Raw genomic sequence first — 55509 nt, 5'->3', positions numbered from 1 at the left:
GGGTCCGAGAAGGCGCTCCCGGTCGGCCAAGACGCTTTCGGCCAGGGCGTTCGCCTCCGCGAAACGTCCCGCGTCTCCGTAGGTGGCGGCGAGGTTGGCGCGGGTGCGGAGGGTGTCGAGGTGATCGGGGCCCAGGAGCCGTTCGCAGTCGGCCACGACTGATTCCTCCAGTGCCAGGGCCTCCGGGACGCGCCCCGCGTAGACGTACCGGAGGGCGAGTTCGGACCGGGTGCGGAGGGTGTCGAGGTCGGTGGGGCCCTTGCGCTCTTCCAGGTCGGCCAGGAGGCGTTCCGTCTGGGCGACGGCCTCATCGAAGCGCCCCACCTGGGTGTAGGCCGAGGCGAGGGCGGAGCGGCTCAGCCGGGTGTCGTGAGCACTGGGGCCGAGGAAGCGTTCCCGGTCGGCCAGGAGCCGTTCCGTTTCGGCGATGGCCTCCCAGGGACGCCCGGCGTCCGCGTAGGCGGCGGCGAGGTTGGCGCGTGTGCGAAGGCTGTCCGGATGTTCCGGCCCGAGGAGCCGCGTCTGGTCGGCCAGGAGCTCCTGATTGCGGGTGAGGGCCTCTTCGACGTGCCCCAGCCTGCTGTGGGCGAAGGCGAGGGCGGAGCGGGCGGTGAGGGTGTCGGCGTGTCCGGGCCCGAGGCTTGCTTCCCGGACGGCCAGGATTTCCTCCGCCAGGACCAGGGCTTCCGGTTCTCGCCCGGTGTCCGCGTAGAAGGTGACGAGGTCGGCGCGGAACGTGAGGGTCTTGCGGTGGGCGGGGCCGAGCAGCCGGACGCAGTCGGCGGCGACTTGTTCCGTCAGCGTGATGGCCTCCGCCCTGCGCCCCGTGGCTCTGAACAGGTAGGCCAGTTCCGCGCAGGCTCGGAGGGTGCTCTCGTGCACCGGGCCGAGGACCGCACGGCTGGTGCGGGCGAGCTGTTCCCAGTGGGCGGCGGCGGTCGCGGCGAGGCCGCTCACGATCCAGCTCCCTCCGGCCCGGTAGAGAACCTCGTGCCCCTGGGGCCGCCACAGGCACTCGCCGGTCAGCTCGTGCAGCCGGCCGGTGTTGGCGCGCAGGGAGGCGGCCAGTCCGGGGTCGCCGTGATCGGGGTCGGGCCAGATGTCCAGCAGGGCGTCGGCGGCTGCGCGCGCGAGGCGGGGAAGGGCCGCCCCGTCGAGCGGCTCGCGGGCGGCCCGGGCGGTGAGCGCGTGGATCCGTACGACCTCCGGGCCGCCGCTGACCAGGGCGTACTTGTGGAGCACCCGCAGGACCGCCGCGGCCTCCTCGGAGGTGACGGGGCCGGATCGCCGCGTTTTGTCCGGGGCGGCGCCCCGGTGTTCGGTGAGGTACGCCAGGACGGCGGGGGTCGTCCAGAGGGCGCCGGGGTGCCCGGCGGGGTCCAGGAAGGCGGCGAGGCGGAGGGCGGGGCGGGCGAGGCCGGCGGGTTCGGTGCGCTGGGCGGCGTCGAGGGCCAGCAGCAGCGTGGCGTCCACCGCCCGCCCGTAGCCCTCGGCATCGGCATCCTCGGGGAGCAACTGGCCGAGGGGCCGGGTGTGGTCGCCGAGCAGGGCCAGGTAGCGGGCGCAGGGCAGGGCCTGGTTGAGCATGTAGGCGGCGGCGTGCCCGAGCGCGAGCGGCAGATGCCCGAGAGCGGCGGCCAGATCGCCGGTCGTGTCGTCGAGGAGATGCCCGTTGTCGTCCTCGGCGAGGCGGGTGCGGAGATACGCGGCGGCCTCGTCCGGTGTGTACACATCGACCGGAACGCGGCGCCTGCCGTTGCCGGTGATGCGCGCGTCGTGCAGGCGGGTGGTCGCCAGGACCCGTCCGGTGCGGGTCCGGCTGTGCGGCCACCAGCCGCTCATGCCCGCCGGGTCGTTGAGGTCGTCGAGGACCACGAGCCAGTGCCGTTCCGTGGTGGCCAGCCACGACAGCAGTGCCCGCGCGTCCTGCTCGGTGTTCTCGCCGGTCGCGCCCGGCGCGCGGATGCGGACGGCCGCCTGGGCGTACAGAGTGACGACCTGCCGGACTTCGCCCGCGTCCGCCCACACCACCAGGTCCGTGCCCGTGCTGATGGCCTCGGCCGCGTAGAAGGCGGCAAGCTGGGATTTGCCCGTCCCGCCACCGCCGGTCAGGACCTGCGCCGAGGGTGCGGCGCCGTCACGGGCCTGCGCGGCGTCGATGCTCTCCCGTAACGCGGAACGGGGCTGGAACGCCGAGGCGAGGCCGGGAACCCTGCCGATCTCGACGGGCCAGGCCACCTCCTGGGCGGCGAGGTGGATGTGCGCCCCGCGGAGGTCGTGCACGGTGCTGCCGGGGCCGAGCGCGTTGTGGCTCGCGTTTCCGCCCGCCGCCACCGCGCCTTCGCCCGCCGTGACCGGACCGGGATGCTCCGTGGCCGACGGACCCTTCGCCGTCGCGGAGCCGGCTGCGGTGTCCTTCCGGCGGCGTCTGCGAAGGCTCACCGCCGCTCGCTGCCTTCCCCCAGGGCGTTGTCCCGTACGTCACCGGCGGCGGCGATCGCGTCCCGTCCGGCACGGACGTCCGCCCGCTGCCCGCCACCGCGGCTCCTCCCGCGCGTACTGGGACGGCCGACGACAGTGGAGCGGGTGCCCACGGCGTTTCCGACCGCGTCCCCGCCCGCGGCGACCCCGCCCCGTCCGGAGCGCACCCGCTGTCGCCCGCCGTTCGTCCCGGAGCCGCGGACCAGCGCGGCCACGGACACGGCGAGGGCGATGAGCCCGACGACGGCGCCCGTGACGGCGGCGGCCAGGTCGGCCGTACCGGGATCGACCACCATCAGGACGATCAGTCCCACCGAGATCAGCCCCGCCACGACGGCGACGATCCACGCGGTGACACGCGCAGTCCTCGAAACAGCCATGCTCCGACCCCCGTTGGATCTGAAATCCCTTTCACTATCGCCCACTTGGAGGCCGGGCGACAGACGTCGCGGGTTCCGGGGAGCCTCTTTGGCCGGAACGGGGGCCGAGGCCGTAACCTTTGCCGACGTGCTCAGACGACGTCCGCAGTTGCTGTGGTTGCTGGTCCCCTACGTGCTCTACCTCGGGGCGCTGCCGTTCGTGAACCGGGTGCGGCCCGTCGTTCTCGGGCTGCCGTTCCTCTTCTTCTGGCTGCTCGGGGCGACCCTGCTGACCCCCGTCGCCGTATGGCTGACCCGGCGGGGTGACCGCCGGTGAACGCCGCCGTCGCAACCTCCGTCTTCGGGGTCTTCATGGTCGCCACCGTCGCCCTGGGGCTGCTCGCCGTACGCGGCAGGCGCGGCGGCGGGGGCGGGCTCGCCGAGTGGTCGGTGGGCGGGCGCAGCCTCGGCACGGTCTTCATCTGGGTGCTGATGGCCGGCGAGGGCTACACCAGCTTCAGCTACCTCGGCGCCGCCGGCTGGGGCTACAACTACGGGGCGCCCGTCCTGTACGTCGTCGCGTACATGTCCTGCGGTTACGCCGTCGGCTACGTCGTCGGGCCCATGCTGTGGGCGTACGCGCGCAAGCACGGTCTCGTCGGGATCACCGACATGGTGGCGCACCGCTTCGGGCGGCCCTGGCTGGGCGCGCTCGTGGCCGTCCTGGCGACCGTGTTCCTGCTTCCGTACATCCAGCTCCAGATCACCGGCATGGGCGTCGTCGTCTCCACGATCTCGTACGGCGCCATCAGCCTGAACTGGGCGTACTTCATCGCCTTCGCCGTCACCACCGGCTTCGTCGTCGTCAGCGGGCTGCGCGGCAGCGCCTGGGTCTCCGTGCTGAAGGACCTGCTGGTCATCGTCACGCTCGGCTTCCTGGCGGTCTACGTGCCCGTGCACTACTTCGACGGGTACGGGCCCTTCCTCGACCGGCTCGTCAGCGAGAAGAGCGACTGGCTGACCTTCCCCGGCCACGGGGACAGCGGTCTCGGACAGGCGTGGTTCATCACGACGTCGTTCCTGAACTCGCTCACCGTCGTGATCTTCCCGACCACCGTCGCCGGCTACCTCGGCGCGAAGAACGCGGACGTGCTCCGCCGCAACGCGATGTGGCTCCCCGCCTACAACGTCCTCCTCTTCGTCCCGATGCTGCTCGGCATGGCGGCGCTGTTCGTGGTGCCGGGGCTGGTCGGGGCCGAGTCCAACCTCGCGCTCTTCAAGCTGGTCACGGACTCGCTGCCGGCCTGGTCCGTCGGGGTCATCGGGGTGGCCGCCGCGCTCTCCTCGATCGTGCCCATGGCCGTGTTCATGCTGGTCATCGGCACGATGTGGGGCCGCAGCGTGCTCTCGCTCGTGCCGCGCTGGGAGCGCCGGCAGAAGGGCGCCGCGCAGCTGGTCGTCGTGGTCGCGGGCTCCCTGGCGCTGCTCCTCACGTACACCGCCCCCAACACCCTCGTACGCCTCTCGCTCATCTCCTACGAGGGCATGGCGCAGCTGCTCCCCATGGTGCTGCTGGGGCTGATGTGGCGGCGGCTGACGCTGCTCGGGGCGCTGTCCGGGCTCGTCGTCGGGGTCGGCGTGGTGTGCGGGTTCGTCTTCACGGAGCACGACCCGGTGTGGGGCGTGAACGCGGGCATCGTCGCCCTCGCCGCCAACCTGGCCGTCGCGCTCGTGGTGACGTACGCCGGGCCGCGCGAGCGCGACGAACGGCCGGACGACGAGGTGCTGGCCCGGGACGAGCTGGAGGCGGACCGGATGGTCGTCAACGTACGTTGACCCGCTCGGCCGGTCGTGTATAACGGATGGACCGACAGGAGCGCATACGGAAGGGAGGCACCGCCCATGCACACCGACGCCATGAGCCGCGTACGCGACGGTCTCTCCCGCGTCCTGCGCCCCGCGGGGCTGCTCCTCTTCCTGCTCACCGAGGTGCTCCTCGCCGAGGGCGGCAGCCTCTCCGCCGCCGTCGCGCTCGCCGCCACGGCTGCCGCCGGCACCGCGCTCGTCGCCTGCTCGGTCATCAGCGCCCGCTGCGCCGTCCCGGTGCCCCGCACCCGGGTGCGCACCGCCATGCGCGACCGCGAGAAGCGCACCGCGTTCCTCCCCCAACGGGACCCGGACGCGCAGGGGCGCCGCCGCCCCCGAGCGCCGGGCCGTGCCCTCCTGACGGCCGCGTAGGGACACGCCCTTTTCTGAAGGCCCTTCGCGGACCCGTCACGCCGAATCGACTTCCCGGCACGACGAGACCCCCGGAGGGCTCACCCATGTCCGCCTTCATGTCCGCTTTCGCCAGCCTGGTCGGCGCCCTCGCCGACCTGCTCCACCCGCTCTTCCAGAGCGCGTCCACCGCCGCCGCGATCGTCCTCTTCACCGCGCTCGTCCGGCTCGCCGTGCACCCGCTGTCGCGGGCCGCCGCACGCGGGCAGAAGGCCCAGCGCCGGCTCCAGCCCCAGATCGCAGAGCTGCGCAAGAAGCACGGCAAGGACCGCGAGCGGATGCAGAAGGCGCTCATGGAGCTGCACCGCGAGGAGAAGGTCTCGCCGCTCTCCGGCTGCCTGCCGAGCCTGCTCCAGATGCCGGCGTTCTTCCTGCTCTACCACCTCTTCTCCAGCCAGAAGATCGGCGACAAGGCCAACTCGCTCCTCGGCCACCAGCTTTTCGACGCCCCGCTCGGCGAACGCTGGCACGACGCCCTGTCGCACGGCGGGCTCTTCGGCGCGCAGGGCCTCGTCTACCTGGGCCTCTTCGCGATCGTGGCCGCCGTCGCGACCTTCAACTACGGGCGTACGAAGCGTCAGATGGCCGCCAGCCCGGTCACCCCGCCCACCGGCCCCGACGGGCAGCCGGTCCCCGGCATGGGGGCGATGAACCAGCTCATGCCGCTGATGTCCTTCTTCACCCTCTTCACCGTCGCCTTCGTGCCGCTGGCCGCCGCGCTGTACGTGGTCACCAGCACGACCTGGACCGCGATCGAGCGGGCCTTCCTGTACCGCGACATGACCGCGCCGGGGGCCGCGGTCGCCACGGCCGCGTAACGGGGCCGGACCGGCGCCGGTCCAGGTTGTGAACAGGGTCTTGCGGAGTGATCGGATGTCTTGGAGGATCGGACAAGCCTGCGATGGCCGCCACCCATCCGACGGGCCTGATCCCGACCGAGGAGAACGACTCTTGAAGCTGCTTCGTGTGGGTACGGCGGGCGCGGAACGACCGGCGCTGCTGGACGGGGACGGAACCCTGCGTGACTTGTCGGGCATCGTCCCCGACATCGACAGCGCCCTGCTCGCCGACGAGGAGGCGCTCGCCCGGGTGCGTGCCGCCGCGGCCGCGCCCGGCGGGCTGCCGCCGCTCGACGCCGAGGGGCTGCGGGTGGGCCCGCCGCTCGCCCGCATCGGCAAGATCGTGTGCATCGGGCTGAACTACCACGACCACGCCGAGGAGACCGGGGCGCGGATCCCGGACGAGCCGATCCTGTTCTTCAAGGCCCCGGACACCGTCGTCGGGCCCGAGGACACCGTGCTCGTGCCGCGCGGCAGCGTGAAGACCGACTGGGAGGTCGAGCTCGCCGTCGTCATCGGGCGTACCGCGCGCTATCTGGAGACGGCCGAGGAAGGGCTCGCCCACGTCGCCGGGTACGCGGTCGCGCACGACGTCTCCGAGCGCGAGTTCCAGATCGAGCGCGGCGGGACCTGGGACAAGGGCAAGAACTGCGAGACGTTCAACCCGCTGGGCCCCTGGCTGGTCACCGCCGACGAGGTCGCCGACCCGCAGGCGCTCCCGCTGAAGCTCTGGGTCAACGGCGAGCTGAAGCAGGACGGCACCACGGCCGCCCAGATCTTCCCGGTCGGCGAGGTCGTCCGCTATCTGAGCCGGTTCATGACGCTCTACCCGGGCGACGTCATCAACACCGGCACCCCGGCCGGCGTCGCCATGGGGCAGCCCGATCCCAAGCCGTACCTGCGGGCGGGCGATGTGGTGGAGCTGGAGATCGAGGGGCTGGGCCGGCAGCGGCAGGAGCTCAAGGACGCGTAGTGCGCCCCGATACATCGGAGGGGTGGGGTCCGTTCGTACGCGGACCCCACCCCTCCGCGTACGTCAGCCGCCGATCCGCGACACGAACTGCTCCAGCGCCTCCACGACCAGCGCGTGGTCCTCCGCCTGCGGCAGCCCCGAGACCGTCACTGAGCCGATGACACCCGCGCCCTCGACCGCGACCGGGAACGAGCCGCCGTGCGCCGCGTACAGGTCCGGGTCCAGCCGGGACGCCTCGTCGAACGTCGTCCCCTTCGCCCGGAACCGCGTCCCCACCAGGTACGAACTCTCGCCGTACCGCTCGACCACCCGGCGCTTGCGGTCGATCCACGCGTCGTTGTCCGCGCTCGAACCGGGCAGCGCCGCGTGGAACAGCTGCTGCGCCCCGCGCCGGATGTCGATCGCGACCGGGGCGTGCCGCTCCCGGGCCAGCGAGACCAGCAGCCCGCCGAGCGCGTAGGCGTCGTCGTAGCCGAAGTGCGGCAGGGTGAGCCGGCGCTCCTGGGCGATCAGCTCGGAGATGGTCGGAGCGGTGGGGTTCATACGGGCTGCTCCTCGGTGACGTGGGCGGGGGCGCCGACGGGCCGCAGGGTGACGGTGATCCCCTCGCGGGCCGAGCGGCGGGCCGCCTCCAGGACGTCCAGGGCCTCGGCGGCCTGAAGGGCGGTCACCGGATTGTCGCCCGTCCCGCGCAGCGCGTCGTCGACCGCCGCGTAGTACGCCGGGTAGTCGCCCGGAAGGGTACGGACCGGGGTGCCGCCGCCCGTGAGCGGGGACTCGCCCGCGCCGAGCCGGCCCCACAGCTCCTCGCCCTCCTCGCCCCACGGCTCGCCCGGGGTCGGCCGGGCACCCTCGCGCAGGGCGGCCTCCTGGGGGTCGAGGCCGTACTTCACGAAGCCGGCGTCCGACCCGAGCACCCGGAAGCGCGGGCCGAGCTGGGCCGTCGTGGCGCTCACGTACAGGTGCGAGCGGACGCCCGAGGTGTGGGTGATCGCCACGAACGTGTCGTCGTCGGCCGCCGCGCCCGGGCGCCGCAGGTCCGACTCCGCGTACACCTGGGCCGCCGGGCCGAACAGGGTCAGCGCCTGGTCGACCACGTGGCTGCCGAGGTCGTACAGCAGCCCGCCGATCTCCTGCGGATCGCCGGACTCGCGCCAGCCGCCCTTGAGCTGCGGGCGCCACCGCTCGTAACGGGACTCGAAGCGCTGGACGTCACCCAGGGCGCCGTCCGCGAGGAGCGCGCGCAGGGTGAGGAAGTCGTTGTCCCAGCGGCGGTTCTGGAAGACCGAGAGCAGCAGCCCGCGCTCATCGGCCAGCGCCGCCAGCTCCCGCGCCTCGGCCGCCGTGCCCGCGACGGGCTTGTCCACGACCACCGGAAGCCCGGCCTCCAGGGCCGCCCGCGCCAGCGGTACGTGGGTCCTGTTCGGTGACGCGACGACGATCAGGTCCAGCTCGTCCGCCCGCTGCCACAGCTCGTCGGGCGAGTCGGCGAAGCGTACGTCCGGGTGGGCGGCGCGGGCCTGGGCGCGGCGCTCCTCGTCGCGGGTGACGACCGTGTCGAGGACGAGTCCTTCGGTGGCCGTGATCAGCGGGGCGTGGAAGACGGACCCCGCCAGGCCGTAGCCGACGAGTCCGACGCGCAGGGGGGAGCCGGAGGTGTGGGAGGTCATGCCGTCCACTTTGGCAACGCTGTTGCCAAAGTGCAAGCGCGGGCCACAATGGGTCCGTGAACAGGAGCAACACCGGCGCGAACCTCCCCGCCCTGCGCAGCCACAACGCGGCCCTCGTGCTCGACCTGCTGCGGGTGGCCGGCGAGCATGGCATCAGCAGGCTCGAACTCGCCGAGCGCACCGGGCTCACCCCGCAGGCCGTCAGCAAGATCACCGCCCGGCTGCGCGCCGAGGGCCTGGCCGCCGAGGCGGGCCGCCGTGCTTCCACGGGCGGCAAACCCCGGACCGTGCTGCGGCTGGTCCCCGGGGCGGGGCACGCGGTGGGGCTGCATCTGGACCGCGACGGGCTGACCGTGGTGCTGGTGGACCTGGCGGGGGTCGTCGCCGCAAGCCGTACGGCTCCGCTGGACTTCGGGGCCCCGGCGGACGAGGTGCTGACGGCCGCCGCCGGGGCGGTCGCCGCCGTGCGGGGGGACGGGGCGCTGCCGGTGCTCGGGGCGGGCGTCGCCGTGCCGGGCCCGCTGGACCACCGGGGCGGGGTGCTGCACCGCGTCACGGGGTTCCCGCAGTGGGACGGCTACCCGCTGCGCGACGCGCTCGCCGCCCGGACCGGGCTGCCCGTGGTCCTCGACAAGGACACCAACGCCGCCGCCCTCGGCCTCGCCCTCGGCGCGGACGGCCCCGCCGACTTCGCCTACCTCCACCTCGGCACCGGCCTCGGCGCGGGGCTCGTCCTCGGTGGCGAGGTGCACCGGGGGGAGCGGACCGGGGCGGGCGAGTTCGGGCACCAGACCGTGCAGTTGGACGGCCTCCGCTGCGACTGCGGCGGACGCGGCTGCCTGGAGGCGCTGTGCCTGGCCGCCGTCCGCCGGGGCGACGCGGCGGAGGCGGCCAGGGTGCTCGGGACCGGGGCCGCGAACCTCGTCGGGCTGCTCGACATCGACCGCGTGGTCCTGGGCGGCCGCACGGTCGCCGCCGACCCCGACACGTTCGTACGCGGAGTGCGCGCGGTCCTGGACGAGCGTTCCCGCCGCGACGGGGCGCGGGGCACCCCGGTCCCGGTCACCGCCCACCAGGAGGGCCGCCACCCGGTCGCGGAGGGGGCGGCGCAGCTGGTGCTGGCACCGCTGTTCGGGCGGGTGGACACCGCCGGGGCGCCGGAGACGGGCCGACCCGGGACGCCCGCCACGGGCTGACCTGAGGGCTCCGGCGGGCTGCCCCGGGGACCGGCGCGTGTGCCCCGCCGCCCCCGGCCCCGGCTTCCGGCGCCCCGGTCTCCGGCGCCACAGCCAACCCCGCCGCCCCGGTCTCCGGCGCCCCGGACCGGCCCCGCCCCCCGGCCAACCCTCGTCCGCCACCTCGGCCTGCTAGCCCTACGCCGCCCCGGACCGGCCCCGCCCTCCGCCGTCCGGGCGTCCTCGTCCCGCCGTCCGGGCGGCCCCCCGGCACGCCTCCGCGGGGCGCTCGCGCGCGCGTGGCAGGGTCGGCCACTCCGAGGGGTGCCCGGGGCCGCGCCGCCCGCGGCGCCCCGCGCTCCGACCGGCCCTTGCCGTACGAAGTGGAGGCTGCCCTGCCATGCCCCCCGAATCCGCAGAGCCCACCGAGCCCACCGAACCCCCCGGGACCGGCCGCACCCGGCACGGCCTCGCGCTCGGGCTGGCCGCCGCGAGTGTGATGCCAGTGGTCCTCGGCGGGGCGACCGCGTCCGCCGCCCCGCAGCGCAGCGCGGTCGCCGGAACGGCCGGCGGGCCGATCCGGGCGAGCGTGCCCGGCGCGGCCACCGCCGACCAGCAGCCGGCCTGCGGCAACCCCGCGTCGGCCGGCTTTCCCATCGACACCCGCATTCACGGCGGGCCCGACACCTACGCGTCCGGCGGCGGCTACGGCACCTGGTTCCTGGACCTGACGAACACGACCACCGAGTCCTGCCGGGCGATCCACCCCGTGCTCGTCCTCACCGACGAGGAACGGGCGCTGACCTCGGACCAGATCCAGCTTCAGTTCTCGGAACGCGCCCACCCCGGGGTCGAGCACCGCGTGACCTGGGAGACGACCGACCGGGACGAGCACATCGGGGTCTTCGGCGGCGAGGGCGGCGACGCCTTCCCCGGGTTCACCGTGCCCGCCGGACGTACCGTCACCGTCCAGGTCCGGCTGGCGTTCACCTCCGACACCAGCCCCGGCCGGATCACCGCGAACGCCGCGATCGTCCAGCGCCGGGGCGCCGGGAACGGCGACGGGGGCGACGGGGAGTGGGTCGGCGAGTCCGAGGACTACCCGTTCTCCGTGGTCGAGCACGACGAGGACACCACCGGGACGGGCGAGACGGACGGCGACCGCGAGCACGCGGACGGAACGGGCCGGGAGCACGTGGGCGGCACCGGCGAGGACGAGGACGAGGGGAGCGGCACGGTGAAGGGCAAGGGCGACGAGGATTCCGGCCGGACCGGCACCACCCGGCGCCCCGTGCCACCGGGCACCGACCCGGCCGGGGTCCCGCAGCTCGCCGCGACCGGCATCTCCGTCCCCGTGGCCCTGCCCGCCCTGACCGTCTCCGGATTCCTGATCGGCGGCGGCGCGATGGTGCTCGCGTCCCGCCGGACCCGCCGCGCCGGCCACTGATCATTCGGACGGTCAGCCAGTACCTCAGGTCGAACAGTCGGCCTAAACTCTGGGGCGTCGGCGCTGCACAACGCGGTGCCGCCGGCGTCCCCGCACCTGGCGTACGGCAACTGGAGTCCCACATGGCAGAGCGCAAGCCGATCTCGTCCTGGCTGACCGACATGGACGGGGTCCTCATCCACGAGGGCACCCCGATCCCCGGCGCCGACGCCTTCATCAAGCGGCTGCGTGACTCGGGACTGCCCTTCCTGGTCCTGACCAACAACTCGATCTACACCGCCCGCGACCTGCACGCCCGGCTGAACCGCATGGGCCTGGACGTGCCCGTGGAGAACATCTGGACCTCCGCCCTCGCCACCGCCCAGTTCCTGGACGACCAGCGCCCCGGCGGCACGGCGTACGTCATCGGCGAGGCCGGGCTCACCACCGCGCTGCACGACATCGGGTACGTCCTCACCGACCACGACCCGGACTACGTGGTGCTCGGCGAGACGCGTACGTACTCCTTCGAGGCGCTCACCAAGGCGATCCGGCTGATCAACGCGGGCGCCCGGTTCATCTGCACCAACCCGGACGAGACCGGCCCGTCCGCCGAGGGCCCGCTGCCCGCGACCGGCTCCGTCGCCGCCCTGATCACCAAGGCGACCGGCAAGGCCCCCTACTTCGCGGGCAAGCCGAACCCGCTGATGATGCGCACCGGGCTCAACGCGATCGGGGCGCACTCCGAGTCCAGCGCCATGATCGGCGACCGGATGGACACCGATGTGCTGGCCGGGCTGGAGGCGGGCATGCAGACCTTCCTGGTGCTCACCGGGCTCACCACGGTCGCGGACATCGACAAGTACCCGTTCCGGCCCTCCACGGTCGTGGACTCCATCGCGGACCTGGTCGGCCTGGTCGAGCCGGCCTGACACCGGATGACACGGGGGAGCGGACCGGCGTCCGGATCCGCTCCCCACTCCACCGGCCCAGCGCCCCCGCGCTGCGGATGCGGAAACCACCCGCAGGCGTGAACCTTCCATCAGGAGGTTCACGATGCGTTCCATACCCCTCACGTTCTGTGCCGCCGCACTGGCCGCGGCGACCCTGGTGCCGATCCCCTCGGCACTGGCCGAATCCGGCTCCGGCCACGAGGACTCCCGGTCCCGCGCCGCCCTGTCGGTCTCGCCCTCGTCCGTCGCCCCGGGCGGCGAGGTCGAGCTGGAGCTGTCCGGCTGCAAGGCCAAGGAGGCCAAGGGGAGCTCCGACGCCTTCGTCTCCGAGGCGCGGTTCTCGTCCGGCGGCGACCGCACGCTCTACGCCGAGGCCCGCGTCCGCGCGGACGCCGAGCCCGGTGACTACGACGTCCAGGCGGTCTGCGACAAGCACACGCGGGTGACCGCCACCCTCACCGTCGTGCACCGCGAGCGGCCCGTGCCCATCGCCCCGGTCCACGCGGGTGGCGGAGGCACCGCCGTGCTCGCGAGCGAGACGGCCGAGCAGGACGGCCCCGGCACCGCCCATGAGGTGATCGGCCTCGGGCTGGCCGCCGTCGCGGCCGTGGCCGTCGCCTTCCGCAGCGTGCGCCGTCGCCGGCCGGCGGCCGACTGACATGTCCGCACCTCAGGAGGCGGCGGGGCGCGGCAGACTGCTCACCGGAGTGACCTGGGCCGTCATCCTGCTGGGCCTGTGGCTCTGGGGCCGCGGGATCACGGACGGCTCGGGCATCGGCTCGGCCCCGACCACCGGCGACGTCGCCGCGGTCGGGCGCCCGCTCGGCGTGCCGCTGCCCCCGGCGCACGCGCCGATCGGGGGCGTCGCGCCGAAGAGTGTCACGATCCCGTCGATCGGCGTCGAGGCCCCCGTCGTCTCCCGGGGCCTGGACGCGGAGGGCGCCATCGAGCCGCCGTCCTTCGACACGCCCCAGACGGTCGGCTGGTACGGGGACGGCACGCGGCCCGGCGCCGAGGGACCGGCCCTGTTCGTCGGCCATGTCGACACCGAGACGAAGCCCGCCGTCTTCTACGGGCTCAGCGCGGCCCGCCCCGGCGCGAAGGTCGACGTCACGCGTACGGACGGCACGGTCGCCGAGTTCACCATCGACGACGTGCAGGTCCTCACCCGTGCGCGGTTCGACGCCCAGAAGGCGTACGGGCCCCGCAAGGACGGGCGGGCGGAGCTGCGGCTGATCACCTGCGGCGGCACGTACGACCAGAAGTCCCACTCGTACACCGCGAATGTGGTCGTCTCGGCCTACCTGACGGCGGAGAAGAGCGCGGCGAAGGCTGCCTGACCCACACGGAAGACCGGTACCCGGCCCGGCCGCCGCCCGTTCCCCGGGCTGCGGCCGGGCCGGTCCTCGACCGCGGTGCGCGGGCCGCGGGAGTGGCCCGGCGCGGACACGGGAGGTCGGTGGCGTCCGGGTCCGCCGCACACCCCACTGTAGGGGGACGCGCCCCGTCCGCCCAGCCGCTTTCTGACGTTACGTCGATAACCGGTCACCCTCCGCACGCGGGCGGGGGCTGCGGAAGCGCGTCGAAGAACGACCAAGGCCCCCTCGCGCGAAGCGAGGGGGCCTTGGCTGTGCGTGCGCCGCCAGGGACTCGAACCCCGGACCCGCTGATTAAGAGTCAGCTGCTCTAACCAACTGAGCTAGCGGCGCCTGCTGACCTGGAAAACTCTACCCGATCCCCGGCGGTGCTCCCGACCATCCCCCCGGGGGCGTCCGGTCTTCCCGGCCTGTCGGATGGTCGTTTTTTCCCTTCTATCCGTCAAACTGCGGTATGTCGCGACGTGGGCCGCGAGCGTTGACACGCTGACGCCCGAGCAGATGCGCCCGAGGAACTTGACGACCGCGGAGGGGAATCGCATGACTGTGCCGGACTTCGAGGAGTACGTACCCGCCATCGACTGTCCGTGTCCCGGCTGCGCCGCCCAGCGGCGGACCGCCGCCGGGGGACTTCCCGTGCGGTACGGCGGCCACCCGGCCGCGCGCGGCGCGCGGCGCGCGATGGTGCTGGTCACCGCCGCCGGGGTGGTGCTCGGCGGCGGGGCCGCGGAGTCCGTCGGAGCGCCCGCCGACCCCGCCCCGGTGCCGGGCACGGGGGTGCCGACCGGGATCGGCCCGCTGCCGGACAGCCCGCAGGGGCTGCCGGGTCCCCTCCGGGGGGCCGGATCGCCGGGGCCGGCGGCGGCCCAGGCCGCGACGGCCGAGCCGCGGGCGACGACCCGGACCGAGATCATCGACCGCGCGAAGAAGTGGCTGGACGCGCGGGTCCCGTACAGCATGTCGAAGTACTGGTCGGACGGTTACCGGCAGGACTGCTCCGGCTATGTGTCGATGGCCTGGAACCTGCCGGGCAACGAGTGGACCGGCAGCCTCGCCGCGTACGGCACCCGTATCGCCCGCGCGGACCTCCAGCCCGGCGACATCCTGCTCTTCCACAACCTCGCCGACCCCGGGAACGGCTCCCACGTCACGATCTTCGGCGGCTGGACCGACAGCACGCACACCCACTACGCGGCGTACGAGCAGACCAAGCCGCACACCCGCAAGCAGACGACGCCCATGGCGTACTGGACCAACTCCGCGAGCTATGTGGCCTACCGCTACAAGGGCCTGAGCACGGGGAAGTCCGGCAGTGAGGCGGAGAAGGACCCGTTCCCCGGTGCCGCGAAGTTCGGGCCCCACGCCAAGAACGCGTACGTGACCCGGCTCGGCGCGATGCTCGTCGCCCGGGGCGGCAAGCGCTTCTACCGGATCGGCCCCGACCCGGTCTGGACCGACGCCGACCGCCGGGCCACCCGGGCGTTCCAGCAGGCCCAGGGGTGGAAGGGCGCCGAGGCCGATGGCATCCCCGGCCCGGACACCTGGAAGCTGCTGGTGACCGGAACCGGCCGCGACATCCCCGCCGCAAAGAGGCCGGGCGGCGCCGAGACGGCTCCGGCCTTCCCCGGACGGGGCTATTTCCGGCCCGGTCAGTCGAACAGCCATGTCGACAGGCTCGGAAAACAGTTGGTGAAGAAGGGATACGGCGCGCACTACCGGCTGGGTCCCAGCCCCCGGTGGACCGAGGCGGACCGGCGCAATGTCGAGACCTTCCAGAAGGCCCAGGGCTGGCGGGGGACGGAGGCCGACGGCTATCCGGGCCCGGAGACCTGGCGGCGACTCTTCGCGTGACACGACGGACATGACGGAGGCGGAAATGCGATCCACGGTGTCGGACAGCTCCGGAAACCCGGAGTACGGCCAGGAGACGGAGTACGGAGCGGTCCCGGTACGGGAATGGGTCGGCCCGGGCGGAGCGGGCAGCGTCACGGACGCGTGGGCCGCGCGGGCCGCGGCGGGCGAACCGGTCGCCGAGGGGCTGCCGGTGCGGGGCGCGACCCCGGCCGCGACCCGCACGCCCGAGCCACCTCCGCTCTTCGGGCCGGTGTCGGTGTCGGTGCCCTCGGACGACGAGGTGGTGGTCCACATGACGGAGCCGTCGGAGCCGCCCGCCCCGGACAGCGGTGACACGGATTCCGTCGTCGATCTGGTGCTCGACGTCCCGCCGGGCGAGGAGGACCGCAGGGCCTCGCTGGGGGCCACCTCGGCTTCGGTCTCGGTGCCGGCGGGGGCTCGCGCGGAGGAGCCTGCGGACGCGGTGCCGGAGGACGCGGTACGCGAGGACGCGGTGTGCGAGGACGCGCGCCCCGCAGAGGTGCCCGCGCCGGCCCTGGTCAAGGACGCCGAGCCCCGGAGCGCCGAGCCCGAGGACGCCGTGCCGCACGACGCCGCGCCGCACGACGCCGAGCCCCGGAGCGCCGAGCCCGAGGACGCCGTGCCCCTGGCGGAGGCGCCGCGGCCCGAGCCCGTCCTCGCCCTCACCGGGGCCCGCGTGCCCGGGCCCGACCCGGTCCGGGACACCGGGCGCCACCAGGCGGTCATCGCCAACGAGCGCACCGCCTCCATCCCCGTCCACCTGCTCTTCCGCGAGGAACAGCGCGCCGGTGCCGCCGCCGTGCCGCCCACCGTCGTGCGGCCGGGCGGCGGCGACCCCGGGGCCGGGGTGCGGCGGCCGCCCGTGCCGAGGACGCCCCAGGTGCGGCCCTCGACCCGGCCCGCCCCCGACGCCGACCCCCGGCTGCGCGAGCGCCCCGGGCCCGCGCTGCCCGGCTGGGCCGCGCTGCTCACCGGCTTCGGCGGGATCGCGGCGGCGGGCGGCGTCCTGTGGTGGACCGGGGTGGTCCCGGCCGCCGTGCTCGCCCGGGTCGGGCTCGGCCCGCGGCCGTACGAAGGGCTGCCCACCGGGGCCTGGTCGGCGCTCGTGTTCCTGGCGGCCGTGGTGCTCTTCGCGCTCGGCGGCCTGGGCCGGGGGCGGGTCGGGCACGCCTGGGTGCTCACGCTCTTCGGGCAGTACCGGGGCAGCGTGCGGCGCACCGGCCTGGTGTGGGTCAGCCCCCTGCTGCTGCGCCGCCGGATCGACGTACGGCTGCGGCACTGGCGCAGCGAGCCGCTGCCCGCCGTGGACGCGAACGGCACGGCGCTGCGGGTCGTCGTCCAGGTCGTGTGGCGGGTCAAGGACACCGTGCGGGCGGCGCTCGGGATCGAGGACCACGAGGCGTACCTGCGCGAGCAGGTCGAGGCAGCGATGGCCCGGGTCCTGTCCCAGCTGCCCGCCGACGCCTTCCACGAGGACGCGCACACCCTGCGCAACGCGGAGGCGGTCGGCGACGCGCTGACCCGGATGCTGAAGGCGGACTGCGAGCCGGTCGGCGTCGAGGTGTACTCGGCCCAGCCGACCGGGATCGAGTACGCGCCGGAGGTGGCCGCGGCCATGCAGCGGCGCCGGATCGCGGCGATCGACGCGCAGCACCGGGACAGCGTGCTGACGTCGGTCGTGGACGCGGTGGACGACACCGTCAGCCGGCTCACGGAACGGGGCCTCGTGGAGCTGGACGACTACGAACGGAAGGCGCTGGTCAAGGACTTGACGGTGGCGTTCTACACCGGGCGGACCGGGGGCGACGGCAGCTGAGGAGGCGCGGGGGAGGTCCCGGGGCAACCGGAATCCCGCGCTCATTGGTCTGGACATGGTCAAGGCGCGGCAATAATCTGAGCCTTGGTCTAGACCGCAGAACGCGCGTACGCGGCAGTGCTCATGGAATCCCCACTCCCCCCACGATCCGAGGAGCGACATCTCATGCGTATGAAGGCAAGCGCGGCCCTGGTCGGCCTTGCGGTAGCGGGCGTCTCGATGTTCGCGACGAGCAGCGCCAGCAGCCACGGGTACACGGACAACCCGATCAGCCGTCAGAAGCTGTGCGCCAACGGCACGGTGACCGGCTGCGGCAACATCCAGTGGGAGCCGCAGAGCGTCGAGGGCCCCAAGGGCTTCCCGGCCGCCGGACCGGCCGACGGGAAGATCTGCTCCGGTGGCCACGGCGAATTCGCCCAGCTGGACGACCCGCGCGGCGGCAACTGGCCCGCCACCAAGGTGAGCGCCGGTCAGGGCTTCAGCTTCCGCTGGCAGTTCACCGCCCGGCACGCCACGACGGACTTCCGGTACTACATCACCAAGGACGGCTGGGACTCGACCAAGCCGCTCACCCGGGCCGACCTGGAGCCGCAGCCCTTCATGACGGTGCCGTACGGCGGTCAGCAGCCCCCGGCGACCCTGACCCAGCAGGGCACCATCCCCACCCAGAAGTCCGGGAAGCACATCATCCTGAGCGTCTGGAACATCGCGGACACGGCCAACGCGTTCTACGCGTGCTCGGACGTGCAGTTCTGACGTGCGTCTCTGACGTCCGCCGGTGACCGCCGTGCTGTCGGCGGCAGCACGGCGAACCCCGGGAAGTCCAAGGACTCCCCGGGGTTTCGCTGTGCCGGTGGGGCCGGGTCACGGTCAGGCCCCGGCCGGGACCGGAGCGGCCGGTGCCTCGGCGGCGGTCTCCTCGGTGGCCGCCGCCCGGCCCGCCCGGCGCAGCAGGGTCGCCGCGAGCACCGCGCCGGTCAGCAGGACCAGGGAGCCGGTCACCGAGGCGTACCGCATGCTGTGGACGAAGGCGTCCCGGCCGATCGCGATCAGCGAGTGGTCACCGGTCGCCAGCGCGCCCGGCAGGGTCTTGCGGGCGGCCTCGGGGGCGGAGGCGGGCATGTCCGCCCGGTACACCGCGGTGGAGACGGCGCCCAGGAGGGCCATGCCCAGCGCCCCGCCGAACTCCTGCCCGGTCTCCAGGAGCGAGGCGGCCGAGCCGGCCTTCTCCGCCGGGCTGACCGCCATGGCCATGTCCGATACGGGGGCCATCACCGCGACGATGCCGCTGCTCATCACGCCCGAGCCGATCAGCAGCAGGACCAGCGAGTCGGTCCCGGCCAGGGTGAACACCCCGAAGCCCGCGGCGCCGACGGCGAACCCGCCGCAGACCACGTAGGCCCGCTGGACCCGCTGGGCGAGCGCGGTCGCCGCGGGCGCCGCCGCGCCCACCGCCAGGGACGGGGCCAGGCTCCACAGCGCGGCCTCCATCGTGCTCATGCCGAGCACCGACTGGAGGTACTGGGTGGTGAAGAAGGCCGAGCCCATCATCGCGAAGGCGGCCAGCGCGTTGAGCCCGATCCCGGTACCGAAGCCCCGGCCCCGGAACAGCTCCCGGCTGATCATCGCGTCGGAGCGGGTGCGCTGCCGGCGGACGAAGACCCAGCCGACGGCCAGCCCGGCGGCGATGACCGCGGCCCACGCGATGTCGAGCCCGTGGGCGGCGCTCTCCTTGATGCCGTACACCACCGGCAGCACCGCGCCCATGGACAGCGGGACGCTCAGGAAGTCGAAGCGGCCCGGGTTCGGGTCCTTGAACTCCGGGACCAGCAGCGGCACGAGCACCAGCAGCAGCACCATCGCGGGCACGTTGATCAGGAAGACCGAGCCCCACCAGAAGTGCTGGAGCATCGCCCCGCTGAGCACCGAGCCGAGCGCGACCCCGCCGGCCATGGCGCCCGACCAGATACCGATCGCCTGCGCCCGCTGCCGCTCGTTCCGGAACATGTTGCGCACGAGCCCGATCGTGGAGGGCATCAGCGTCGCCCCACCGATCCCGAGGACCGCCCGGGCCGCGATCAGCATCTCCGGGCTGTTCGCGTAGGCGGCGCAGACCGAGGCGGCGCCGAAGGCGAGTGCCCCGATCATCAGCAGCTTCCGGCGCCCGATGCGGTCGCCCAGGGAGCCCATCGTGATGAGGAGGCCGGCCAGGGCGAAGGCGTACACGTCGAAGATCCACAGCTGCTGGGTGGCGCTGGGGGCGAGGTCCCGGTCGATGGACGGGATCGCGAAGAAGAGGACGGAGACGTCCATCGAGACGAGGAGGAGAGGGAGGAGCAGGACCAGGAAGGCGGTCCACTCCCGACGTCCGGCGAGTGCGCCGGGGGCGGCGGTGGTGCTCGTGGGGTTCGTCATGCCAAGGAATATACGGCTGTTTAAAACAGCTGTCTAGTACGCCTGTGTAAAACGTTCGTACATGGCTGCGGGCAGCGCAAAACGCACGAGGCGGTCTCCGTGGATACGGAAACCGCCTCGTGCGTTGTCTGTGCGCCGCCAGGGACTCGAACCCCGGACCCGCTGATTAAGAGTCAGCTGCTCTAACCAACTGAGCTAGCGGCGCCTGCTGACGTGAAAATAATACCTGGTCCGGCGGGGTGCTGATGACCACCCGCCCGGGCCGCGCGGCCGGCCGGTCCTACAGGGCCAGCGACAGCAGCATCGGGGCCGCGCGCCGGTTCAGGGTGTCCGCCGCCGCGCGCAGCCGGTGCGCGTCCTTCACCGGCATCGACAGCGCCAGGCAGCCCGCCGACGACCCGGCCGTCAGCGGCACCGCCGCGCACACCGTGCCGACCGCGTACTCCTGGAGGTCGAGCACCGGGACCGTGGCGGGCTGGCTGTCCAGCTTGGAGAAGAGGACCTTCTCGCTGGTGATCGTCCGCGAGGTCAGCCGGGGCGTCTTGTGCCGGGCGATGTGGTCGCGGCGGCCGTTCTGGTCGAGCTGGGTCAGCAGGCACTTGCCGATCGCCGAGGCGTGCGCCGCCGATCTGAAGTCCACCCACTCGTTGACCGCCGGGGTGAGCGGGCTGTCGGCGTACTGCGTGACGCGGATCTCGCCGTCGACGTACCGGCTGATGTAGACCGCCGCGCCGACCGAGTCGCGGAGCTGGGCCAGGGTCTGCTGGAGCTTGGACTCCAGGGCCTGGCGGCGGGCCGCGCCCGAGCCGAGGAGCAGCAGCGAGGCGCCGATGACGTACGCCCCGTCGGTGATCTGCTCGACGTAGCCCTCGCGGCGCAGCGTCAGCAGGAGGGAGGTGAGGTGGCCGACGGGCAGCCCCGTCTCCCGGGAGAGCTGGGTCTCGGTGACCCCGCTGCCGTGCTTGGAGACCGTTTCCAGAACGCGAAGGGCGTACTGCACCGAGTGGAACGGCGCGGTCGGTTCGGGCTTCAACACCACGACTTCCCCTGTCGGTCGGGACCGGAGGCCGGTTCGCGGGGCCTCTGCCTCGCCACCACGATAGCCGCCGACGGCCCGTTCGGGGCGGGGTGCGGCGGACTCGTGGGTGCGCCCCGGAGCTGTCAGCAGGGGCGCACCCGTATGGCATATGCCACCGTCATGAGTGGGCGACGGATGCCGAGGTCACAGCACTGCGTTGAGGAATTCGCGCGTGCGTTCGTGCGAGGGATCGGAGAAGATTTTTTCCGGAGAACCGGACTCCACGACCCGTCCGGCGTCGAACATCAGCACCTTCTCCGAGACGTCCCGGGCGAAACTCATCTCGTGGGTGACGCAGAGCATCGTGATGTCGGTGTTCCTGGCGATGTCCGTCAGCAGCTCCAGCACCCCGGCCACCAGCTCCGGGTCGAGCGCGGAGGTCACCTCGTCCAGGAGCAGGATCTCCGGCTCCATCGCCAGCGCACGGGCGATCGCGACCCGCTGCTGCTGCCCGCCGGACAGCTGCGAGGGGTGCGCGTCGACCTTGCCGGAGAGCCCGACCAGCTCCAGCAGCTCCCGGGCCCGGGCCTCCGCCTTGTCCCGGTCCATGCCGAGGACGTTGACGGGCGCCTCGGTGATGTTCTGGAGCACCTTCATGTTGGGGAAGAGGTTGAACTGCTGGAAGACCATGCCGATCCGCCGACGGGCCGCGCGCAGGTGCTTCTCGGAGGCGGGCTTCAGCGAGCCGCCCGGCGCCCGGGTGTGCGTCAGCGGTTCGCCGTTGATCCAGATCACGCCGTCGCTGACCCGCTCCAGCGTCATCAGGAGGCGCAGGATCGTCGTCTTGCCCGAGCCGCTGGGCCCGATCAGCGTGACGTGCTCGCCGCGCTCGACGGTGAAGTCCAGCTCGTCCAGGACCGTGTGGTCCCCGTAGCGCTTGACGACCTTGTCGAAGCGGACGAGCGGGTGCCCGTCATCCTTGGACACGGCGACGGGCACGACGTCCTCGGGGGCCGCGGCCGCGTTCTTCTGCAAGGGGAGGGGTTCAGTGGCCAAGGCGCTTCTCCAGCTTCCTCATCAGGAGGGACGTGGGGTAGCTCGCGACCAGGAAGATCAGGCCGGCGAGCGTGAACACCTCGGTGAAGGCGAAGTGCTTGGTGCCGTAGTCGCGTGCCTCGAAGACCATCTCGTGCACGGTGATCACGGCGAGGTACGGCGTCTCCTTGAACATCGAGATCGCGTAGTTGCCCAGCGCGGGCACCACATTGCGCACGGCCTGCGGCAGGATCACCGCCTGCCAGGTCCGCCGGACGGGCAGCGAAAGGGCCCGGCACGCCTCCCACTGCCCCTTCGGCACGGCGTCGATCCCGGCGCGGTACACCTCGGAGGTGTACGTGGCGTAGTGGACGCCCAGCACCACGATGCCGACGGTCAGCGGCTCCACGGAGGTGAACAGTGCCGCCGCACCGACCAGCTGGACGATCAGCGGGGTGGAGCGGATGAACTCCATCACCGCCTTCACCGGCACGGTCACCAGCCGGCTCGGGGCCCGGCCCGCGACCGCGATGGCCAGCCCGAGCACAGCGGCGACCAGGGTGCCGAACACCGTGGCCAGCAGGGTCGTCCAGAACCCGTCCAGGAGCTGCGGGAACGCCTCGCGGACCGCGCCCCAGTCGAAGTCGTTGTTCACCTGGCACCTCCGGCCTGGGCGGCGGACACGGCGCTACGGGTCTTCAGCAGGCTCTTCCCGCCCGCCGCGAGGCCGAGCCGCCGCTTGGCGGTCCGCTCCAGCAGGTTCATGAGCAGGGTCAGGGCATAGGCCAGGACGAAGTAGCAGACCAGCAGCGTCGCGTACGCGGTGAGGGTCTCGCCCGTACGGCTGCGGAGCTTCTCGATGGCGGTCATCAGGTCCGCCGCCGAGATCAGCCACAGCAGCGGGGTCGCCTTCAGCAGCTGGATCAGCAGGTTGGTGAACGACGGGATCATCTGCACCCACGCCTGCGGCAGGATCACCTTGCGCATCCGGTGCAGCGGCGACATGTTCAGCGCGAGCGCCGCCTCGTACTGCCCGCGCGGAACGGAGTTGACCGCGCCGCGCACCACTTCGGCGCCGTACGCCCCGTAGTTGAGGCCGAACGCCAGCACCCCGCAGACCAGCGGCGTCAGTTCGTACCCGGTCAGCTGCGGCATCGCGTAGTACAGCCAGAACAGCTGGACGTACAGCGAGGTGCCGCGGAAGAACTCCACGACCACGCGGGAGACCCCGCGCGACAGCATGAGCCGGCTCAGTGACATCAGGCCGAGGACGAACGACAGGAGGAGCGCCACCAGGGCGCCGAACACCGTGGCCTCCAGGGTCACCCACAGGCCGGACCGCAGCTGCGGCAGATCGTCGGCGAAGGCCGAGAAGAAATCATTCATGCGGTGGGTACCGTCCCTGTCAGCCCTTGCACAGATCGGCCGTCTTCAGCGTGGCCGGCGGCAGCTCGGTCGCCCCGAAGCCGTAGTCGCGCAGGAGCTCCACATAGCGGGACTTGTCGGCGACGATCTTCTTCAGCTCGCGGTTGAACGCGTCGCGCAGCTCCTCGTTGCCCTTGCGGAAGACGGCGCCACCGGGGCTGTACTGCTTCTTGCCGTCCACCTCGGGCAGGAACGCCTCGGTGACCTCGGTGCCCTCGTTGGTCTTGGCGAGCCAGCGCAGCGAGATCCCGGTCAGCAGGAACGCGTCGACCCGGCCGCCCTTGACCGCGTCCGCGCCGTCCTGCGGCTTCTGCAGCGTCTTGATCCTGCCCTCGGGGATCCCGGCGCCCTTTGCGTACGAACCCTCGACCGCGCCCGCCATCACACCGATGGTGATCCCGGCCTCCTTCGCGGAGGCGAGGTCGGTGACCTTCTTCGGGTTGCCCTTCTTCACCATCATCGCGGTCGGCGAGATGAACTCCGGCTCCGAGAAGAGGGCGTTGGCGCAGCGTTCCGGGGTGATCGCCATACCGGCGCTGACCACGTCGTACTTTCCGGCCTGGAGACCGGGGATCAGGCCGTCCCACTCGGACAGGGTGGGCTTCAGCTCGTCCACACCCAGCGCCTTGAAGATCTCGCGGTGCAACGTGGGCGCCTCGCCCTTGAGTTCCTTGCCCTCCATGTAGCCGTACGGCGCCTCGTCCGCGTAGGCGACCCGTACGAATCCCTGCTTGCGGAGCTTCGCCAGCGCGCCTTCGCCGTCGGCGGAGCCCTCACCGGTCTTGCTGCACGCGGCGAGAAGGCCCGGGACGACGAGCAGACCGCCCACCGCTGCCGATCGGTTGATAAATCCCCGGCGGGACAGGTTCGGGAAGTCAGCCATGGTTCGCAATCTCCTGAAGGGTTCGAACAGTCCGGACAGGCTTGGCGCCTGCCCGATCCGGGGTTTCTATGCAGGGAGAAAGCGCATGTAATCGAACGGTGGCCGGAGGGTGACCTTCCCGTGTCCGCGGGCAGGCCGGAAGGCGGAGTTTGCGCGGGATGTCCCGTACCCCGGCTCCGTACCGCGACGGCTGCCCGGCCCGCCGTCTTTCATGCACGCGTCATCCGCCCGGGGCGAGAACCGGGGCGGATGGCGGAATACTGGAACAGGAGCGGGGAAACCGGTCAGTGCCGCCGCGATCCCGTGGCGCAGACGCAGGCGCAGAGAAAGGGTGGACATGACGACCGTCGGATTCCTCTACCCGGGCCACTTCGCCGAGGACGACTACCCGCGCATGGAGATCCTCCTCGACAGCACCATCAGACTCGTCGTCCACCACACCGAGAGCCCGGACGCCGCCTACCGCGAGGAGGCCCTGAGCGCCCTGGGCACCCCCGGCCGGCTCGCCGCGGGCATCGAGGAGCTGCAACGCTCCGGGGTCCAGTCCATCGTCTGGGCCTGCGACGGCGGCAGCTTCCCGTACGGATGGCAGGGCGCCCACGACCAGGTCGCGGCCCTCGCCCGGGCGGCGGGCGTGCCCGCGTCCAGCACCTCGATCGGCTTCGTCCACGCGGTGCGGAAGCTGGGCGCCGAGCGCGTCGCGGTCGCCGCGACCTACCCGGAAGCGCTCGCCGAGCGGTTCACCGCGTTCCTCCGGGAGACCGGCGTGGAGGTGACCGGCACCCACGCGGCGGGCGTCACCGGAGCCGCCGAGGCCGCCGCCTGGAGCGCGGAGCAGGTGCTCGACCTGGCCAGGGCCGCCGACCGCCCCGAGGCGGAGGCCGTCCTGATCCCCGACACGGCCCTGCACACCGTCTCCCACCTCCCCGAGCTGGAGGAGGCGCTCGGCAAGCCCGTCCTCACCGCGAACCAGGTGGCGGCCCGCGAGGCCCTGCGCCTGGCCGACCGCCCCGCCTGGGCCCCGCGGCTCGGCGCGCTCTTCGCTCACCGCGAGCAGCCGCCGGCCCCGGTGAGCCGGGGGAGCGGACGGGCGTACGCGCACACCAGGAAGAGCCGGTAGAAGAGGCGGAAGAGGCGCCCCCGGAATAAACGGAGCCCTCCTCCTGTTCGTGCTCTGCGGACGTACGAGCACCGACGCGCACCACCGGAGAGGGCCAGAACGTGGACGAGATTCGAGGCGACGAGATCCAGGGCGACGAGATCCAGGGCGACGAGATCCGCGGCACGGCCCGGGGCACCGCCCCCGTGCCGCTGTCCGTACTGGACCTGGTCACCGTCGGCCAGGGCCGCACGGCGGGCCAGGCCCTGCGGACCGGCGTGGAGATCGCCCAGCTGGCCGAGCGCCGGGGCTTCCACCGCTACTGGGTCGCCGAGCACCACTCGATGCCCGGCGTCGCCTCCTCGTCCCCGGCCGTGATCCTGGCCCACACCGCCGCCCGCACCGAGCGCATCCGCCTCGGCTCGGGCGGCGTCATGCTGCCCAACCACGCCCCGCTCGTCATCGCCGAGCAGTTCGGCACCCTGGAGGCGATGGCCCCCGGCCGCGTCGACCTCGGCCTGGGCCGGGCCCCCGGCACGGACGGCGCCACGGCGGCGGCGCTCCGGCGCACGGACCGGCTGAACGAGGGTGCGGATGACTTCCCGCAGCAGCTCATGGAGCTGACCCGGTTCCTGGACGACGACTTCCCCGACGGCCACCCCTACGCCCGCATCCACGCGGTCCCCGGCCCCGTCCAGGCCACCGCCGAGGGCGGCGTCCAGTCCCCGGCGCGGCCGCCCATCTGGCTGCTCGGCTCCTCCGGCTTCAGCGCCCGGCTCGCCGGGGTGCTCGGGCTGCCGTTCGCCTTCGCGCACCACTTCTCGGCCCAGAACACCGTGCCGGCCCTGGAGCTGTACCGGGACTCCTTCAAGCCGTCCACGGTGCTCGACGCGCCGTACGCCCTGATCGGCGTCGCCGCGCTGGCCGCCGACGAGGAGCGCGAGGCCCGGCGCCAGGTGCTGACCGGCGCGCTGTCGATGCTCCGGCTGCGGTCCGGGCGGCCCGGTCTCGTACCGACGCCCGAGGAGGCGGAGGCGTACGCCTTCTCGCCGATGGAGCGGGAGTTCGTGGACACCTGGCTGGTCAACATCGTGCACGGCACCTCCGACGAGGTGCGCTCCGGCCTGGACGACCTGGTCAAGCGCACGGGTGCCGACGAGCTGATGATCACCGCGAACGCCCACAGCGGCGAGGCCCGGCTGCGCAGCTACGGCCTGATCGCCGACGCGTACGGGATGCCGGAGCTGTAGGGGTCACGCCCCCGGGGCGCGGGTTCCGATCAGTTCGGCGATGCGCTCCGGGGCCACCGCCCGCGAGTAGAGCCAGCCCTGTCCGGTGTCGCAGCCGATCCGGCGCAGCCGCTCCGCCTGCCCCGCCGTCTCCACGCACTCCGCGGTGACGGTCAGGCCCAGCCGGTGCGCCAGCTCGACCATGGCCTGGACGATCGTCTCGTCGGCGGGGCTGGGGTGCGTGCCGTCCTCGTAGCGGAAGCCGCGTACGAACGCGCCGTCCAGCTTGAGCACGGACACCGGGAGGCGGCTCAGGTAGGCGAGGTTCGAGTAGCCGGTGCCGAAGTCGTCGATGGCGATGCGGACGCCCATGTCGCTGAGCGCCTGAAGGGCCCGCAGCGGGCGGCCCGCCGAGCCCATCACCGCGGACTCGGTCAGCTCCAGCTGGAGCAGCGCCGGGTCGAGCCCGGTCTCCGCCAGGATCTCCGCGACATCGGTGACCAGGTCGGAATCCCAGACCTGGCGCACCGCGACATTGACGCTGATGAACAGCGGCGGCCGCTCCGGGTGGTCCAGCTGCCAGCGCCTGGCCTGGCGGCAGGCGGAGCGCAGCACCCAGCGGCCGAGCTGCACGATCGAGCCGTCCTCCTCGGCGATCGCGACGAACCGATTCGGCGAGAGCATGCCGAACTGCGGGTGGTTCCAGCGCACCAGCGCCTCGACCCCGCGCACCACCCCGTCGGCCAGGCCGACCAGCGGCTGGTACTCGATGGTGAACTCACCGCGCTCCACGGCCGGGCGGAGCGTGGAGGACAGCGCCTGGCGGGTCATCCGGTGGGCGTTGCGCTCCGGGTCGAACAGGGTCCAGCGGGCCTTGCCGTCCGCCTTCGCCCAGTACAGCGTGGTGTCGGCGGCCTGCATGAGACCGGTGGCCGACGTGCCCGCGACGGGCCGCTCCACCACCCCGATCGACGCCGACACCGAGAGCCGCTGCCCGCCCAGGTCGAACGGCTGCTGGAGGGCGCCCAGCACCGTGCGCGCGAGGCCGGTCAGCTGCTCGGTGCCGGTGGACTCCTCGACCAGGACCGCGAACTCGTCGCCGCCGAGCCGGGCCACCAGCGGGGCACCGGACGGGTAGGCCCCCTCCTGCCCGGCGCAGTCCGTGAGCCGGGCGGCGACGGCCGCGAGGAGGCGGTCGCCGATGCGGTGCCCCAGGGTGTCGTTGACCGCCTTGAAGCCGTCCAGGTCCAGATAGCAGAGCCCGACGCGGGAGCCGGTGCCGTCCTCGTGCGGCGCGGTGCGCAGGGCCGCCGACAGCCGCTCGAAGAACAGCGCCCGGTTGGGCAGCCGGGTCACCGGGTCGTGCATCTGGAGATGCCGCAGCCGTTTCTGCAGTTCGCGCCGGTCGCTGACGTCCTCGACGGAGAGCAGCACCTGACCCGGTGCGTCCTCGCGGTCCGCCTGCCGGGCGTCGGGCAGCGGTACGACGGTGATCTCGGCCCACAGCGAGCGCCCGTCGGGGTGCTTGAGGCGGCGGGTGCAGCGGAAGCGGGAGCTCCGGCCGTGCAGCACCTCGCGGTACGCGTGCCAGGCGCGGGCGTCCGCCGCGAGGTCGACCAGATCGGCCGCCGACTGCGCGGTGAGCGACGCCGCCCCGGTGCCCGCCAGCGCGCCGAGCGCCTCGTTCGCGGTGACGATCAGGCCCTCGTGGTCGACCACGGCCATCGGCAGGGTCGCGGCGCGGAACGCGGCCCGGTAGTCGTGCGCCTCGGTGGCGGACGTGCCGGGCGGCCACGCTTCGTGACTCTGTGTGACGTCGGGTCGCTGTGCGGAGGGCGCCTCGGGCCCCGGCCCTTCGGAGGTTGCGCTCACCGTTCGCTCCGCCCTGCAGTTCTGTCCCGGACACTTCTGACCGGACTGGCCCGCCGCGTGGAGTGCCGTCGTCAAAGGCGGAAACCGCGCAGGAAAGCGAGGTGAAGCATAGAGGGCCTGCCCCGGGCCGATCCAGCGCCCCGGCCCTCGGGGCACCTGTCCGCGACTCGCACGGCCCATGCGGACAAAAATCCGGTTTGTCTGTGACTGATTGATTCTGCGCACCTCTGCTCTCTCCCGGTGCGCGGGTGATCGATTGTGACTGTCTGTGAAGGATTCCGGCGGAGGGGTGGCCGACACGACTGGGGGAGTCCAGCGTGACGAAACGGCCATAAACCCACAAAGTGGACGGGAGGGTTCGAGGGTCCGCGCCCCGTGCCGGGCGTCGGGGCGCAGGCGGGGAACTCCGGACAGGCCCTAGGTGTCCGCTCGCCCACCGGAGGTAGATGTGCCGCGTCAGCCCGGGCCCCCAGAGGTGGAGCGGCCCAGCCCGCGCGGGCTGGCCGCCGGGCTGGTCTCGCTGCTGGCCCTCGTCGCCACCTCCCTCGTCGCCGGGCCCGCTGTCGCCTCCACCGGGGACGCCACCCCCTGCGCGCTGCCCCGCACCCCCGCGCACCACTCCCTCGGGGTCGACCGCTGGAACGGCGCCTACCCGCGCCCCGGCCGCGCCCTCGACGCGGTGATGGTCTTCCTCTCGTTCCCGGACGCCGCGCCGGCCACCACCCCCGCCGAGCTCACCGCCGACTACTTCCCGGCCACCACCCAGTTCTTCCAGCGGGCCTCGTACGGGAAGTTCACGCTGCGCCCGCACCCGCAGCGGGAGTGGATCCGGATGCCGAAGCCCTCGACCTGGTACGGCATACGGCGCGACTGGGCCAGCGACCGGCGCAGCGCCTATCTGCGCGACGCGATCCGCGTGGCCGACCAGCGGGTCGACTTCTCGCGGTACGACATCGTCTACCTGGTCGCGGACCCGGACGCCCCCGGCGTCGACTCGGACGCCACCAAGGTCGTCAACTTCGACCGGCCGCTGCACGCAGACGGTACGGACATCAAGCGCGTCGTCACCGTCTTCGAGCAGCACCCGCCGGACCACAACGTGCTCGCCCACGAGACCGGACACGTCTTCGACCTGCCCGACCTCTACCACCGGCCCACGGACGGCAAGGGCGACTGGGACACCTACGTCGGCGACTGGGACGTCATGGGCAGCCAGTTCGGCCTGGCACCGGACCTCTTCGGCTGGCACAAGTGGAAGCTGGGCTGGCTGGACGACCGGCAGGTGGTCTGCGTCCAGAGCGACCGCGTCGTCACCCTCGAACCGATGGCCGACGTGCCCGTGCGCGGCGCCTCGCTCGGTACCCGGCTCGCCGTGATCAGGACCGGCGAGGGCAGTGCGGTGGCCGTCGAGGCGCGCGCCGCCACCGGCAACGACCTCTCGACCTGCGCCGAGGGCGTCCTGCTCTACCGCGTGCGGAACGAGACCCCGTCCGGCGGTGGCCCGGTCGAGGTGCTCGACACGCATCCGGGCAGCGACGCCTGCTGGGAGCGCTCGGTCTACCCGCCGCTCGCGGACGCGCCGCTGCGCGTCGGCGAGACGTACTCCGTGCCCGGCGCGCACGCCACGGTCGAGGTCGCGGACCGGACGCCCTCGGGCGCGTACACGGTCCGCATCACCACGGGGACCTGACCGGGCTCTTCCCGGACAACGAAGAAGCCCCCCGCTTCCGCGAGGGGCTTCTTCCGTCGGTGCGCCGCCAGGGACTCGAACCCCGGACCCGCTGATTAAGAGTCAGCTGCTCTAACCAACTGAGCTAGCGGCGCCTGCTGACGTCGTAGACCTTAGCACCCGGATCGGTGAGAGGAAAAATCGAAATACGGGGCGTCGGAGAGGGTGCCGACCGGGCCACCCGGACGCACGCCCACAGCAGTACGTCCGGCCCCGGCAGCCACGGGGTCCGGGTGTCCGGGGCCACCAGCCAGCGGGGCCCCGTGTACTTCTCGTCGCAGGTCAGGGGCGGGACCGTCACCGCGTCCCCGGTGCCGTGACAGAGCAGCGGGGGCACCTTCGTACCGCCGCCGTTCCGGCTCTGCGGGGCGCCGCCCCACTCCTCCCAGTCCAGCAGCGACGGCAGCCGCTGGGCCGTGCCCGGGGAGGCGAAGAGCAGCATCCGGCCCCGGTGCGCGGCGACCGGACCCGAGCCGGGACCGTCCGCCCACAGGTGTTCCAGCATCCGGCGCCCGAACAGCGTGGGTACGTTCACCACGTCGAACGCCGTGCCGCACGGCAGGACCCCGGGCGCCGTCGGGCGCGTCTCCCACTGGGCCAGGGCGCTGCGCGGGTAGGCCGTCGCCCCGGCCAGCCACGCGGCACCGGCCGCTGTGACCTGCGCCGTCTGATTCCGGGCGGGCTCGCGCAGGGCCGAGAACAGGTCGGCCTCGTGGCCGGCGCGGAGGCAGGGTCCGTCGCCGTGGTGCAGGGTCGTTTCGTCGGGCAGCCATGCGGTCATGTGCACAGGTCTACCGGGAGTGATCAACCGGATTCCGAGAGTTGCCGGAAATCGGGACAGGGGAACCGCACGGGGAGTATGGTTCGCCCGGGCATATGCCGGTGGTGGTAACCGGGACCCTAGGGCTTCGGGGTGTTCAGCAGCGTGCGCCCGAACTCGACCATCTTCTTCGCGTAGTCCTCGGTCCACTCCGCGCGCTGCGCGATGTCCGCCGTGGTGAGCCGGTCGAACCGGCGCGGGTCGGCCAGCTGGGCCGCCGCTATCGCCTGGAACTCGACCGCGCGGTCGGTCGCGGCGCGGAACGCGAGGGCGAGCTCCGTCGCCCGGCCCAGCAGCTCCTTCGGATCGTCCATCGACTCCAGGTCGAAGAAGTGCTCCGGGTCCCCGACGGCGGCCGCCGGCTCGAAGAGCAGGGGTGCGGGGCGCAGCCGCCGCTGCTCGCCTTGCTCGGGTTGTGCCATGTGGTCTTCCTCCTCGGGTGGCCCAGGATGTCGCGGGTTCGCGTCCCGTTGCCCGACGGCCACCCTTCATTGTCCAGTCCGCCGCAAGGGCGCAGAAGTCTTCGTCGCCGGGCGTGCGCCCTCCCGGCCGCGCCCCCGGCGCACTCAACAACTCCAGCGCACCCGGTGTTCCGCCAGATGCGCCAGCACCGCGTGGTTGGCCTCCCAGCCGTCCGGGAACTTCACCGTGACGCCCAGCTGGACCGGCTCCGTCGACGGGTGCTCGTCCAGCAGGTCCGCGACGCCCTCCCGGCAGACCACGACGCACGCGTGCCGGTGCCGGGATGCCAGGACGCACAGGCGGCCCGTCTCCAGGTGGAACGCGGTGGCGTCCGGCCGCCCCGACAGCGGGTGCAGCACCACCGTCACGTCGAACTCGCGGCCCTGGAGCCGGTTCGCCGTGTCCACCGCGACCCCCGTCACGCCCAGCTCCGCGAGCGCCGCCCGCACCGCCGCAGCCTGGTCGCGGTGGGCCGTGCCGACCGCCACCCGGTCCGCCGTCACCGGGGCCGGGTCCGGCGACCGCTCGCTGACGGCCGCACCGCCCCGGTCCAGCAGCCGGCGCACCACCAGGGCGACCGCCCGCACCGCCTCCGGGTCCGTGCGCGGAGTGTGCCGGGCCGGCAGTTCGAGGAGCCCCCAGCCGGACTCCGCGGCCTCGTCCAGCACCCGGTCCGCCGCCGACCCGTCCGACGCCACCCCGAAGGACAGCCGCCGGTCCCCGTGGTCCGTACCGCTGCGGAACGGGGTGTACGGGTAGAACGCGTCCGACACCAGGGGCGCCGCCGACGCGGGAAGCCGCCAGGAGACCGGCAGCCGGTGCTGCGGGAGCTCCGGATTGTGCGCGAGCAGCGTGCTCACCGCACTGGCCGAGGGGTCGTAGCTCAGCCCGGCCCACTGGTCGGCGCCGACGATCGAGAACGGGTCCAGCTGCCCCGGGTCGCCCACGAACAGCGCCCGCTCGAAGAGCCCGGCCACGGCGAGCAGCGCGTCCGAGCGCATCTGGTACGCCTCGTCCACGATCGCGTGCCCCCACGGCTCCACGTTCTTCACATGGGCCCACTTCGCCGCCGTCGAGATGACCACGTCGAGCCCGGCCAGGTCCGCCGCCTTCGCCGACTTGCGCACGTTCGCCAGGCCGTCGAGCACCTTGTCGTACGGATCGGAGTCGCTGCTGTGCAGCCGGCCCACCGGCAGCCCGGGGTCCTTCTCCGCGAGCCGCACCACCAGATCGTCCACCTGCGCGTTCGTCTGGGCGACCACCATCAGCGGGCGGCCCGCCGCGGCCAGCTCCAGCGCCGCGCGCACCACCAGCGTCGACTTGCCGGCGCCCGGCGGGGAGTCCACCACGACGCCCCGGGCCGTGCCCTTCAGCGTGTCGTCCAGGATCTTCGCGGTGGCCAGGCCCGCCGCCGCACCCGGGTCGAATACGGCCGTCACAGCAGGTCCTCCGGGGTCACGGGATCGGGCAGCTCGGCCGCTTCCAGGCCGCCCGGCGGACCGCCGTGGGTCCACGGGGTCTCCTCCGCGTCCGGCAGCTGCGGCCCGCCGCGCTGGTCGTGCTCGAACAGGGTCCAGGCGATCCGGTCGCCCGGCTCCGGGACCGAACCGGGCGCCGGCTCCTTGCCGCGCCCCATCCGGTCTGTGATCCGCAGCACCAGCGACAGCGCGCCGTCCTCGCCGTCCGTCCCGTCCGCCGGGGCGTACGCCACGAACTCGGCGGTCTGCGGCTTGCCGTCCAGCGAGCGGTAGACCTTCACGCCCGCGCCCAGCTGCGGCCGCTCCTCGGTGCGGACCGTGACCAGCGGGCGCGGCGAGGGCCGCTTCGACTCGCTGTACGCCATCTCCACCGCGCACACCTCGGCGACGAACGCCTCTCCGGCGAGCCGGCGGCCCGCCAGGACGAGCGGGTCGTCCAGCGCCTCCTGCGCCTCCAGCTGCGCCTGGGCCGTCTCCCGGGCGGCCAGCTTGCGGGCGGCCGTCACCGCGTCGTCCCGGCGCGGCTGGGGCGGCTCACCGGAGCGCACCCGGTCGCGGTGGGCGGTGAACGACCAGCGGTCCCGGGTCCAGCGGTCCTCGGTCCTGGACCCCTCGGGCAGCTCCCGCAGCAGGTCGAGACCCCGCCACACCGCGTCCCAGGTCGGCAGCAGCACGCCGGCCAGCAGCGCCCTGATCTCGCGCTCGGCCCCGGACAGCTCGGCCAGCCGGGCATCGGCGGCGAGCCCGTCCTCGGCCGCCGCGAGCGAGGCGCGTGCCCGGTCGTACTTCTCGATCGCCGGGGCCAGCAGCCGGTTGTCGAAGTCCGGGTCGGTGGCCGGGCCGGCCGGGGGGCACAGCAGCTGCCCCGCCGCGTCCCGGGCCAGCTCCGCCCGAAGGGCCGCCTCCGCACCGGACTCGCCGGCCGGCGGGTCGATCCAGGCGAGCAGGGCCCCCAGGTGCTGGTCCTCCAGATTCGACTGGCCGGTCGCCCAGTGCCGGTTCAGGAGATCGGTGCAGGCCAGCAGCAGGGACGAGCCGGGGACCCGGGCCCGCTCCCCGTAATGCGTCAGCCAGCGGCCGAGCAGCGGGACCCGGGCGGGGGCCGGATACGGCGTGTCCGGGTCGTCCTCGGCGGTGCGCCGGAAGCGCATCGAGCGGCCGAGCAGCCGGACGAACTCGATGCCCGCGCGGCTCGGGACGACGATCTGCGCCGCGTCGACGCACAGCTCCGTCTCGACCTTGACCCGCTTTCCGGTCGCCGGATCGGTCTCGTTGCGCTCGGCGGGCTCGACGACGTCCGCGTACGCCTCGATGTGCGGCAGGACCGCCTCGGCCAGCTCGGCGAGGAACGCGAACCGCAGGTCCCGGTCGCGCGGCTGGGCGACGGCCAGCAGCCGGGGCGCCTCCCGGTCCGTGCCGACGAGCGCGCCGAGCGGGGCGCCCGCCTCGCCCGCCGTGGTCAGCGGCACCAGGACCAGCGGCCGGCCGGTCACCCGGCGGTGGCGCACGGTGGCCGTGGGCCGCGCCCGGCCGCTCTCCACGGCCTCCAGCCGGGCCAGCGTGGTGATCAGCGACATACGGCCCGCCCCTCCAGCGCCTCGGCGCGCAACGCCGCCGCGCGGCGCAGGGCGGCGACCGCCGGATCGGCCGGATCGCCCTCCTTGCCCGCGGCGGCGGCCAGCACCCCGGCGACCGTCGTCAGGCCGCCCAGCTCGCCCCGCACCCCGCGCCCCAGCGCCTCCACGGCACCGTCCGAGCGCGCCCGGGCCCGGCAGTGGAAGGCCAGCTCGCAGGCGGACAGGCACTCCGGCGCGTAGGCCGCGGCGACCGACTCGACCGCCGACTCCAGGTCCTCGGGGGAGCGCTCCGGGTCGAAGGAGGCGCCCTCGGGGAGGGCGTCCGCGATCTCCTCGATGCGGGTGAGCCGGGTCAGCTGGCGGCGGGTGACGGCGCGCTGCTTGCGTACGTCCACGACGGAGGCGGCGGGCAGGTTCGAGAAGTCCTTCGGGCACACCAGCAGCACCCGGTGCTCCACCCGCGCCCCGTCCGTGACCTCCGCGACCCGTTCGAGGGCCAGCACGTACACCGCGGACTGGCGCGCCGCCGCGCCCACCTTCGCCGCGTCCGCCGAGCCGTCGATCATGGGGAACGACTTGATCTCGACCACCGTCCAGGTGCCGTCCGGATGCACCACGACCGCGTCCGGCTCCAGATAGGCGGGGGAGCCCGCCACCTCCAGGGCCAGCATCGGGTGGTCGAGCAGCGCCCAGCCGCCGGCCTCCGTCGCCTCCCGCAGCGCCAGCGCGGTCCTGGCCGCGCGGCCCTCGGGCCCGGCGGCGGACAGATCGGGCGTCGCGACCTCGCGCGGCGGTTCACCGGAGCCGCCGAGCCGCTCGTGCAGCAGGCGCATCAGCTCCGTACCGCCGTCGGCCTTGACCCGGGCCTCGAAGGCGTTGCCCCGCATGAAGGCGAACTGCGACTGGCCGAAGGGGGCCGGTGAGCCCAGCGCGGAGGCGAGCGCGCCCTTGTCGACCCCGGCCCCGTCCAGCAGGGCGCGGCGCTTGCAGCCGGGGTTGGCGGCGAGCGCCGCGAGCGCGCGGGCGTCCAGCGGGCGCGGCGCTACCGCCGGGCCTCTCAGCTCAGCGAGTCGCTGCCGCAGGGTCCCCGTCGGGGGTGCGTCCCGGCCCGTCGGCGCCGTCGGCCCGGGCAGGCGGACCGGCTGCTGCTGCCGCGTCGGATGGTTCTGCGGAGGAGGTCCGCTGGCCGGGGATTCGCTCACCCGCCGAAGTCTCGCACCCGGCACTGACATCCGGGGACTCCGTCGCGGCGGAAGCCCCCGTGAAGCGGGGCAGGACCGCGGCCTTGACCCGGTCGGCGAGGCGCATCACGGGCCGGGCGAGCAGCGCCCCGACGCCCATCACGGCGCAGCCGGCGACCGCGTCGAGCAGATAGTGGTTGGCGGTGCCCATCACGACGAACGTGGTGATCAGCGGGTACGCGATGCCCGCGGCGCGCAGCGCGGGGTGCTTGGCGTGGCGCCACAGCAGGATGCCGCACCACAGCGCCCACCCCACGTGCAGGCTGGGCATCGCCGCGTACTGGTTGGTCATCCCGCCCATGCCGCGCGGCGCGCTCGCCTCGGTGCCCCACCAGCCGTACGAGCTGTACTGCGCCATGGTGTCCACGAACCCGTGCTGCGCGTCGAGGAGCCTCGGCGGGCACGTCGGCATCAGCGTGAAGCCGATCAGACCGAGCATCGTGGAGGTCATCAGCCAGGTGCGGGCCCTGCGGTACGCGGCCGAGTGGCGGCGGAACATCCAGATCAGGACGGCCGGGGTGACCACGTAGTGCAGGGAGGCGTACGCGAAGTCGGACGGTATGCCTATGGAGGGGTGCGCCGTGAAGAGGCGGTTGAGCGGGTGCTCCGCGTTCAGGAACAGCGCCTTCTCCAGGCGCAGGATGCTCAGGCCGTGGTCGACGGCCGTGGACACGTCACCGCGGACGAGGAGGCGGCCGCCGGAGTACGCCGCGTACACCAGGGCCAGGAGCGGCAGCTCGGTCCACCAGCGGGGCCGGTGGCGCGGAGCGTGCGCGGAGGTGGCGTGCGGCATCCGGAACTTCTCCATCACGTGTTCATGCGGCCGACTGCGGGCGTTCAACCGTACGGTGCGCGCCGGGCGCGTGTCCCCCTGGGGTGTGGTCGGCACCCCTCAGCTGCTCTGATTCATCTGTGGTCAGTGGGACGCCGTCGCGGCCCGCCAGGTTGCCTCGTCCGCGGATACGGGATGATGGGAACAACGTCTTGGCTTTCCAGGGAGAACCCTCTTATGGCACCGCGCATCCTGCTCGCCCGGCACGGGCAGACGGAATGGTCCCTCAACGGCAGGCACACCGGCAGGACGGACATTCCGCTGCTCGACGCCGGACGGGACGGGGCCAAGCTGCTCGGCGAGCGGCTGCACCGGGCGCCGTGGACGGACCTCCACGACCTTGAGGTCCGCACCAGCCCGCTCGTCCGGGCCGCCGAGACCTGCGAGCTCGCGGGCTTCGGCGACCGCGCGGAGCGGTGGGACGCGCTGATGGAGTGGGACTACGGGGCGTACGAGGGGATGACCCCGGCCGAGATCAAGGCGGGCCGCCCGGACTGGTTCATCTGGCGCGACGGGGTGCCGGAGGGTGAGAGCACCGCCGAGGTGTCGGCCCGGGCCGACGAGATCGTGGAATGGGCGCGGTCGGCCGACCGGGACGTCCTGGTCTTCGCCCACGGCCACATCCTCCGGGCGCTCGGCGCGCGCTGGCTCGGCGAGGACATCGCCTTCGGCGCCCGCATCTGGCTGGCGCCGACATCGCTGTCGGTCCTGGGCTGGGCGTACGGGGCCCCGGCGATCCAGAAATGGAACGACACGGGGCACCTTGAGCGGTGAGCGTTGCCCCTGCGGGGGGCGGTGCGCGAATGTCAGCCGTCCGGCGTTTGAGGACGGAACCGGTCGGTCCGGACCGGGGCGCGGGGTTCCGTCCTCAAACGCCGGACAGGCTGGAGTGGGCCCGGTCCAGGAAGTCCCGGACTTCCCGGGGCATCCCCGCCCGGGGCCCCAGGGCCCCCACCGTGTCGTGCAGTATCGCGTGGACGCGGGAGGACTGGACCTCGTCCAGGAGGTCCAGGACCGCGTGGCCGGCCGAGGCCGCCTCCTCGGGGCGGCCCCCGCGCGCCAGGTCCCAGGTGAGTTCCGCGCGGTAGAGCGCGAGGTTGCGGGTGAAGTGGGGGTCCTGGAGGCGGACCGCCCGGTCCGCGTGGCGCGCGGCCCGGGCCCAGTCCCCGAGCGCGGCCCAGCACTGGGCCTCCAGCATCTCCAGCTCCGCCTCGCGGAAGAAGCTCATCCACTCCGGGTCCGCCCCCGAAGGTCCCCGGGAGAACGCGGAGTGCGCCCGGCCGAGCGCCCGCGCGCAGCCCGTCCGGTCCCCGAGCCCCGCCCGGCCCCCCGCCTCCCGCAGTGCGAGCAGCGCCCGCAGCCGGGGCGAGCCCAGCGGCTCGGCGGCCCGCTGACCGGCCTCCGCCGCGCGCACCGCCTCACGCGGCCGCCCCGTGTCGCGGGCCAGGAAGGACACATTGCAGAACGCGTGCGCCTCCAGCGCCGGATCACCGGCGACCCGCGCGGTGGCCAGCGCCTCCGCGTAGTGCGAGCGGGCCTCGTCGAAGCGGCCCGAGTCATGGGCCAGCCAGCCCACGGAGATGGCCAGCTCACCGGCGCCGGAGTGCAGCCGGTCCGCCGTGGAGCGCCGGTTCACGGTCCCCGCGTCGAGCAGCGCGTACGCCGCCCGCAGGGGCTGCGAGGCGCGCCGGTAGAGCCAGTCGCCGCCGTGCCGGTCGTCCAGCAGCCGGATCTGCCGCACCGCCCGCTCGACGGCGCTCACCTCCGTATCGCCGACCCGGCGTTGCAGGGGCAGGGCGTTGGCCGGGCCGCCGAGGCCCAGTCCCAGGGAGACGGCCGCCACCGCGGTGGTGCCGCTCGTCATGAACACGCGACGCAGCACGTCGCTCTCCTCGTCGTCGCCGCCGGGCTCCGGCGGCGGGGAAGTCGGGGGCGGGGCGTCCGCCGCGGACCTGGCCGCCCGCCCGCGTACCGAAGCGCGGGGCGAGAAGCCCAGGTCCTCCAGGGTCGTCCCGGGGAACATGTGCAGGAAGACCCGCTCGTACGCGTAGTTGGGACAGCGGATCTCGCCGGACTCCACGCGTCCGATGTACCGGGCGTCGCACGCGACCTGCTCGCCGATCTCGCGAGCGGACCTGCGTACCGCGGCAGCGAACTCCCCGGCGGAGCGCGGGCCGCGCAGCCGCCGGAAGGCGAGGTTGGGAACTGCCCGTGTCGACACCATGGCATGGCCCTCTCGGTGCGAGCCGGGCGACGTTTCCGGTGTCCCGGCGGAGCAAGAACGTACCCGCTGTGACAGTGCGCACACGCAGCGTTTCCGGATGAACCGGGCATCTCGGCCGCGATCCGCCATGAACTGCCACCCTTTGCGGCGGTGTCGCACCGTAGCCCTTGACGCGGTCGGGGCGTTGGTCCCTGTGGAGACGGAACGCGGCTCCGGCGATGAGAGGAGAGGTCCCTTGTTGCACATCGACATGGCGACGGGCGGTACGGCGTCCGCCGACGAGCCCTGCGATCTGGTGACCGTGCCCGCGCGGCAGGGGCTGGAGGCCGTGGACATCCTGCGCCGGGGCACGGCGCGGGACGTCGTGGGCCCGGTCATCCACGACGGCACCTGCGACACCCTCGGGTTCCTGGTGCCGCCGGGCACCGCGCAGGGCTGGGACGTACCGGGCAGCGCCTGTACGCGGACCGACGGCCGGGGGCTGCGCATCCCCGCCGAGCCGCCGGTCTCCGGCAGCGGCTGGCTGCTGCCGCCCGCCGCGGGCACCCCGGTCACCGACCCGGCCGTGCTGCGCGTCGCGCTCGACCAGGCGGCCCGGCTGATCGAGGCCGCCGACAACTGCCGCTGAGCCGCCGGCCCGCATCGCACCGATAATGGCCGGACGGCGGGCCGCGCGGATCGGCCCGTCCCGGGCACGGTGAGCAGTGGGCAGGGGCGAGAAGCGGTGGCACGTCGAGGAGCGGCCGGCGGCAAGGGGCGCGCGGGCCGCGGAGCCCCGGAGGGCAATGTCTCCGAGCCCGTGGACGGCGGGCTCGCCGAACTCGTGCCCGACCGGGAGCGCCGCCGCGCCTGGACGCTGACGATCGACGGGGCCCCGCAGTCGCATGTCGACCTGGACGACCCCACGTACCTCTCCTTCGAATACCAGCGCCGCATCGGCCACATCGCGGACCTCGTCGCGCCCGCCGGGCAGCCGCTGCACGTGGTCCACCTCGGCGGCGGGGCCTTCACGCTCGCCCGGTACATCGCGGCCACCCGGCCCCGGTCCACCCAGCAGGTCATCGAGGTCGACGCGGCACTCGTGCAGCTGGTCCGCCGCGAACTGCCGCTGGACCCGCAGGCCAGGATCCGGGTCAGGTCCACCGACGCCCGCGCGGGGCTCGGGAAGATCCAGGACGGCTGGGCCGACCTCGTCATCGCGGACGTGTTCAGCGGAGCCCGCACTCCGGCGCACCTGACCAGCACCGAGTTCCTCGCCGAGGTGCGCCGGGTCCTGAAGCCCGGCGGGAGTTACGTCGCCAACCTCGCGGACGGGCCGCCGCTGGCCCATCTCCGGGGCCAGATCGCCACCGCCGCCACCGTCTTCCCCGAACTCGCGCTCGCCGCCGACCCCACGGTGTGGCGGGGCCGCCGCTTCGGCAACGCCGTCCTGCTCGCCTCCGACACGGCGCCGGAGATCGCCCAGCTGACCCGGCGCGTCGCGACGGACCCGCATCCCGGACGCGTCGAACACGGCCGCGCCCTCGCGGACTTCACCGGCGGCGCGGCCCCGGTGCGCGACGCGGACGCCCGCCCGTCACCGCCGCCGCCCCCGGACGCGTTCCGCTGACTTCCGTCCCCGTGCGGGCTACGAGTTGACGATGTCCACCTGGGGCGCGTGATCGTTCCAGGTGCAGAAGACGGAGACCGTCGTGCCGTCGTCCCGGGCGAAGTTGACCCGTATCCACGTCGTGTTGGACCACACCTGCATCGACCAGCCCGGCTCCGGGGTCGCCGACACCAGCTCCGCCGAGTCGGCCCGGAACTCGAAGACGACCCGGCCGCCGTCGGTCGCGTAGCTCCGCGCCTTCCCGGCCGCGGCGGTCGTCCCGGACGCCGGGCGCGGGGTGTTGGGCGCCGGGGTGTGTGACGGGGACGACTTGCGGGGGGAGGGCGCGGGCGGCTTCGGGGTGGTGGCCCGGGGCTCGGGCGACGGCGAGGCCGAGGGGGCCGGGCGGTGCGTCGAGGACGTCAGGCTCTCGGCGGTCGGCGCCGCGACGGGCACCGCGCGCGGCGGGTCGTACACCGTGCCCGCGAGCACGGAGCGCACACCCCACCACGAGACAGTGACCGCCGCGCCGGTGGCGAGCGACCACGCCAGCGCGTGTACCAGAGCTCGTTGCATCATCAACATCCTGCACCACGAAACGGGTGGACCCGGCACCCGGGCGGACCGGATGGCGTACGGTGCCGCCCATGCCCAGTGTGCTCGTGGTCGAGGACGACCAGTTTGTACGTTCCGCCCTCATCCGACACCTGACGGAGGCCGGTCACACCGTACGGAGCGTCGGCACCGCGCTCGAAGCGTTGCGTGAAGTCGCCCATTTCCGCTTCGACGTGGTCATTCTCGATCTCGGACTGCCCGATCTCGACGGTTCCGAGGCCCTGAAGATGCTGCGCGGCATCACCGACGTGCCCGTCATCATCGCGACCGCCCGGGACGACGAGAGCGAGATCGTCCGGCTGCTCAACGACGGCGCCGACGACTACCTCACCAAGCCGTTCTCCGTGGAGCACCTGTCGGCCCGGATGGCCGCCGTGCTCCGCCGGGCCCGGGCCGCCGCGGGCGAGGCGCCGCCCCCGCGCGTCATCCAGGTCGGCGGCCTCTGCGTCGACCCGCTGCGCCGGCAGGCCGAACTCGACGGCACCGCGCTCGACCTCACCCGCCGTGAGTTCGACCTGCTGGCCTTCCTGGCCGGGCGCCCCGGTGTCGTCGTCCCCCGCCGGGAACTCCTCGCCGAGGTCTGGCAGCAGTCCTACGGCGACGACCAGACCATCGACGTCCACCTCTCCTGGCTGCGCCGCAAGCTGGGCGAGACAGCGGCCCGGCCGCGCTACCTGCACACCCTGCGCGGCGTCGGCGTGAAGCTCCAGCCCCCGGCGCCAGAGCAGCCGGCATGAGATGGGCGCTGGTCAAGGTCTGCCTGGCCGTCACCGCCATGGTCGTCATCGCCTTCGCCGTGCCCCTGGGGCTCGTCGTCAAGGAGATGGCCCGCGACCGCGCGTTCTCCGACGCCGAACGGCAGGCCGCGACGATCGGCCCCACGCTGTCCATCACCACGGACCGGACCCAGCTCGAAAAGGCCGTCCTCACCACCGAACCGGGCGCCGCGGGCCGGATGGCCGTCCACATCCCGGCCTCCGGCGAGCCCGACGGCGTCGCGGCCGACATCGGCAGGGGCCGCGCCACCCGCGAGGAGCTGGAGGCCGTGCGCGTCTCGGGCCGCGCCACGATCATCGGGGTCACCGGCGGCTCCGTGCTGCTCCAGCCGACCGCGGTGGGGCCCCGGGACATCGCGGTGGTCGAGGTGTTCGTCCCCGAGGCAGCCGTGTCCCACGGGGTCACCACCGCCTGGCTGATGCTGGCCGCCGTCGGCGTCGCGCTCATCGTCGGCTCGGTCGCCGTGGCCGACCGCCTCGGCATCCGCATGGTCGAGCCAGCCCGCCGCCTCGCGGGCGCCGCCCACGACCTGGGGGAGGGGCGGCTCGGCACCCGCGTCCCCGAGGAGGGCCCGGACGAACTGCGGTCCGCCGCCGTCGCGTTCAACTCCATGGCCGACCAGGTCGTCCAGCTCCTCGCCAACGAACGCGAACTGGCCGCCGACCTCTCGCACCGGCTGCGCACCCCGCTCACCGTCCTCCGGCTGAACGCCGCGTCGCTCGGCGAGGGGCCCGCGGCCGAGCAGACCCGGGCAGCCGTCGAACAGCTGGAGCGCGAGGTCGACACGATCATCCGGACCGCCCGCGAGCAGCGCCCCCAGACCCAGCCGGGCGGCCCCGGCGCCGGCTGCGACGCCTCCGAGGTGATCCGCGAGCGGATGGACTTCTGGTCCGCGCTGGCCGAGGACGAGGGCCGCGAGGTGCGCCTCGCCGGAGTGGACCGCACCGTACGCATCCCGGTCGCCCGGCCCGAACTGGCCGCCGCGCTCGACGCGTTGCTCGGCAACGTCTTCCGGCACACCCCGGAGGGCACCGCCTTCGCGGTCGACGTGCACCACAGCGGTGACGCGGTGATCGTGCTGGTCTCGGACGCGGGGGGCGGGATCGCCGACCCGAAGGCGGCCCTGGCGCGCGGTGGGGCGCGGGACGCGGTGGGGTCGACGGGGCTCGGGCTCGACATCGTGCGCCGGGTCGCCGAGTCCACCGGCGGCGACGTGCGGATCGGCCGCTCGGTGCTGGGCGGTACGGAGGTCCGGGTCTGGATCGGGTTCGACGGACAGCGCCCGCAGGCCGGGAGGCGCGGCCATCGGGTGGGGCGTCAGCGGCGGCGTCCCAGGGGCGCGTCCCGCCCGAACCTTTAGCGCGGCCGATGCGCTCCTTAAGGCAGCCCTAAGAACCCCGACCCCCGCCCGGCTCACCCCATTTGCCCGTTCCGCAGCCGCTAGCGTGCTCCCGCATCCCCCACTCCCGTACGACGAGGCAGGAACGCGATGGGCACCAGCACGCACCGGCGCACGATGGGCACCAGGACCAAGGTGATCGGCTCGGTCGTCGCGGCCGCGGTGATCGGCGGGACGGTGTTCGCCCTCACCGGGACGGCGCAGGCATCGGCGGTCGGCGCCGCGTACACCCGTACCAGCGGCTGGACCGGCGGGTACACCGGGCAGTACGTCGTCACCAACGACACCGGCTCCACGAAGACCGACTGGACGCTGGAGTTCGACCTCCCGGCGGGCACGAAGCTCAGCTCTCTGTGGAACGGCGAGCACACCGTCAGCGGCGGCCACGTCACCGTCCGCCCCGCGAGCTGGAACAAGCAGCTGGCCGCCGGGCAGTCCGTCACCGTCGGCTTCGTCGCCGCCTCCGACGGCACCGCGGCCGACCCCACCGGCTGCCTGATCGACGGCGCCACGTGCTCCGTCGACCCCGGCGCCACCCCCGAACCCAGCGGCCGCCCCACCGAGTCCGCGCCCCCGTCCCCCACGGCCACCCCCACCGAGAAGCCCACCCACACGGCGACCCCGACGCCGACGCCCACCCCCACGAAGACCGACGACGGCGGTGGCACCGCGAGCGGCGCCCGCTTCGCCCCGTACGTGGACACCTCGCTCTACCCCGCGTACGACCTGGTCGACACCGCGAACAGGACCGGCGTCAAGCAGTTCAACCTCGCCTTCATCACCTCCGGCGGCAGCTGCGCCCCGCTCTGGGGCGGCGTCACCGGCCTCGGTGACGACCACGTCGCCTCGCAGATCGGCGCCCTGCGCGCGGCCGGCGGCGACGTCCGGGTCTCCTTCGGCGGGGCCGCCGGCTCCGAGCTGGCCCTCCGCTGCTCCTCGGCCGCCGACCTCGCCGCCGCGTACGGCAAGGTGGTCGACACGTACAAGCTGACCAAGGTCGACTTCGACATCGAGGGCGGCGCGCTCCCCGACACCGCCGCCAACACCCGCCGCTCGCAGGCCATCGCGCAGCTCCAGAAGGCGCACCCCGGCCTGGACGTGTCCTTCACGCTCCCGGTGATGCCCGAGGGCCTCACCCAGCCCGGCGTCGACCTGATCGCGGACGCGAAGAAGAACGGCGTCGACGTCGGCGCCGTCAACATCATGGCGATGGACTACGGCGCCTCCTACAGCGGCGACATGGGCACCTACGCCGTCCAGGCCGCCACCGCGACGCAGGCCCAGATCAAGGGCGTGCTCGGGCTCTCCGACGCGGAGGCGTGGAAGGCCGTCGCCGTCACCCCGATGATCGGCGTGAACGACGTCAGCACCGAGGTCTTCAAGGTCGAGGACGCCACCCAGCTCGTCGCCTTCGCGAAGGAGAAGGGCCTCGCCTGGCTCGCCATGTGGTCGGGCACCCGGGACAAGGAGTGCGCGGGCGGTGCCAAGCCCACGGCGGACGCCTCGTGCAGCTCGATCGCCCAGGAACCGCTCGCCTTCACCAAGGCGTTCGGCGCGTACAAGTAGGACCACGAGGGTGCCTGCGCGGACCGCGCGCGGGACCATCCCTTCCCCCGCGCACCCCGGCCCGGCCCCCTTCCCCCCACCCCGGCCGGGGTGCGCGCCCCACCGTCCCCCGGCCGGGTCGAGCACCCCCCTTCCTCCCGGCCGGGGGCACACCCCTTTCCGCGATCCGCTACCCGCGCGCCCGGTTCACCGCCGACAGCACCGCCGCCACGGACGCGGCCACGCCCGAGGCGTCCCGCCCCGCGCCCCAGCGCTCCTCGCCGCCGACCCGGCAGCGCGCGTACGCGGTCGTCGTCCCGGCCCCGTCCGGCTGCTGCTCCGGCAGTTCGAGGACGGCCGCCTCGACCCCGGCCGCCGCCAGCGCGTCCGCGAACGCCGTGACCGGGCCGCTGCCCGACCCCTCGTAATCGCCCTCCCGCTCGTCCACCCGCAGGGTGCAGACGAAGCGGTGCTCACCGGCCGGGCCGGTCTGCGCCGACCAGGAGGTGAGGGCGACCCCGCCGTCCCGCCCGGGGACCAGGTACGCCGCCTCGAAGAGGTTCCACAGGTCCTTCCCGGTGGCCTCCGCGCCGCTGCCGTCGGTCGCCTCCTGGACCGTACGGGAGAACTCCGCCCGCATCCCGGCCGGCAGGTCCACGCCGTGGCCGGTGCGCAGCAGATGCGCGATGCCGCCCTTGCCGGACTGCGAGTTGACCCGGATGACCGCCTCGTACGTACGCCCCACGTCGGCCGGGTCGATCGGCAGGTACGGCACCTCCCACAGCTCCGACGCGCCGTCCGCCCGGCGGGCGAAGCCCTTGCTGATGGCGTCCTGGTGGGTGCCGGAGAACGCGGTGTACACCAGGTCCCCGCCGTACGGATGGCGCGGCGGCACCGGCAGCCGGTTGCAGTGCTCGACCGTGCGGCGGATCTCGTCGATGTCCGAGAAGTCGATCATCGGGTCGACGCCCTGGGCGTGCAGGTTGAGCGCCAGGTTGACCAGGTCGACGTTGCCGGTGCGCTCCCCGTTGCCGAACAGGCAGCCCTCCACCCGCTGGGCGCCCGCCAGCACCGCCAGCTCCGCGCAGGCCACGCCGGTGCCGCGGTCGTTGTGCGGGTGCACGGAGAGGATCACCGAGTCCCGCCGGGCCAGGTGGCGGTGCATGTACTCGATCTGGTCGGCGTAGACGTTGGGCGTGGCGATCTCCACGGTGGCCGGCAGGTTGTGGACGACCGGCCGGTCCGGCGAGGCGTCCCACAGCTCGGTGAGGCTGTCGCAGATCTCCAGGACGTAGTCCGGCTCGGTCAGGTTGAAGACCTCGGGCGAGAACTGGAACCGGATGTCCGCGCCGGGCCTGGCCCGGGCCAGCCGGTCCATCTGCCGGGCCGCGTCCAGCACCACGCCGTGGACCCCGGCCCGGTCGCGGCCCAGGACCACCTCGCGCCAGACGGGGGCGGTCGCGATGTAGAGGTGGACGACGACGCGGTCCAGGCCCGCCACGGACTCGAAGGTCCGGTCGATCAGGTCGGCCCGGGCGGGGGTGAAGACGACCACGGTGACGTCGTCGGGTACGGCCCCGCTCGTCGCCAGGTGCCGTACGAAGTCGAAGTCGGTGCGGCTCGCGGACGGGTAGCCGACCTCGATCTCCTTGAAGCCCATCGCGACCAGCAGGTCGAACATCCGCCGCTTCCGCGGGGTGTCCATCGGCTCAGCGAGGGCCTGGTTGCCGTCCCGCAGGTCGACCGGGACCCACAGCGGGGCGCGTTCGGCACGGGCCTGCGGCCAGCTCCGCCCGGTCAGCGGGACCGCGACCCGGTCGAACGCGGAGCGGTAGCGGTGCGAGGGCATCGAACTGGAGCGTTGCGGGTTCCAGCGGGGCGCGGCCTGGGGGACCGGGCCGCGCGGCGTGCAGATGGTGGGGAAGCTGTGCATCGGGGACCGGGCGTCGGACGTGGCCGCGGACATGGACTCGGGCATGAACGGTGTCTCTTCTCGCATCGCCGGATGCGACCGGCACAGCACGGCACCCCGCGGCGGGGTGCCGATCGCTTCAGGCCCCGCCGCGGCAGCCGAGAAGGAGGAGACCGCGGTACGTCATGGGCGGTACAGTAACCAGAACGCAACCCCTCAGACAACCTGACAGGTGAACGACGTGCCCCCGTCCGGCCCCCTCCGCCCCAGCCCCCTCGTGGAACAGGCGACCAGCCATCTGCGCACGCGGATCACCGAAGGGCACTGGCCGGTCGGCGCCAGGCTCCCGGGCGAGACGACGCTCGCCCGCGAGCTGGGCGTGGGCCGCTCCACGGTCCGCGAGGCCGTCCGCACGCTCGCCACGCTGGGCCTCCTCCGGTCCCGCCAGGGCGCCGGAGTGTTCGTCGTCGCGGACCACGTCACGGAGGACTGGCCGGTACGGCTGCGCAGGGCGTCGGTCACCGACGTCTACGAGGTCCGCATGCTCATCGAGGTCCAGGCCGCCCGCCTCGCCGCCCTCCGCCGCACCGACGAGGACCTGGCCGCCCTCGACGCGGCGCTCACCGCCCGGCTGGAGGCGGGCGCGGGCGTCGACGACGCGGACTTCGTGGACGCGGACATCGCGGTGCACCGGGCGGTCGTGGCCGCCGCGCACAACCCCGTCCTCACCGACCTGTTCGCCGAGTTCGTCCCGGCCCTCCGCCAGGGCCTCATCGACCTCGTGGACCTCCTGGGCCTGCGCCGCCAGGACCCCCGGCACGGCCACGCGGGCCACCGCGCCCTCGTCACGGCCATCGTCTCGGGCGACCAGGAACGGGCCGCCCGGGCGGCCCAGGAGGAGTTGGAGTCCACGCTCGCCCGGCTGCGCGGGGCGTGACGCCCGGGCCCCCGCCCCGCACCCCGACCCGCCACCATCCGGACCCCGGCTTCGGGCAAAGAACGCGCGGGTCCGCATCCCCGCCCCCTCCGTGCCGTGGCCCGTTCACTTCCCGGCGGGGTCCCCGAAGCTCGGGCGGGCTGTTTCCGGGCCGTTCCAGGAAACCGGCACCGTAGCCGGTTTTTGTCGGGGGCTCAGCCAAGATCCACTGTCAACCCTCCCTCCACCTGCGGGTATTCGGAATCCCGCCGTGCGCCGCAGCGCGGCGAACCGCTTTGGCAAGCCCTCGGCCGGACACGGTCTCGTGACTTGCAGGACACGCTCGCGCAACGGAAGCGTCTTCAACTCTTGACACCCACCCCCCGGAGGCAGCAATCTTCCGACATCGACGCATGGGAGCGCTCCCACATCACACGAGGATTTCTCGCGTGAACGGCACTGCCCGTGTACTCCCCCCAAAACCATCCGGCACCCGCACTCACCAGCGCGTATGCCACGCAGTGAGCCAGTCCCACCCTGGAACAAGGAGTAGTGGAATGCGTATCACCCGCACCGTCGCCGGCCGGAGCCGCAGAGTCGCGGTCCTGGCCACCACGGGCCTGACCGCTTCGGCACTGTTGCTGACCGGCTGCAGCAGCGACGACTCCGACTCGAACGAGTCCTCCGACGCGAACGGGAAGATCACGCTGACCGTCGCCGACTACGGCCAGTTCGGTTACAAGGAAGCCGGTCTCTTCGCCAAGTACCACGAGCTGCACCCGAACATCACGGTGAAGGAAGACACCACCGCGGATGAGAAGGTCTACTACCCCAAGCTGCTCCAGCAGCTGAACGCGGGCAGCGGTCTCGCCGACGTCCAGGGTCTTGAGGTCGGCCGCATCAAGGAGCTCGTCGACACCAAGGCGGACCAGTTCGTCGACCTGAGCAAGGTCATCGACGTCAAGGAATTCGTGTCGTGGAAGGAGAAGCAGGCGACCACGGCCGACGGCAAGGTGATCGGCGCGGGTACCGACATCGGCCCGATGTCGCTCTGCTACAACACCGAGCTGTTCAAGAAGGCCGGTCTGCCGACCGACCGCAAGGAGGTCGCGGCCAAGATCTCCGGCGGCTGGGAGGACTACCTCAAGCTCGGTGAGGAGTACAAGAAGAAGGCGCCCGCGGGCACGTACTTCATGGACTCCGCCAGCGCCATGTACAACGCCGTCGTCAGCTCCAACGCGAAGCAGTACTACGACGAGAGCGGCAAGGCGATCTACAAGGAGAGCCCCAGCGTCCAGCAGGGCTGGAACCTGGCCGCCGAGGCCGCGGCGAAGAAGCTGACCCAGGGCCTCGCGCAGTTCAGCGACCCGTGGGCGGCCGCGCTCCGCAAGGGCACCATGGCCACCGTGGCCTGCCCCGCCTGGATGGCCGGCCAGATCTCCGTGAACGCCGGTGAGGCGAACAAGGGCAAGTGGGACATCACCACCGCCCCCGGCGCCACCGCGGCCAACTGGGGCGGCTCCTTCCTCGGTGTCCCGAAGTCCGGCAAGCACGTCGACGAGGCCACCAAGCTCGTCAAGTGGCTGACCGCCCCCGAGCAGCAGGCCGCCGTCTTCAAGGCGATCGGCTCCTTCCCGTCCAACACCGGCGCGTACGAGCTGCCGGACGTGAAGAACGCCACCCTGCCGTACTTCAACGACGCCCCGATCGGCCAGATCTACGCCGATGAGGCCAAGTCCATCCCCGAGACGATCCTCGGCCCGAAGGACGCCGCCATCAAGGACACCATCTCCACCCAGATCAACAACATGGAGCAGCGCGGCACCAAGCCCGACGCCGCGTGGGAGGCCGCGACCAAGTCCATCGACAAGGTCATCGGCTGACGTTCGCCAGGGCGCGTCCGGCCTGACCGCCGGTCGCGCCCGGCGCGGGCGGCCCCTCCCCGGGCCGCCCGCACCCGCGTGTTCCTGAGGGGTGCGGCGTAAACGGCCCAGCCATCCCCGTACCCGGGTAACTCAAGCAATCCAGGGAAGGACTCCCGCTCGTGGCCACCTCGACTCCCACCCGGGACGCATACGCGCCGCCACCCCGCGGCTCCCAGCACAAACCGGTGAACGCACGCCGGCAGAACTGGCGCAGCCGGATCTGGCGGTTCGACGACAAGGCGTCTCCGTACGCCTACATAGCCCCGTTCTTCCTCGTCTTCGGCGCCTTCGGGCTCTACCCGCTGCTCTACACCGGCTGGATCGCCCTGCACCGGGTCGAGATGACCGGCATGGACCAGATGGAGTGGGTCGGCTGGGACAACTTCGACAAGATCCTGCACGACTCCGAGTTCTGGACGGCCGTCAGCAACACCTTCCTGATCGGTGTCATCTCGGTCGTCCCGCAGCTGCTCGTCGCGCTCGGCCTGGCCCACCTGCTCAACTACAAGCTGCGGGCCAGCACCTTCTGGCGCACGGTCATCCTCACCCCGTACGCCACCTCCGTGGCCTCCGCCGCGCTCGTCTTCGCCCTGGTCTTCCGGGCCGACGGCGGTCTGCTCAACTGGGTGCTGCACTTCGTCGGTCTCGGCGACACCAACTGGGCCAACGGCCACTGGACGTCCAAGATCGCCATCGCGGTCATCGTGATCTGGCGCTGGACCGGCTACAACGCCCTGATCTACCTGGCCGCGATGCAGGCCGTGCCGTCCGACCTGTACGAGGCGGCCTCGCTCGACGGCGCCTCGCGCTGGCAGCAGTTCCGCAAGGTGACCATCCCGTCGCTCCGGCCCACGATCCTCTTCACGATCGTCATCTCGACCATCGGATCGATGCAGCTGTTCGGTGAGCCCCTGCTGCTCGAAGGCGGCACCCTCGGCCAGACCGGCGGCAACGAGAATCAGTACGAGACCCTCAGCGTCTACCTCTACAACTACGGCTGGAACCTGGGGCACCTCGGTCCGGCCGCCGCAGTGGCCTGGGCGATGCTCGCCCTCCTGCTGATCATCGCCGCGGTCAACTGGCTCATCGGCCGCTTCGTACGCAAATCCGCGGTCTGACCGGGAGCGAATTCCAATGACCATCACCAGCCCCACCAAAGTCTCGGAGCCCGGCCTCCCGGCGCGTTCCGTCCACCGTGCACCGAAGCGGCCCAGCCGCTTCCGGCCCGGTGCCGGGCAGCAGCTGAAGGGCGGCCCGTTCGCCTACATCGCCCTGGCCGTCATCGGCATCGGCTCGCTGCTGCCGCTGTACTGGACCCTCGTGGCCGCGTCCCACACCCAGGACGAGGTGCTGGCCACCACCCCGCCGTTCCTGCCGGGCGGACGCCTCTTCCACAACCTCGACGCCGCGTGGAACCAGGCGCACCTGGGCAAGGCGATCGTCAACAGCGTCATCGTGTCCGCCTGCATCACCGCGGCGACGCTCTTCTTCTGCACGCTGGCCGGCTACGCCTTCGCCAAGATGCGCTTCCGCGGCCGCAACGCCCTGATGACCGGGGTCATCCTGACCCTGACGATCCCGCCGCAGCTCAGCGTCGTCCCGCTGTTCATGATGATGTCCGACATCGGCTGGGGCGGGGACCTGGAAGCGGTGATCTTCCCGACCCTGGTCAGCGCCTTCGGTGTGTTCTTCATGCGCCAGTACCTGAGCGAGGCGCTGCCGTACGAGCTGATCGAGGCCGCCAAGATCGACGGCGCGAACAACTTCCGCATCGTGCTGAGCGTCGTGCTGCCGGTGGCCCGTCCCGCGATGATGGTGCTCGGCATGCTCACCTTCGTCCAGGCGTGGAACGACTTCTTCTGGCCCTACCTCGCCCTGAGCCAGGAGAACCCCACCCTTCAGGTGGCCCTCGGCCAGCTCAGTGCCTCGTACACCCCCGACACCAGCATCGTGATGGCCGGCGCGCTGATCAGCACCCTGCCGCTGCTCGTGGTGTTCGTGATCTTCGGCAAGCAGATCGTCGGCGGCATCATGTCCGGCGCCGTCAAGGGCTGACCACCCGCTCGCCGCTGCTGTGTCACGGAGCCGTACGGTCCCGCCCGCCCCGTGGACCGTACGGGCCCCGTAGCCCCACCCGTCAACGCCCCGTCCTTCACACCCCTGGGAGCGCTCCCGCATGACTGCTGTACGACCTGACATCGCCCCGAAGCCGGTGCCCGAGGCCACCACCACCTTTCCGACGGGCTTCGTCTGGGGAGCGGCCACCGCCGCCTACCAGGTCGAGGGTGCCGCCGCCGAGGACGGGCGGACGCCCTCCATCTGGGACACCTTCAGCCGCACCCCCGGCAAGGTCCGCAACGGCGACACCGGCGACATCGCCGCCGACCACTACCACCGCTACCGCGACGACGTGGCCCTGATGAAGCAGCTGGGGCTGAAGGCGTACCGCTTCTCCATCTCCTGGTCCCGGGTCCAGCCGACCGGTCGTGGCCCGGCCGTCGAGCGCGGGCTCGACTTCTACCGCAAGCTGGTCGACGAACTCCTTGAGGCCGGCATCAAGCCCGTCGCCACCCTCTACCACTGGGACCTGCCCCAGGAGCTGGAGGACGCCGGCGGCTGGCCGGAGCGCGCCACCGCCGAGCGGTTCGCGGACTACACCGCGATCATGGCCGGCGCGCTCGGCGACCGCGTGGACACGTGGACCACCTTCAACGAGCCGTGGTGCTCGGCCTTCCTCGGCTACGGCTCCGGGGTGCACGCCCCCGGCCGCACCGAGGCCGCCTCCGCCCTGCGCGCGGCCCACCACCTCAACCTCGCCCATGGCCGGGCGATCGAGGTTCTGCGCGGTCAACTCCCCGCTACCGCGCAGACCTCGGTCACCCTCAACCTCCACCAGGTCCGCCCGCTGACCTCCAGCCCCGAGGACGCGGACGCCGCCCGCCGCATCGACGCGGTCGGCAACCGGGTCTTCACCGGCCCGATGCTGCACGGCGCCTACCCGGAGGACCTGCTCGCGGACACAGCGCACGTGGTGGACTGGTCGAAGCTGGTCCAGGACGGAGACCTGGAGGCCATCGCGCGCCCGGTCGACGTCCTCGGCATCAACTACTACACGCCGACCCTGGTCTCCACGCCCGCCGAGGGCTCCGGTGACACCCGCAACGACGGCCACGGCGCGAGCGACTACTCCCCGTGGCCCGGCTCCGAGCACGTCGCCTTCCACCTCGCCGACGGCAAGCCGACCACCGCGATGAACTGGTCGATCGACCCCAACGGGCTCTACAACCTGCTCATGGACGTCACCCGCGAGCACCCCGGCATTCCGCTCATGGTCACCGAGAACGGCGCCGCCTTCGACGACTACGTCTCGCCCGAGGGCCGGGTCCAGGACCCCGACCGCATCGCCTACCTGCACGGCCACCTCGACGCCGTCCAGCGGGCGGTCGCCGACGGCGCGGACGTGCGCGGTTACTTCCTCTGGTCGCTGATGGACAACTTCGAGTGGGCGTACGGCTATTCGAAGCGGTTCGGCGCGGTGTACGTGGACTACGCCTCCCAGCGCCGCATCCCGAAGGACAGCGCCCACTGGTACGCCGACGTGATCCGCCGCCACGCCCTCCCGCCGCTGGAGGACCTCGCCTGATCCACGCCTGCCACCCCCGAGACCCGGCATCCCGTGCCGGGTCTCGGCCCATTCGCCCCCGGCCTGTGCGTTCCGCTTGACCACGCGCGTAGAGTGGGAGCGCTCCCATAAGAGGAGCGGGGGAGCGGCCGACCGGTCCCGCAGAGTGTCAAGGGAACCAACGCCAGGACTTGGTTTGGTTATCCGACTGTGAGAAATTGACCGCGAACGGGAGGCAGCCATGACGGCAGCGCGAGTACGGAGCGGGGGCCGGCCCACGCTCGAAGAGGTGGCGGCGCGGGCGGGGGTCGGACGGGGCACGGCCTCGCGCGTCATCAACGGGTCGCCCCGGGTCAGCGCCCACACCAGGGAGGCGGTCGAGGCCGCCGTCGCCGAGCTGGGTTACGTGCCCAACCGCGCGGCCCGCGCACTGGCCGGCAACCGCACGGACGCCATCGCGCTCGTCGTGCCCGAGTCGGAGAGCCGCTTCTTCGCGGAGCCGTACTTCTCCGACATCGTGCGCGGGGTCGGCGCCGCCCTCGCCGATACGGAGATGCAGCTGCTGCTCACCCTCGTCGGCAGCGACCGCGAGCGCCGCCGGCTCGCGCAGTACCTCACCGCGCACCGGGTGGACGGCGTGCTGCTGGTCTCCGTGCACGCCGACGACCCGCTGCCCGACCTGCTGGAACAACTCGGCATGCCCGCCGTGATGAACGGCCGCAGATCCGCCGCCGAGTCCCTGTCCTCCGTCGACTCGGACAACTTCGAGGGCGCCCGCGGCGCCGTGGAACACCTCGCCTCGCGCGGCCGCCGCTCCATCGCCACGATCACCGGACGGCTCGACGTCTACGCCTCCCAGAGCCGCCTGGACGGTTACCGCCAGGCCGTTCGCGACGCGGGCCTGGAGCCCGACGAGCGGCTGATCGCCCCCGCCGACTTCTCCGAGGAGGGCGGTGCCCAGGCGATGCGCGACCTGCTCGCCCGCCGCCCCGACGTGGACGCGGTCTTCGCCGCGTCCGACGTGATGGCCGCCGGTGCCCGCCAGGTCCTGCGCGAGGCCGGCCGTCGCATCCCGGACGACGTCGCCCTCATCGGCTTCGACGACTCGGCCGTGGCCCGGCACATGGACCCGGCCCTCACCAGCGTGCGCCAGCCGATCGAGGAGATGGGCCGCACGATGACCCGGGTCCTGCTCGACATGATCGCCGGCGAGAACGCGGACCGGGCGCAGATCGTGCTGCCGACCGAACTGGTGGTCCGCGACTCCTCGTGACGCCGGGTTGCCGCAACTCGGTTTGAGGGGCGCCCACTTCGAGTAGCTTCGGAGGCGTGGACCCTTCTCTGACCGCTCTGATCGTCGCCGTGGTGGGGGTGGCGGGCACCCTCGTCTCCGGCGTGATGGCGCACCGCGGCGCCCTGCGGGCGAAGACGGTCGAGCTCGACCGCGCGGAGCGGCTGCGGCGGGAGGAGCTGCTGGCGGACGAACGCCGCGAGGCCCTGGCCGTGCGCCGGGCCTCCTACGCGGTGTTCAACCAGCGCCTGCGGCAGTTCCACTCGGTCCTGTCGAAGGACTACTTCGCCCTCGCCGCCGGGGAGGCGCGCCCCGGACAGAGCCGGGAGCGGGAGGAGACCCGCCAGGCCCTGCGCGGCGTGTACGCCGAGGCGCAGATGGTGATCAGCGACGCCGTGCTGTCCGTCGCGGGCGGCGTCGTGCACCAACTGCACCGCATCCACGCCCTGCTCGGACGGCACGAGCAGGGCGATCCGGCCGAGGAGTCCCTGGACGACCTCAGGGAACGGCTGGAACGCGCCTCGGAGGGCCTGTACGAGGTCCGGCAGGTGATGCGCCGGGACCTCGGGGTCTCGGCGCTCCCGGTCTCCCGGCCCGATGGCTACGGTGCCGTGTGAGGCAGGACGACCGGAGGAGAAACGTGCCCCTGCACTGGACCAGGTCCAGCTACTGCGACTCGGCGGGCCCCGACTGCGTCGAGGTGGCGCTGCCCGCCGCCCCCGCGGCGGCGGTCCGCCTGCGCGACTCCAAGACCCCGGCCCGCCCGGTGCTCGCCTTCGAGCCGGGCGCGTGGGCGGAGTTCGTCGGTCAGCTCGGCCGGGCGGCCGTCTTCTCCAGCAGCTCCTGAAGGGCCCGTTGCCCTTCCGGGCCGAGCCCCGCCAGCGGTGAGTCCTCGGCGAGGAGTTCCAGGAGCCGTGCGCGTAGGGCAGTGCCCTCGGGCGTCAGTACGAGGTGCCGGGCGCGCCGGTCGGTGGGGTGGGGCCGGCGCTCGACCAGGCCCCGCTTCTCCAGTTTGTCGACGACGAAGGTGGCGTTGGACGGCTCGCAGCTCATGCGCTCGGCCAGTTCGCGCATGGTCATCGGCCCGGTCATCTCCCGCAGCGCCGTCGCCTGGGCCGCGGTGAGGCCGAGGGGGACGGCGCGCTTGCGCACATGATCGGCGATCCGGGCGGCCAGCCCGTTCACCAGCCCGCACAGCTCCCGCTCGGCGGCGGCCTGTGCCTCGGGGGGTGTCGTCATGGACTCACTCTAGCAAGTCCATCAAGCAAGAATAATGACAACTTGAATGTTTCTAACTCGATGCTTATGGTGATCCCGCCACACAGCGACGAACGAGGAGCGACGCCATGACCGACCCGAG

General features: G+C 73.0%; 52 protein-coding genes and 3 tRNA genes (2 of these 55 cut by a window edge). 31 read left to right on the top strand and 24 right to left on the bottom strand.

Going from position 1 to position 55509, the window contains the following annotated elements:
- Window positions 1–2442, bottom strand: partial view of a tetratricopeptide repeat protein gene (locus ACZ6C6_RS04750; protein ID WP_469199015.1) — the 5' portion only. The gene continues 75 nt to the left of window position 1, outside the view; 2442 of the gene's 2517 nt are visible here — the first part of the coding sequence; it begins with the start codon at window positions 2440–2442; the stop codon falls past the left edge of the window.
- The gene (locus ACZ6C6_RS04745) at window positions 2439–2861 is read right to left on the bottom strand and encodes a hypothetical protein (protein WP_469199013.1); all 423 of its coding nucleotides are present in this window, start codon (window positions 2859–2861) and stop codon (window positions 2439–2441) included. Before ACZ6C6_RS04745 ends, ACZ6C6_RS04750 begins: the two co-directional genes overlap by 4 nt.
- Window positions 2862–3018: 157 nt before the next feature.
- On the opposite strand from ACZ6C6_RS04745, the gene ACZ6C6_RS04740 reads away from it, so the two are divergent.
- The 5 genes from ACZ6C6_RS04740 to ACZ6C6_RS04720 all read left to right on the top strand — a co-directional run bounded on the left by ACZ6C6_RS04740 (window position 3019) and on the right by ACZ6C6_RS04720 (window position 6929).
- Entirely contained in the window at window positions 3019–3177 is a 159-nt protein-coding gene (locus ACZ6C6_RS04740; RefSeq protein WP_018105675.1) for a DUF3311 domain-containing protein, read from the top strand.
- Complete coding sequence (locus ACZ6C6_RS04735; protein ID WP_469199011.1) at window positions 3174–4676, top strand: sodium:solute symporter family protein; 1503 nt, start codon at window positions 3174–3176, stop codon at window positions 4674–4676. The genes ACZ6C6_RS04740 and ACZ6C6_RS04735 overlap by 4 nt, the downstream gene beginning before the upstream one ends.
- 66 nt (window positions 4677–4742) lie before the next feature.
- On the top strand, window positions 4743–5078 hold the full coding sequence (locus ACZ6C6_RS04730) for a DUF6412 domain-containing protein (protein WP_469199010.1): 336 nt from the start codon (window positions 4743–4745) through the stop codon (window positions 5076–5078).
- Between the two features lie 86 nt (window positions 5079–5164).
- Entirely contained in the window at window positions 5165–5935 is a 771-nt protein-coding gene (locus ACZ6C6_RS04725; RefSeq protein ID WP_469199008.1) for a YidC/Oxa1 family membrane protein insertase, read from the top strand.
- A gap of 133 nt (window positions 5936–6068) precedes the next feature.
- Window positions 6069–6929, top strand: coding sequence for a fumarylacetoacetate hydrolase family protein (locus tag ACZ6C6_RS04720; RefSeq protein ID WP_469199006.1), 861 nt, complete (start codon window positions 6069–6071; stop codon window positions 6927–6929).
- A gap of 63 nt (window positions 6930–6992) precedes the next feature.
- Here the strand turns inward: ACZ6C6_RS04720 and ACZ6C6_RS04715 are convergent, their stop codons facing one another.
- Together ACZ6C6_RS04715 and ACZ6C6_RS04710 are read right to left on the bottom strand one after the other, a co-directional pair.
- A complete protein-coding gene (locus ACZ6C6_RS04715) occupies window positions 6993–7472 on the bottom strand; it encodes a heme-degrading domain-containing protein (RefSeq protein ID WP_469199004.1) in 480 nt (159 codons plus the stop codon).
- Window positions 7469–8599, bottom strand: coding sequence for a Gfo/Idh/MocA family oxidoreductase (locus tag ACZ6C6_RS04710; protein ID WP_469199002.1), 1131 nt, complete (start codon window positions 8597–8599; stop codon window positions 7469–7471). The genes ACZ6C6_RS04715 and ACZ6C6_RS04710 overlap by 4 nt, the downstream gene beginning before the upstream one ends.
- A 56-nt stretch (window positions 8600–8655) precedes the next feature.
- On the opposite strand from ACZ6C6_RS04710, the gene ACZ6C6_RS04705 reads away from it, so the two are divergent.
- From ACZ6C6_RS04705 to ACZ6C6_RS04685, 5 genes are all read left to right on the top strand, one after another.
- The gene (locus ACZ6C6_RS04705) at window positions 8656–9795 is read left to right on the top strand and encodes an ROK family transcriptional regulator (RefSeq protein ID WP_469199000.1); all 1140 of its coding nucleotides are present in this window, start codon (window positions 8656–8658) and stop codon (window positions 9793–9795) included.
- Between the two features lie 379 nt (window positions 9796–10174).
- Entirely contained in the window at window positions 10175–11221 is a 1047-nt protein-coding gene (locus ACZ6C6_RS04700; RefSeq protein WP_469198998.1) for a hypothetical protein, read from the top strand.
- 122 nt (window positions 11222–11343) lie between these two features.
- The gene (locus ACZ6C6_RS04695; RefSeq protein ID WP_469198996.1) at window positions 11344–12132 is read left to right on the top strand and encodes an HAD-IIA family hydrolase; all 789 of its coding nucleotides are present in this window, start codon (window positions 11344–11346) and stop codon (window positions 12130–12132) included.
- Window positions 12133–12256: 124 nt separating this feature from the next.
- On the top strand, window positions 12257–12811 hold the full coding sequence (locus tag ACZ6C6_RS04690) for a hypothetical protein (protein ID WP_469198994.1): 555 nt from the start codon (window positions 12257–12259) through the stop codon (window positions 12809–12811).
- A 1-nt stretch (window position 12812) separates the two neighbouring features.
- A complete protein-coding gene (locus ACZ6C6_RS04685; protein ID WP_469198992.1) occupies window positions 12813–13493 on the top strand; it encodes a class F sortase in 681 nt (226 codons plus the stop codon).
- A gap of 295 nt (window positions 13494–13788) precedes the next feature.
- On the opposite strand, the gene ACZ6C6_RS04680 is transcribed toward ACZ6C6_RS04685, so the two are convergent.
- Window positions 13789–13862: transfer RNA gene (locus ACZ6C6_RS04680), tRNA-Lys, on the bottom strand.
- 207 nt (window positions 13863–14069) lie between these two features.
- Between ACZ6C6_RS04680 and ACZ6C6_RS04675 the strand changes: the two genes are divergently transcribed.
- The 3 genes from ACZ6C6_RS04675 (at window position 14070) to ACZ6C6_RS04665 (ending at window position 17976) form a co-directional block, all read left to right on the top strand.
- Entirely contained in the window at window positions 14070–15380 is a 1311-nt protein-coding gene (locus tag ACZ6C6_RS04675; RefSeq protein ID WP_469198990.1) for a peptidoglycan-binding protein, read from the top strand.
- Between the two features lie 25 nt (window positions 15381–15405).
- On the top strand, window positions 15406–17220 hold the full coding sequence (locus ACZ6C6_RS04670) for an SPFH domain-containing protein (RefSeq protein WP_469198988.1): 1815 nt from the start codon (window positions 15406–15408) through the stop codon (window positions 17218–17220).
- A 165-nt stretch (window positions 17221–17385) separates the two neighbouring features.
- The gene (locus ACZ6C6_RS04665; protein WP_469198986.1) at window positions 17386–17976 is read left to right on the top strand and encodes a lytic polysaccharide monooxygenase auxiliary activity family 9 protein; all 591 of its coding nucleotides are present in this window, start codon (window positions 17386–17388) and stop codon (window positions 17974–17976) included.
- A 114-nt stretch (window positions 17977–18090) separates the two neighbouring features.
- On the opposite strand, the gene ACZ6C6_RS04660 is transcribed toward ACZ6C6_RS04665, so the two are convergent.
- The 7 genes from ACZ6C6_RS04660 to ehuB form a co-directional block, all read right to left on the bottom strand.
- Window positions 18091–19635, bottom strand: a complete 1545-nt coding sequence (locus ACZ6C6_RS04660) for an MFS transporter (RefSeq protein WP_469198984.1) — start codon at window positions 19633–19635, stop codon at window positions 18091–18093.
- Window positions 19636–19766: 131 nt separating this feature from the next.
- Window positions 19767–19840 (bottom strand) — tRNA-Lys (locus ACZ6C6_RS04655).
- A gap of 75 nt (window positions 19841–19915) precedes the next feature.
- On the bottom strand, window positions 19916–20674 hold the full coding sequence (locus tag ACZ6C6_RS04650; protein ID WP_469198982.1) for an IclR family transcriptional regulator: 759 nt from the start codon (window positions 20672–20674) through the stop codon (window positions 19916–19918).
- 183 nt (window positions 20675–20857) lie between these two features.
- Complete coding sequence (gene ehuA, locus ACZ6C6_RS04645) at window positions 20858–21709, bottom strand: ectoine/hydroxyectoine ABC transporter ATP-binding protein EhuA (protein ID WP_469198980.1); 852 nt, start codon at window positions 21707–21709, stop codon at window positions 20858–20860.
- Entirely contained in the window at window positions 21699–22343 is a 645-nt protein-coding gene (gene ehuD / locus ACZ6C6_RS04640) for an ectoine/hydroxyectoine ABC transporter permease subunit EhuD (RefSeq protein WP_469198979.1), read from the bottom strand. The genes ehuA and ehuD overlap by 11 nt, the downstream gene beginning before the upstream one ends.
- Window positions 22340–23074 carry an ectoine/hydroxyectoine ABC transporter permease subunit EhuC gene (gene ehuC, locus ACZ6C6_RS04635; RefSeq protein ID WP_469198977.1) on the bottom strand — a complete coding sequence of 245 codons (735 nt, stop codon included), beginning with the start codon at window positions 23072–23074 and terminating at the stop codon, window positions 22340–22342. Before ehuC ends, ehuD begins: the two co-directional genes overlap by 4 nt.
- Before the next feature lie 19 nt (window positions 23075–23093).
- Window positions 23094–23996 carry an ectoine/hydroxyectoine ABC transporter substrate-binding protein EhuB gene (gene ehuB, locus ACZ6C6_RS04630; RefSeq protein WP_469198975.1) on the bottom strand — a complete coding sequence of 301 codons (903 nt, stop codon included), beginning with the start codon at window positions 23994–23996 and terminating at the stop codon, window positions 23094–23096.
- Window positions 23997–24333: 337 nt separating this feature from the next.
- Between ehuB and ACZ6C6_RS04625 the strand changes: the two genes are divergently transcribed.
- Window positions 24334–25116, top strand: a complete 783-nt coding sequence (locus tag ACZ6C6_RS04625; RefSeq protein ID WP_469198973.1) for a maleate cis-trans isomerase family protein — start codon at window positions 24334–24336, stop codon at window positions 25114–25116.
- A 101-nt stretch (window positions 25117–25217) separates the two neighbouring features.
- Window positions 25218–26345, top strand: coding sequence for an LLM class flavin-dependent oxidoreductase (locus ACZ6C6_RS04620; RefSeq protein WP_469198971.1), 1128 nt, complete (start codon window positions 25218–25220; stop codon window positions 26343–26345).
- Window positions 26346–26348: 3 nt separating this feature from the next.
- Here the strand turns inward: ACZ6C6_RS04620 and ACZ6C6_RS04615 are convergent, their stop codons facing one another.
- Complete coding sequence (locus tag ACZ6C6_RS04615) at window positions 26349–28196, bottom strand: putative bifunctional diguanylate cyclase/phosphodiesterase (protein WP_469198969.1); 1848 nt, start codon at window positions 28194–28196, stop codon at window positions 26349–26351.
- A 475-nt stretch (window positions 28197–28671) separates the two neighbouring features.
- Between ACZ6C6_RS04615 and ACZ6C6_RS04610 the strand changes: the two genes are divergently transcribed.
- Entirely contained in the window at window positions 28672–29886 is a 1215-nt protein-coding gene (locus ACZ6C6_RS04610; RefSeq protein WP_469199342.1) for a M6 family metalloprotease domain-containing protein, read from the top strand.
- Between the two features lie 60 nt (window positions 29887–29946).
- Here ACZ6C6_RS04610 and ACZ6C6_RS04605 read toward each other — a convergent pair.
- The 7 genes from ACZ6C6_RS04605 to ACZ6C6_RS04575 all read right to left on the bottom strand — a co-directional run bounded on the left by ACZ6C6_RS04605 (window position 29947) and on the right by ACZ6C6_RS04575 (window position 36296).
- Window positions 29947–30020, bottom strand: a tRNA-Lys gene (locus tag ACZ6C6_RS04605).
- Entirely contained in the window at window positions 30011–30706 is a 696-nt protein-coding gene (locus ACZ6C6_RS04600; RefSeq protein ID WP_469198967.1) for a bifunctional DNA primase/polymerase, read from the bottom strand. Before ACZ6C6_RS04600 ends, ACZ6C6_RS04605 begins: the two co-directional genes overlap by 10 nt.
- A gap of 119 nt (window positions 30707–30825) precedes the next feature.
- Window positions 30826–31167, bottom strand: coding sequence for a hypothetical protein (locus ACZ6C6_RS04595; RefSeq protein WP_469198965.1), 342 nt, complete (start codon window positions 31165–31167; stop codon window positions 30826–30828).
- Between the two features lie 144 nt (window positions 31168–31311).
- Window positions 31312–32646 carry an AAA domain-containing protein gene (locus ACZ6C6_RS04590; RefSeq protein WP_469198963.1) on the bottom strand — a complete coding sequence of 445 codons (1335 nt, stop codon included), beginning with the start codon at window positions 32644–32646 and terminating at the stop codon, window positions 31312–31314.
- Window positions 32643–34262 carry a hypothetical protein gene (locus ACZ6C6_RS04585; protein ID WP_469198961.1) on the bottom strand — a complete coding sequence of 540 codons (1620 nt, stop codon included), beginning with the start codon at window positions 34260–34262 and terminating at the stop codon, window positions 32643–32645. Before ACZ6C6_RS04585 ends, ACZ6C6_RS04590 begins: the two co-directional genes overlap by 4 nt.
- Window positions 34253–35344: a hypothetical protein gene (locus ACZ6C6_RS04580; protein ID WP_469199340.1), complete on the bottom strand. Its 1092-nt coding sequence runs from the start codon at window positions 35342–35344 to the stop codon at window positions 34253–34255. Before ACZ6C6_RS04580 ends, ACZ6C6_RS04585 begins: the two co-directional genes overlap by 10 nt.
- Complete coding sequence (locus ACZ6C6_RS04575; protein ID WP_469199338.1) at window positions 35325–36296, bottom strand: phosphatase PAP2 family protein; 972 nt, start codon at window positions 36294–36296, stop codon at window positions 35325–35327. Before ACZ6C6_RS04575 ends, ACZ6C6_RS04580 begins: the two co-directional genes overlap by 20 nt.
- 216 nt (window positions 36297–36512) lie before the next feature.
- Between ACZ6C6_RS04575 and ACZ6C6_RS04570 the strand changes: the two genes are divergently transcribed.
- On the top strand, window positions 36513–37109 hold the full coding sequence (locus ACZ6C6_RS04570; RefSeq protein WP_469198959.1) for a histidine phosphatase family protein: 597 nt from the start codon (window positions 36513–36515) through the stop codon (window positions 37107–37109).
- 94 nt (window positions 37110–37203) lie between these two features.
- On the opposite strand, the gene ACZ6C6_RS04565 is transcribed toward ACZ6C6_RS04570, so the two are convergent.
- A complete protein-coding gene (locus ACZ6C6_RS04565) occupies window positions 37204–38559 on the bottom strand; it encodes a tetratricopeptide repeat protein (protein ID WP_469198957.1) in 1356 nt (451 codons plus the stop codon).
- A 250-nt stretch (window positions 38560–38809) separates the two neighbouring features.
- On the opposite strand from ACZ6C6_RS04565, the gene ACZ6C6_RS04560 reads away from it, so the two are divergent.
- Window positions 38810–39187, top strand: coding sequence for a hypothetical protein (locus tag ACZ6C6_RS04560; RefSeq protein ID WP_469199336.1), 378 nt, complete (start codon window positions 38810–38812; stop codon window positions 39185–39187).
- A gap of 96 nt (window positions 39188–39283) precedes the next feature.
- On the top strand, window positions 39284–40168 hold the full coding sequence (locus tag ACZ6C6_RS04555; protein ID WP_469198955.1) for a spermidine synthase: 885 nt from the start codon (window positions 39284–39286) through the stop codon (window positions 40166–40168).
- A gap of 18 nt (window positions 40169–40186) precedes the next feature.
- Here ACZ6C6_RS04555 and ACZ6C6_RS04550 read toward each other — a convergent pair whose 3' ends face one another.
- Window positions 40187–40726 carry a hypothetical protein gene (locus ACZ6C6_RS04550; RefSeq protein WP_469198953.1) on the bottom strand — a complete coding sequence of 180 codons (540 nt, stop codon included), beginning with the start codon at window positions 40724–40726 and terminating at the stop codon, window positions 40187–40189.
- A gap of 68 nt (window positions 40727–40794) precedes the next feature.
- Here ACZ6C6_RS04550 and ACZ6C6_RS04545 point away from each other — a divergent pair, with 68 nt between their 5' ends.
- The 3 genes from ACZ6C6_RS04545 (at window position 40795) to ACZ6C6_RS04535 (ending at window position 44504) form a co-directional block, all read left to right on the top strand.
- On the top strand, window positions 40795–41499 hold the full coding sequence (locus ACZ6C6_RS04545; RefSeq protein WP_469198951.1) for a response regulator transcription factor: 705 nt from the start codon (window positions 40795–40797) through the stop codon (window positions 41497–41499).
- On the top strand, window positions 41496–42899 hold the full coding sequence (locus tag ACZ6C6_RS04540) for a HAMP domain-containing sensor histidine kinase (RefSeq protein WP_469198949.1): 1404 nt from the start codon (window positions 41496–41498) through the stop codon (window positions 42897–42899). The genes ACZ6C6_RS04545 and ACZ6C6_RS04540 overlap by 4 nt, the downstream gene beginning before the upstream one ends.
- A gap of 129 nt (window positions 42900–43028) precedes the next feature.
- Window positions 43029–44504 (top strand): glycoside hydrolase family 18 protein, encoded by a 1476-nt coding sequence (locus ACZ6C6_RS04535; RefSeq protein WP_469198947.1) that lies wholly within the window; start codon window positions 43029–43031, stop codon window positions 44502–44504.
- A gap of 169 nt (window positions 44505–44673) precedes the next feature.
- Here the strand turns inward: ACZ6C6_RS04535 and ACZ6C6_RS04530 are convergent, their stop codons facing one another.
- The gene (locus ACZ6C6_RS04530; protein ID WP_469199334.1) at window positions 44674–46461 is read right to left on the bottom strand and encodes a 2-isopropylmalate synthase; all 1788 of its coding nucleotides are present in this window, start codon (window positions 46459–46461) and stop codon (window positions 44674–44676) included.
- A gap of 175 nt (window positions 46462–46636) precedes the next feature.
- On the opposite strand from ACZ6C6_RS04530, the gene ACZ6C6_RS04525 reads away from it, so the two are divergent.
- From ACZ6C6_RS04525 to ACZ6C6_RS04490, 8 genes are all read left to right on the top strand, one after another.
- Entirely contained in the window at window positions 46637–47332 is a 696-nt protein-coding gene (locus tag ACZ6C6_RS04525; protein ID WP_469199333.1) for a FadR/GntR family transcriptional regulator, read from the top strand.
- 536 nt (window positions 47333–47868) lie between these two features.
- Window positions 47869–49194 carry an ABC transporter substrate-binding protein gene (locus ACZ6C6_RS04520; RefSeq protein WP_469198945.1) on the top strand — a complete coding sequence of 442 codons (1326 nt, stop codon included), beginning with the start codon at window positions 47869–47871 and terminating at the stop codon, window positions 49192–49194.
- A gap of 161 nt (window positions 49195–49355) precedes the next feature.
- On the top strand, window positions 49356–50354 hold the full coding sequence (locus ACZ6C6_RS04515) for a carbohydrate ABC transporter permease (protein ID WP_469198943.1): 999 nt from the start codon (window positions 49356–49358) through the stop codon (window positions 50352–50354).
- Window positions 50355–50370: 16 nt separating this feature from the next.
- Window positions 50371–51291 (top strand): carbohydrate ABC transporter permease, encoded by a 921-nt coding sequence (locus ACZ6C6_RS04510; protein WP_469198941.1) that lies wholly within the window; start codon window positions 50371–50373, stop codon window positions 51289–51291.
- Between the two features lie 121 nt (window positions 51292–51412).
- Window positions 51413–52879: a GH1 family beta-glucosidase gene (locus tag ACZ6C6_RS04505; RefSeq protein ID WP_469198939.1), complete on the top strand. Its 1467-nt coding sequence runs from the start codon at window positions 51413–51415 to the stop codon at window positions 52877–52879.
- Window positions 52880–53099: 220 nt separating this feature from the next.
- Window positions 53100–54131, top strand: coding sequence for a LacI family DNA-binding transcriptional regulator (locus tag ACZ6C6_RS04500; protein ID WP_361024453.1), 1032 nt, complete (start codon window positions 53100–53102; stop codon window positions 54129–54131).
- Window positions 54132–54187: 56 nt separating this feature from the next.
- The gene (locus ACZ6C6_RS04495) at window positions 54188–54766 is read left to right on the top strand and encodes a hypothetical protein (protein WP_469198937.1); all 579 of its coding nucleotides are present in this window, start codon (window positions 54188–54190) and stop codon (window positions 54764–54766) included.
- Window positions 54767–54789: 23 nt separating this feature from the next.
- On the top strand, window positions 54790–54996 hold the full coding sequence (locus ACZ6C6_RS04490) for a DUF397 domain-containing protein (protein ID WP_469198935.1): 207 nt from the start codon (window positions 54790–54792) through the stop codon (window positions 54994–54996).
- Here ACZ6C6_RS04490 and ACZ6C6_RS04485 read toward each other — a convergent pair.
- Window positions 54957–55388, bottom strand: coding sequence for a MarR family winged helix-turn-helix transcriptional regulator (locus tag ACZ6C6_RS04485; protein WP_469198933.1), 432 nt, complete (start codon window positions 55386–55388; stop codon window positions 54957–54959). The genes ACZ6C6_RS04490 and ACZ6C6_RS04485 overlap by 40 nt on opposite strands.
- Window positions 55389–55495: 107 nt before the next feature.
- On the opposite strand from ACZ6C6_RS04485, the gene ACZ6C6_RS04480 reads away from it, so the two are divergent.
- On the top strand, window positions 55496–55509 hold the 5' end (the start) of the coding sequence (locus tag ACZ6C6_RS04480) for an MBL fold metallo-hydrolase (protein WP_469198931.1). Its footprint extends 811 nt past the window's final position; only the first 14 of its 825 coding nucleotides appear in the window; the start codon lies at window positions 55496–55498; the stop codon falls past the right edge of the window.

The sequence above is a fragment of the Streptomyces sp. NPDC041814 genome (assembly GCF_055590565.1).
Note: the sequence above shows the minus strand (reverse complement) of the source record. Positions and strands in the feature narration are given on the sequence as shown.

What these genes read in the sequence shown, in the direction of transcription:
- ACZ6C6_RS04745 (WP_469199013.1), bottom strand. Translation starts at nt 2,861, where the DNA reads ATGGCTGTTTCGAGGACTGCGCGTGTCACCGCGTGGATCGTCGCCGTC.
- ACZ6C6_RS04730 (WP_469199010.1), top strand. Translation starts at nt 4,743, where the DNA reads ATGCACACCGACGCCATGAGCCGCGTACGCGACGGTCTCTCCCGCGTC.
- ACZ6C6_RS04725 (WP_469199008.1), top strand. Translation starts at nt 5,165, where the DNA reads ATGTCCGCCTTCATGTCCGCTTTCGCCAGCCTGGTCGGCGCCCTCGCC.
- ACZ6C6_RS04715 (WP_469199004.1), bottom strand. Translation starts at nt 7,472, where the DNA reads ATGAACCCCACCGCTCCGACCATCTCCGAGCTGATCGCCCAGGAGCGC.
- ACZ6C6_RS04710 (WP_469199002.1), bottom strand. Translation starts at nt 8,599, where the DNA reads ATGACCTCCCACACCTCCGGCTCCCCCCTGCGCGTCGGACTCGTCGGC.
- ACZ6C6_RS04700 (WP_469198998.1), top strand. Translation starts at nt 10,175, where the DNA reads ATGCCCCCCGAATCCGCAGAGCCCACCGAGCCCACCGAACCCCCCGGG.
- ACZ6C6_RS04695 (WP_469198996.1), top strand. Translation starts at nt 11,344, where the DNA reads ATGGCAGAGCGCAAGCCGATCTCGTCCTGGCTGACCGACATGGACGGG.
- ACZ6C6_RS04690 (WP_469198994.1), top strand. Translation starts at nt 12,257, where the DNA reads ATGCGTTCCATACCCCTCACGTTCTGTGCCGCCGCACTGGCCGCGGCG.
- ACZ6C6_RS04685 (WP_469198992.1), top strand. Translation starts at nt 12,813, where the DNA reads ATGTCCGCACCTCAGGAGGCGGCGGGGCGCGGCAGACTGCTCACCGGA.
- ACZ6C6_RS04675 (WP_469198990.1), top strand. Translation starts at nt 14,070, where the DNA reads ATGACTGTGCCGGACTTCGAGGAGTACGTACCCGCCATCGACTGTCCG.
- ACZ6C6_RS04670 (WP_469198988.1), top strand. Translation starts at nt 15,406, where the DNA reads ATGCGATCCACGGTGTCGGACAGCTCCGGAAACCCGGAGTACGGCCAG.
- ACZ6C6_RS04665 (WP_469198986.1), top strand. Translation starts at nt 17,386, where the DNA reads ATGCGTATGAAGGCAAGCGCGGCCCTGGTCGGCCTTGCGGTAGCGGGC.
- ACZ6C6_RS04660 (WP_469198984.1), bottom strand. Translation starts at nt 19,635, where the DNA reads ATGACGAACCCCACGAGCACCACCGCCGCCCCCGGCGCACTCGCCGGA.
- ehuC (WP_469198977.1), bottom strand. Translation starts at nt 23,074, where the DNA reads ATGAATGATTTCTTCTCGGCCTTCGCCGACGATCTGCCGCAGCTGCGG.
- ehuB (WP_469198975.1), bottom strand. Translation starts at nt 23,996, where the DNA reads ATGGCTGACTTCCCGAACCTGTCCCGCCGGGGATTTATCAACCGATCG.
- ACZ6C6_RS04625 (WP_469198973.1), top strand. Translation starts at nt 24,334, where the DNA reads ATGACGACCGTCGGATTCCTCTACCCGGGCCACTTCGCCGAGGACGAC.
- ACZ6C6_RS04600 (WP_469198967.1), bottom strand. Translation starts at nt 30,706, where the DNA reads ATGACCGCATGGCTGCCCGACGAAACGACCCTGCACCACGGCGACGGA.
- ACZ6C6_RS04595 (WP_469198965.1), bottom strand. Translation starts at nt 31,167, where the DNA reads ATGGCACAACCCGAGCAAGGCGAGCAGCGGCGGCTGCGCCCCGCACCC.
- ACZ6C6_RS04585 (WP_469198961.1), bottom strand. Translation starts at nt 34,262, where the DNA reads ATGTCGCTGATCACCACGCTGGCCCGGCTGGAGGCCGTGGAGAGCGGC.
- ACZ6C6_RS04575 (WP_469199338.1), bottom strand. Translation starts at nt 36,296, where the DNA reads ATGCCGCACGCCACCTCCGCGCACGCTCCGCGCCACCGGCCCCGCTGG.
- ACZ6C6_RS04570 (WP_469198959.1), top strand. Translation starts at nt 36,513, where the DNA reads ATGGCACCGCGCATCCTGCTCGCCCGGCACGGGCAGACGGAATGGTCC.
- ACZ6C6_RS04565 (WP_469198957.1), bottom strand. Translation starts at nt 38,559, where the DNA reads ATGGTGTCGACACGGGCAGTTCCCAACCTCGCCTTCCGGCGGCTGCGC.
- ACZ6C6_RS04560 (WP_469199336.1), top strand. Translation starts at nt 38,810, where the DNA reads ATGGCGACGGGCGGTACGGCGTCCGCCGACGAGCCCTGCGATCTGGTG.
- ACZ6C6_RS04550 (WP_469198953.1), bottom strand. Translation starts at nt 40,726, where the DNA reads ATGATGCAACGAGCTCTGGTACACGCGCTGGCGTGGTCGCTCGCCACC.
- ACZ6C6_RS04545 (WP_469198951.1), top strand. Translation starts at nt 40,795, where the DNA reads ATGCCCAGTGTGCTCGTGGTCGAGGACGACCAGTTTGTACGTTCCGCC.
- ACZ6C6_RS04540 (WP_469198949.1), top strand. Translation starts at nt 41,496, where the DNA reads ATGAGATGGGCGCTGGTCAAGGTCTGCCTGGCCGTCACCGCCATGGTC.
- ACZ6C6_RS04535 (WP_469198947.1), top strand. Translation starts at nt 43,029, where the DNA reads ATGGGCACCAGCACGCACCGGCGCACGATGGGCACCAGGACCAAGGTG.
- ACZ6C6_RS04530 (WP_469199334.1), bottom strand. Translation starts at nt 46,461, where the DNA reads ATGCCCGAGTCCATGTCCGCGGCCACGTCCGACGCCCGGTCCCCGATG.
- ACZ6C6_RS04520 (WP_469198945.1), top strand. Translation starts at nt 47,869, where the DNA reads ATGCGTATCACCCGCACCGTCGCCGGCCGGAGCCGCAGAGTCGCGGTC.
- ACZ6C6_RS04510 (WP_469198941.1), top strand. Translation starts at nt 50,371, where the DNA reads ATGACCATCACCAGCCCCACCAAAGTCTCGGAGCCCGGCCTCCCGGCG.
- ACZ6C6_RS04505 (WP_469198939.1), top strand. Translation starts at nt 51,413, where the DNA reads ATGACTGCTGTACGACCTGACATCGCCCCGAAGCCGGTGCCCGAGGCC.
- ACZ6C6_RS04500 (WP_361024453.1), top strand. Translation starts at nt 53,100, where the DNA reads ATGACGGCAGCGCGAGTACGGAGCGGGGGCCGGCCCACGCTCGAAGAG.
- ACZ6C6_RS04485 (WP_469198933.1), bottom strand. Translation starts at nt 55,388, where the DNA reads ATGACGACACCCCCCGAGGCACAGGCCGCCGCCGAGCGGGAGCTGTGC.